This is a genomic window from Robertmurraya sp. (assembly GCF_036676585.1).
Lineage (GTDB): Bacteria > Bacillota > Bacilli > Bacillales > Cytobacillaceae > Robertmurraya_A.
This window is the reverse complement of record NZ_JAKFCQ010000149.1, coordinates 1-57,671: the sequence shown is the minus strand read 5'-3', so window position 1 is coordinate 57,671 and position 57,671 is coordinate 1. Positions and strand designations below refer to the sequence as shown.

52 protein-coding genes, 2 riboswitches and 1 other annotated feature (1 of these 55 running past the window's edge) are annotated in these 57,671 nt (G+C 38.5%); of the genes, 38 read left to right on the top strand and 14 right to left on the bottom strand.

Going from position 1 to position 57,671, the window contains the following annotated elements; translation table 11 throughout:
• Both ACGLXV_RS18745 and ACGLXV_RS18740 read left to right on the top strand, forming a co-directional pair.
• Positions 1-46, top strand: the 3' portion of a protein-coding gene (locus ACGLXV_RS18745) for a histidine phosphatase family protein (RefSeq protein WP_391559845.1). Its footprint begins 488 nt before the window's first position; 46 of the gene's 534 nt are visible here — the last part of the coding sequence; its start codon lies beyond the left edge, outside the window; it ends in the stop codon at positions 44-46.
• 359 nt (positions 47-405) lie between these two features.
• A complete protein-coding gene (locus ACGLXV_RS18740) occupies positions 406-1,578 on the top strand; it encodes an iron-containing alcohol dehydrogenase (protein WP_391559844.1) in 1,173 nt (390 codons plus the stop codon).
• 952 nt (positions 1,579-2,530) lie between these two features.
• On the opposite strand, the gene ACGLXV_RS18735 is transcribed toward ACGLXV_RS18740, so the two are convergent.
• A complete protein-coding gene (locus tag ACGLXV_RS18735; protein WP_391559843.1) occupies positions 2,531-2,809 on the bottom strand; it encodes a hypothetical protein in 279 nt (92 codons plus the stop codon).
• A gap of 230 nt (positions 2,810-3,039) precedes the next feature.
• On the opposite strand from ACGLXV_RS18735, the gene ACGLXV_RS18730 reads away from it, so the two are divergent.
• Both ACGLXV_RS18730 and ACGLXV_RS18725 read left to right on the top strand, forming a co-directional pair.
• Positions 3,040-3,825, top strand: a complete 786-nt coding sequence (locus ACGLXV_RS18730) for a PhzF family phenazine biosynthesis protein (protein ID WP_391559842.1) — start codon at positions 3,040-3,042, stop codon at positions 3,823-3,825.
• A 61-nt stretch (positions 3,826-3,886) separates the two neighbouring features.
• Positions 3,887-5,161 carry an MFS transporter gene (locus tag ACGLXV_RS18725; RefSeq protein ID WP_391559841.1) on the top strand — a complete coding sequence of 425 codons (1,275 nt, stop codon included), beginning with the start codon at positions 3,887-3,889 and terminating at the stop codon, positions 5,159-5,161.
• A gap of 65 nt (positions 5,162-5,226) precedes the next feature.
• Here ACGLXV_RS18725 and ACGLXV_RS18720 read toward each other — a convergent pair whose 3' ends face one another.
• Complete coding sequence (locus tag ACGLXV_RS18720; RefSeq protein WP_391559866.1) at positions 5,227-6,207, bottom strand: aldo/keto reductase; 981 nt, start codon at positions 6,205-6,207, stop codon at positions 5,227-5,229.
• Between the two features lie 189 nt (positions 6,208-6,396).
• Between ACGLXV_RS18720 and ACGLXV_RS18715 the strand changes: the two genes are divergently transcribed.
• Positions 6,397-7,299, top strand: a complete 903-nt coding sequence (locus ACGLXV_RS18715; RefSeq protein ID WP_391559865.1) for an AraC family transcriptional regulator — start codon at positions 6,397-6,399, stop codon at positions 7,297-7,299.
• Positions 7,300-7,478: 179 nt separating this feature from the next.
• Here ACGLXV_RS18715 and ACGLXV_RS18710 read toward each other — a convergent pair whose 3' ends face one another.
• Together ACGLXV_RS18710 and ACGLXV_RS18705 are read right to left on the bottom strand one after the other, a co-directional pair.
• Positions 7,479-7,757 carry an HPr family phosphocarrier protein gene (locus ACGLXV_RS18710; protein ID WP_391559840.1) on the bottom strand — a complete coding sequence of 93 codons (279 nt, stop codon included), beginning with the start codon at positions 7,755-7,757 and terminating at the stop codon, positions 7,479-7,481.
• A gap of 118 nt (positions 7,758-7,875) precedes the next feature.
• Positions 7,876-8,916, bottom strand: coding sequence for an NAD(P)-dependent alcohol dehydrogenase (locus ACGLXV_RS18705; protein WP_391559839.1), 1,041 nt, complete (start codon positions 8,914-8,916; stop codon positions 7,876-7,878).
• Between the two features lie 331 nt (positions 8,917-9,247).
• Between ACGLXV_RS18705 and ACGLXV_RS18700 the strand changes: the two genes are divergently transcribed.
• From ACGLXV_RS18700 to ACGLXV_RS18660, 8 genes are all read left to right on the top strand, one after another.
• The gene (locus tag ACGLXV_RS18700) at positions 9,248-9,655 is read left to right on the top strand and encodes a MerR family transcriptional regulator (protein WP_391559838.1); all 408 of its coding nucleotides are present in this window, start codon (positions 9,248-9,250) and stop codon (positions 9,653-9,655) included.
• Positions 9,656-9,827: 172 nt separating this feature from the next.
• Entirely contained in the window at positions 9,828-11,549 is a 1,722-nt protein-coding gene (locus ACGLXV_RS18690; RefSeq protein WP_391559837.1) for a sensor histidine kinase, read from the top strand.
• A complete protein-coding gene (locus ACGLXV_RS18685) occupies positions 11,546-12,937 on the top strand; it encodes a response regulator (RefSeq protein WP_391559836.1) in 1,392 nt (463 codons plus the stop codon). The genes ACGLXV_RS18690 and ACGLXV_RS18685 overlap by 4 nt, the downstream gene beginning before the upstream one ends.
• Before the next feature lie 164 nt (positions 12,938-13,101).
• Complete coding sequence (locus ACGLXV_RS18680) at positions 13,102-14,748, top strand: extracellular solute-binding protein (RefSeq protein ID WP_391559835.1); 1,647 nt, start codon at positions 13,102-13,104, stop codon at positions 14,746-14,748.
• A 175-nt stretch (positions 14,749-14,923) separates the two neighbouring features.
• Positions 14,924-15,778, top strand: a complete 855-nt coding sequence (locus ACGLXV_RS18675) for an ABC transporter permease (protein ID WP_391559864.1) — start codon at positions 14,924-14,926, stop codon at positions 15,776-15,778.
• 18 nt (positions 15,779-15,796) lie between these two features.
• The gene (locus tag ACGLXV_RS18670) at positions 15,797-16,681 is read left to right on the top strand and encodes a carbohydrate ABC transporter permease (RefSeq protein WP_391559834.1); all 885 of its coding nucleotides are present in this window, start codon (positions 15,797-15,799) and stop codon (positions 16,679-16,681) included.
• 81 nt (positions 16,682-16,762) lie between these two features.
• Positions 16,763-19,150 (top strand): glycoside hydrolase family 31 protein, encoded by a 2,388-nt coding sequence (locus ACGLXV_RS18665; protein ID WP_391559833.1) that lies wholly within the window; start codon positions 16,763-16,765, stop codon positions 19,148-19,150.
• Between the two features lie 79 nt (positions 19,151-19,229).
• Positions 19,230-20,987 (top strand): alpha-amylase family glycosyl hydrolase, encoded by a 1,758-nt coding sequence (locus ACGLXV_RS18660; protein WP_391559832.1) that lies wholly within the window; start codon positions 19,230-19,232, stop codon positions 20,985-20,987.
• Between the two features lie 83 nt (positions 20,988-21,070).
• On the opposite strand, the gene ACGLXV_RS18655 is transcribed toward ACGLXV_RS18660, so the two are convergent.
• From ACGLXV_RS18655 to ACGLXV_RS18640, 4 genes are all read right to left on the bottom strand, one after another.
• The gene (locus tag ACGLXV_RS18655) at positions 21,071-23,023 is read right to left on the bottom strand and encodes an FtsX-like permease family protein (protein ID WP_391559831.1); all 1,953 of its coding nucleotides are present in this window, start codon (positions 23,021-23,023) and stop codon (positions 21,071-21,073) included.
• Entirely contained in the window at positions 23,013-23,774 is a 762-nt protein-coding gene (locus ACGLXV_RS18650) for an ABC transporter ATP-binding protein (protein WP_391559830.1), read from the bottom strand. Before ACGLXV_RS18650 ends, ACGLXV_RS18655 begins: the two co-directional genes overlap by 11 nt.
• Before the next feature lie 99 nt (positions 23,775-23,873).
• On the bottom strand, positions 23,874-24,878 hold the full coding sequence (locus tag ACGLXV_RS18645) for a sensor histidine kinase (RefSeq protein ID WP_391559829.1): 1,005 nt from the start codon (positions 24,876-24,878) through the stop codon (positions 23,874-23,876).
• Positions 24,875-25,567 (bottom strand): response regulator transcription factor, encoded by a 693-nt coding sequence (locus ACGLXV_RS18640; RefSeq protein ID WP_391559828.1) that lies wholly within the window; start codon positions 25,565-25,567, stop codon positions 24,875-24,877. Before ACGLXV_RS18640 ends, ACGLXV_RS18645 begins: the two co-directional genes overlap by 4 nt.
• A gap of 258 nt (positions 25,568-25,825) precedes the next feature.
• Here ACGLXV_RS18640 and ACGLXV_RS18635 point away from each other — a divergent pair, with 258 nt between their 5' ends.
• The gene (locus ACGLXV_RS18635) at positions 25,826-27,028 is read left to right on the top strand and encodes a GGDEF domain-containing protein (protein ID WP_391559827.1); all 1,203 of its coding nucleotides are present in this window, start codon (positions 25,826-25,828) and stop codon (positions 27,026-27,028) included.
• A 134-nt stretch (positions 27,029-27,162) separates the two neighbouring features.
• Here ACGLXV_RS18635 and ACGLXV_RS18630 read toward each other — a convergent pair whose 3' ends face one another.
• Entirely contained in the window at positions 27,163-28,491 is a 1,329-nt protein-coding gene (locus ACGLXV_RS18630) for a flavin monoamine oxidase family protein (RefSeq protein ID WP_391559826.1), read from the bottom strand.
• A 200-nt stretch (positions 28,492-28,691) separates the two neighbouring features.
• Between ACGLXV_RS18630 and ACGLXV_RS18625 the strand changes: the two genes are divergently transcribed.
• From ACGLXV_RS18625 to aroQ, 5 genes are all read left to right on the top strand, one after another.
• The gene (locus ACGLXV_RS18625; RefSeq protein ID WP_391559825.1) at positions 28,692-30,131 is read left to right on the top strand and encodes a DEAD/DEAH box helicase; all 1,440 of its coding nucleotides are present in this window, start codon (positions 28,692-28,694) and stop codon (positions 30,129-30,131) included.
• Between the two features lie 125 nt (positions 30,132-30,256).
• A complete protein-coding gene (locus ACGLXV_RS18620; RefSeq protein WP_391559824.1) occupies positions 30,257-31,027 on the top strand; it encodes a YhfC family intramembrane metalloprotease in 771 nt (256 codons plus the stop codon).
• A gap of 47 nt (positions 31,028-31,074) precedes the next feature.
• Positions 31,075-31,163, top strand: a riboswitch (cyclic di-GMP riboswitch).
• Positions 31,164-31,206: 43 nt separating this feature from the next.
• The gene (locus ACGLXV_RS18615; protein WP_391559823.1) at positions 31,207-32,076 is read left to right on the top strand and encodes an amidase; all 870 of its coding nucleotides are present in this window, start codon (positions 31,207-31,209) and stop codon (positions 32,074-32,076) included.
• Between the two features lie 112 nt (positions 32,077-32,188).
• Positions 32,189-33,073 carry a LysR family transcriptional regulator gene (locus ACGLXV_RS18610; RefSeq protein WP_391559822.1) on the top strand — a complete coding sequence of 295 codons (885 nt, stop codon included), beginning with the start codon at positions 32,189-32,191 and terminating at the stop codon, positions 33,071-33,073.
• Between the two features lie 141 nt (positions 33,074-33,214).
• Complete coding sequence (gene aroQ / locus ACGLXV_RS18605) at positions 33,215-33,673, top strand: type II 3-dehydroquinate dehydratase (protein ID WP_391559863.1); 459 nt, start codon at positions 33,215-33,217, stop codon at positions 33,671-33,673.
• Between the two features lie 37 nt (positions 33,674-33,710).
• Here the strand turns inward: aroQ and ACGLXV_RS18600 are convergent, their stop codons facing one another.
• Positions 33,711-34,571 carry a TetR/AcrR family transcriptional regulator gene (locus tag ACGLXV_RS18600; RefSeq protein ID WP_391559821.1) on the bottom strand — a complete coding sequence of 287 codons (861 nt, stop codon included), beginning with the start codon at positions 34,569-34,571 and terminating at the stop codon, positions 33,711-33,713.
• A 183-nt stretch (positions 34,572-34,754) separates the two neighbouring features.
• Between ACGLXV_RS18600 and ACGLXV_RS18595 the strand changes: the two genes are divergently transcribed.
• From ACGLXV_RS18595 to ACGLXV_RS18505, 19 genes are all read left to right on the top strand, one after another.
• A complete protein-coding gene (locus tag ACGLXV_RS18595; protein WP_391559820.1) occupies positions 34,755-36,296 on the top strand; it encodes a DHA2 family efflux MFS transporter permease subunit in 1,542 nt (513 codons plus the stop codon).
• Positions 36,297-36,777: 481 nt separating this feature from the next.
• Positions 36,778-36,975: riboswitch (cobalamin riboswitch) on the top strand.
• Between the two features lie 328 nt (positions 36,976-37,303).
• Positions 37,304-39,589: a ribonucleoside-diphosphate reductase subunit alpha gene (locus ACGLXV_RS18590; RefSeq protein ID WP_391559819.1), complete on the top strand. Its 2,286-nt coding sequence runs from the start codon at positions 37,304-37,306 to the stop codon at positions 39,587-39,589.
• A gap of 20 nt (positions 39,590-39,609) precedes the next feature.
• Positions 39,610-40,656 (top strand): ribonucleotide-diphosphate reductase subunit beta, encoded by a 1,047-nt coding sequence (locus tag ACGLXV_RS18585; RefSeq protein WP_391559818.1) that lies wholly within the window; start codon positions 39,610-39,612, stop codon positions 40,654-40,656.
• Entirely contained in the window at positions 40,637-41,107 is a 471-nt protein-coding gene (locus ACGLXV_RS18580) for a flavodoxin domain-containing protein (protein WP_391559817.1), read from the top strand. The genes ACGLXV_RS18585 and ACGLXV_RS18580 overlap by 20 nt, the downstream gene beginning before the upstream one ends.
• Before the next feature lie 107 nt (positions 41,108-41,214).
• Positions 41,215-42,408: a sensor histidine kinase gene (locus ACGLXV_RS18575; RefSeq protein ID WP_391559816.1), complete on the top strand. Its 1,194-nt coding sequence runs from the start codon at positions 41,215-41,217 to the stop codon at positions 42,406-42,408.
• Positions 42,405-43,073 carry a response regulator gene (locus ACGLXV_RS18570; protein ID WP_391559815.1) on the top strand — a complete coding sequence of 223 codons (669 nt, stop codon included), beginning with the start codon at positions 42,405-42,407 and terminating at the stop codon, positions 43,071-43,073. The genes ACGLXV_RS18575 and ACGLXV_RS18570 overlap by 4 nt, the downstream gene beginning before the upstream one ends.
• 148 nt (positions 43,074-43,221) lie before the next feature.
• Positions 43,222-44,157 carry an ABC transporter ATP-binding protein gene (locus tag ACGLXV_RS18565; RefSeq protein WP_391559814.1) on the top strand — a complete coding sequence of 312 codons (936 nt, stop codon included), beginning with the start codon at positions 43,222-43,224 and terminating at the stop codon, positions 44,155-44,157.
• Positions 44,158-44,169: 12 nt separating this feature from the next.
• The gene (locus tag ACGLXV_RS18560) at positions 44,170-45,369 is read left to right on the top strand and encodes an ABC transporter permease (protein ID WP_391559813.1); all 1,200 of its coding nucleotides are present in this window, start codon (positions 44,170-44,172) and stop codon (positions 45,367-45,369) included.
• 13 nt (positions 45,370-45,382) lie between these two features.
• Positions 45,383-46,543, top strand: a complete 1,161-nt coding sequence (locus ACGLXV_RS18555) for an ABC transporter permease (RefSeq protein ID WP_391559812.1) — start codon at positions 45,383-45,385, stop codon at positions 46,541-46,543.
• Between the two features lie 259 nt (positions 46,544-46,802).
• Complete coding sequence (locus ACGLXV_RS18550; protein ID WP_119706623.1) at positions 46,803-47,105, top strand: urease subunit gamma; 303 nt, start codon at positions 46,803-46,805, stop codon at positions 47,103-47,105.
• Positions 47,106-47,120: 15 nt separating this feature from the next.
• Positions 47,121-47,441: an urease subunit beta gene (locus tag ACGLXV_RS18545; RefSeq protein WP_391559811.1), complete on the top strand. Its 321-nt coding sequence runs from the start codon at positions 47,121-47,123 to the stop codon at positions 47,439-47,441.
• Complete coding sequence (gene ureC / locus ACGLXV_RS18540; protein WP_391559810.1) at positions 47,442-49,151, top strand: urease subunit alpha; 1,710 nt, start codon at positions 47,442-47,444, stop codon at positions 49,149-49,151. It begins immediately after the preceding gene.
• Positions 49,152-49,160: 9 nt separating this feature from the next.
• On the top strand, positions 49,161-49,607 hold the full coding sequence (gene ureE, locus ACGLXV_RS18535) for an urease accessory protein UreE (protein WP_119706626.1): 447 nt from the start codon (positions 49,161-49,163) through the stop codon (positions 49,605-49,607).
• A complete protein-coding gene (locus ACGLXV_RS18530) occupies positions 49,600-50,286 on the top strand; it encodes an urease accessory protein UreF (RefSeq protein WP_391559809.1) in 687 nt (228 codons plus the stop codon). The genes ureE and ACGLXV_RS18530 overlap by 8 nt, the downstream gene beginning before the upstream one ends.
• A gap of 16 nt (positions 50,287-50,302) precedes the next feature.
• Positions 50,303-50,917, top strand: a complete 615-nt coding sequence (gene ureG, locus ACGLXV_RS18525) for an urease accessory protein UreG (RefSeq protein WP_119706628.1) — start codon at positions 50,303-50,305, stop codon at positions 50,915-50,917.
• Between the two features lie 23 nt (positions 50,918-50,940).
• The gene (locus ACGLXV_RS18520; protein ID WP_391559808.1) at positions 50,941-51,726 is read left to right on the top strand and encodes an urease accessory protein UreD; all 786 of its coding nucleotides are present in this window, start codon (positions 50,941-50,943) and stop codon (positions 51,724-51,726) included.
• Positions 51,727-51,743: 17 nt separating this feature from the next.
• Positions 51,744-52,400, top strand: a complete 657-nt coding sequence (locus ACGLXV_RS18515) for a LysE family transporter (protein WP_391559807.1) — start codon at positions 51,744-51,746, stop codon at positions 52,398-52,400.
• 263 nt (positions 52,401-52,663) lie between these two features.
• A complete protein-coding gene (gene sda, locus ACGLXV_RS18510; protein WP_240390662.1) occupies positions 52,664-52,840 on the top strand; it encodes a sporulation histidine kinase inhibitor Sda in 177 nt (58 codons plus the stop codon).
• A 121-nt stretch (positions 52,841-52,961) separates the two neighbouring features.
• Complete coding sequence (locus tag ACGLXV_RS18505) at positions 52,962-54,410, top strand: PAS domain S-box protein (protein ID WP_391559806.1); 1,449 nt, start codon at positions 52,962-52,964, stop codon at positions 54,408-54,410.
• A 39-nt stretch (positions 54,411-54,449) separates the two neighbouring features.
• Here the strand turns inward: ACGLXV_RS18505 and ACGLXV_RS18500 are convergent, their stop codons facing one another.
• The 4 genes from ACGLXV_RS18500 to ACGLXV_RS18485 form a co-directional block, all read right to left on the bottom strand.
• Positions 54,450-54,737: a YxcD family protein gene (locus ACGLXV_RS18500; RefSeq protein ID WP_391559805.1), complete on the bottom strand. Its 288-nt coding sequence runs from the start codon at positions 54,735-54,737 to the stop codon at positions 54,450-54,452.
• A complete protein-coding gene (locus ACGLXV_RS18495; protein WP_119706633.1) occupies positions 54,725-55,171 on the bottom strand; it encodes a hypothetical protein in 447 nt (148 codons plus the stop codon). Before ACGLXV_RS18495 ends, ACGLXV_RS18500 begins: the two co-directional genes overlap by 13 nt.
• A gap of 124 nt (positions 55,172-55,295) precedes the next feature.
• Positions 55,296-56,630, bottom strand: a complete 1,335-nt coding sequence (brnQ, locus tag ACGLXV_RS18490) for a branched-chain amino acid transport system II carrier protein (protein WP_391559804.1) — start codon at positions 56,628-56,630, stop codon at positions 55,296-55,298.
• A 50-nt stretch (positions 56,631-56,680) separates the two neighbouring features.
• Positions 56,681-56,922, bottom strand: a binding site (T-box leader).
• A gap of 86 nt (positions 56,923-57,008) precedes the next feature.
• Entirely contained in the window at positions 57,009-57,377 is a 369-nt protein-coding gene (locus ACGLXV_RS18485; RefSeq protein WP_391559803.1) for a VOC family protein, read from the bottom strand.
• Between the last annotated feature and the right edge of the window lie 294 nt (positions 57,378-57,671).

Below are 57,671 nucleotides of genomic sequence, written 5' to 3'. Positions count from 1 at the left end.
ATTCAGAAGACCAGAAAATGGAATGCTCTATACATTTGTTAAGTAATTGTTTTCTTTTAGGAATAAATAATACAAACGAGAAATTTAATTTAATAAGATTTACAGAGGAACACACATATAAGACATGTCCAATATGTGTGTTCCTTTTAATATCAACTGGTTTACTTGTTTAACAAATATATTATGTCCTTTATAGTAACAGAACTAAACAAACTATCAATGTGTCGAAAATGTTAAAAATCAAATATAAACAAATATTTATATCTGTATTTATGTTGATTACATTAAGGCATGGGAGTAAGATATAGATATAGGAAATTAAAGGGAAAGGTTTATGTAAACCCTTTCTTATTTTTAAAAAAACATTTGTGAAATAGTGTACAAACATTTAAGGAGGAGAAAAAGATGAGCAATGCACGTGTGTATTATGTACCAAGTACAAACCTAATGGGCAGAGGCTGTTTAAAAGAACTGCCAGCACTTGTAAAGGAACTGGGTCAAACTAAAGCATTAGTTGTAACGGATAAGTTCTTGAATCAATCAGGTCTAGCAGGGAAAGTTCTTGCGGAACTTGATACGATTGATCTAGAATACGTCATCTTTGATGATGTAAAACCCAATCCTACGGTCCAAAATGTGTATGAAGGAGTTGAAGTGTTTAAGGAAAATGCTTGTGACTTCATCGTATCTATTGGTGGAGGATCTCCTCAGGATGCTGCTAAAGCCATTGGACTTTATGTAACCAATGGAGGCGACTTACGAGACTATGAAGGTGTTGGTAAGACAAAGAATAAATCGGTTCCGATTGTTGCTGTCAACACGACCGCTGGTACATCAAGTGAATTTACTATTAACTACGTGATTACAGATACGGAACGAGAAGTGAAAATGGTGATGGTAGATAAGAACAGTCTAGTAACCATCTCAGTAAATGATCCAGAACTTATGGTTGATAAACCAGCAGATTTGACCGCTGCGACAGGTGTGGATGCACTCACCCACGCAATTGAAGCGATCGTTACTCCAGGTGCCTTCCCTGTTACAGATGCAACCGCATTAGCAGCTGTTGAAATCATCTTTAACTACTTGCCTCGTGCCGTAAAAGACGGTCATGATATTGAAGCTCGTGAACAAATGACATACGTCATGTTCTTAGCAGGTATTGCATTTAACAATGCAGGACTAGGTTTTGTCCATGCGATGGCGCACCAGCTTGGCGGTGTGTACGATCTTCCACACGGAGTATGTAACGCCATGCTTCTACCGATTGTTGAAAGAGAAAATGCGAAACGTGATCCAAAGAAATTCCGTTTAATTGCAAAAGCAGCAGGCATTCAAGTGGAAGGAAAAACAGATGAGCAATGCGCAGATGAAGTGATCGAAGCAATTAAAGCTCTATGTAAGGAAGTAGGAATTCCAAGCACCCTTGCTGAGTTAGGTGTGACGGATGTGGATTTAGATAAACTAGCAACAAATGCTTTAGCAGATGCTTGTGCACCGGGTAATCCATTCCAGCCAACAAAAGAAGAAGTGATTGAAATGTTTAAAGAAATTGCTTCTCCTGTAGTCATGAGTTAATTTTTCTAAAAGAATGCGGTGACGCAAAAGCCCCAATTCTAAATTCGGGTGCAAAGTATAAAATGACACATGAAATAGCGTGAGAATTCTCACGCTATTTTTCTTTTAAACAAAGGAATATAAAAGTTATTAAGTTTAATTGGCATTCGATTTCCTTCAAGCCCTGTCCAAATCCCCCTTGGATTCGGACACCTAAGAGCGAATTCCAGTCAATCCCTGTCCGAATCTCCCTTGGATTCGGACACCCAAGTGTGAATCTCAGTCAATCCCTGTCCGAATACCCCCAGGATTCGGACACCCAAGTGTGAATACCAGTCAAGTCCTGTCCGAATACCCCCCGGATTCGGACACCTAAGAGCGAATTCCAGTCAAGCCCTGTCCGAATACCCCTTGGATTCGGACACCCAAGTGTGAATCTCAGTCAATCCCTGTCCGAATACCCCCCGGATTCGGACACCTAAGAGCGAATTCCAGTCAAGCCCTGTCCGAATACCCCTTGGATTCGGACACCCAAGTGCGAATCCCAGTCAATCCCTGTCCGAATAACCCCCGGATTCGGACACCCAAGAGCAAACTCCTTCAAGTCCTGTACAAATATCCCTTGGATTCGGACACCCAAGTGTGAATCCCAGTCAAGTCCTGTCCAAATACCTCTTGGATTCGGACACCCAAGAGCGAATTCCAGTCAATCCCTGTCCGAATAACCCCCGGATTCGGACACCCAAGAGCGAATTCCAGTCAAGCCCTGTCCGAATAACCCCCGGATTCGGACACCCAAGAGCGAATCCCAGTCAATCCCTGTCCGAATACCCCCCGGATTCGGACACCCAAGTGTGAATCCCAGTCAAGTCCTGTCCGAATAACCCCCAGGATTCGGACACCCAAGAGCGAATTCCTTCAAGTCCTGTCCAAATACCCCCAGGATTTGGATTAATCAATTCTATGAAAATGGCTACTCGTTTATAGAGTCAATATTATTTCTCACATCACGATTTTCGGAAGCTGAATGGTTATCTTCTTCAGCTCCTTCCCCCATCTGGTTACCTATCGCACCGCCTGAAACTCCGCCTATCACAGCACCAACTAGTCCAAATGGAGAACCGATCATCGCACCCGCAACGGCTCCATTTAAAGTTCCTGCTGCTTCACTAAAGTCATTGACACCTTGATTGTTGACCTTTTCTTCCACATTTTCATCCTCGAAGTTATTGCGTTCGTTACCCGGATTCATCTAACTCACTTCCTTGTGTATTAATGGGGAATATGCTAATTATGTAGGCGCACCATCCTAAACATATACTACCCAGCCGAAGTCGTTTTACTCCCTTTGTTTAGTGGTAGATTTCTAATGTGTACCGATACCTAATCTTTAAGTGTTATACAAGAGTGTTGAGTGTTATACACAAACAGATGTAAACTACCAATAAATAATTAAACAGATTATACACTGGGGGAAATGAGATGAAATATTTTGTAGTTGATGCTTTTGCAGAAAAGGTTTTTGAAGGAAATCCAGCAGGTGTATGTATTATGAATGATTGGATTTCAGATGAACTCATGCAGAAAATAGCCATTGAAAATAATTTATCAGAAACAGCTTTTGCAGTAAAAGAAGAAGCAGGTCCATATCGACTTAGATGGTTTACACCTGGAGGAGAGATTAATCTTTGTGGGCACGCCACATTAGCAACGGCATTTATCATTCTAAATTATTATGAGAAGCAATCGGATAGTGTGAAGTTCAATACAATTAGTGGAGAGTTAACTGTAAATAAACAAGATGATTTATATGAATTAGATTTCCCTTCCGTTCCTTTAGAAGAAATTTCTGTTACTGATCAAATGATCAGCGCTTTGGGAATTGTGCCAAAAGAAACCTACTTAAATAGAGATCTTGTATTCATACTGGAGTCCGAGGAAGAAGTAAGAAACGTAAGCCCTGACTTTGCCAAATTAGAAACATTGCCAGAAGGATTGGGTGTTTGTGTTACGGCCAAAGGTAGCACATATGATTTTGTCTCTCGAGGGTTTTTCCCTAAGCTAAAAGTAAATGAAGATCCCGTAACAGGTTCCTTACATTGTGGCTTAATTCCGTTTTGGGCCAATAGACTAGGAAAAAAGGGAATGGTGGCTAGACAATTATCAAGTAGAGGTGGCACGCTTTATTGTAAACTTGAGGGTACTCGAGTAAAAATGGCTGGAAGAGCCGTTTTATATTCAGTAGCCGAATTAAATATAGGGGGTTAAGGTGGAAAAAGCTCAACGATTAACCAAAGAAAAGGAAATTTAATACATGAGGGGTGAAGGGTTGAAACGTATTCATTATAGTTGGGTTATTTTATTTATTGCGTTTTTTTCTATTATAACAGCAGGTATCATACGATCCTCGTCAGGAGTGTTCATCGTTCCTTTTGAAAATGAATTTGGATGGGATCGGTCAACCATTTCATTTGCTTTTGCGATTAGTCTTCTTCTATACGGTATATCAGGTCCATTTATGGCTGCACTAATAGAGGTGATTGGGCTTAAGAAAATGATGATTTTAGCAATGGCAACATTGTTGATAGGTATTTTGCTCACCTTTTTTATGGTGAAGCCTTGGCAGTTAGTTTTGACTTGGGGAATCATTATCGGTTTGGGCTCAGGTTTGTTCTTAACCGTACTAAGTCCATATATTGCAAATCAATGGTTTGAAAAAAAGAGAGGACTTGCGCTCGGGATTTTAACAGCAAGCACAGCAACTGGGCAATTAATTCTCCTCCCATTGTTAGCGGTGATTGTAGAAACGTATTCCTGGAAATGGGCGATGGGCCTAATTCTTATTCTTAGCCTCATTATGCTAGCTATTATTTTATTATTTATGAAAAACTCACCTCAGGAAGCGGGACTTCTTCCATATGGGCAAGAAGTGGCTTCAACTGTAAATAAGGTAGAGAAAAAGGGGAATCCTGTAACGATTGCCTTTCAAACTTTACTTGAGGCTGTAAAAGTAAAGGAATTTTGGTTACTAGCAGGGAGCTTTTTTATCTGTGGTCTTTCCACTAGTGGACTGATTGGTACACATTTTATTTCCTACTGTATAGGCTTTGGGTTTACTGCTGTAACGGCAGCTTCCATGCTCTCATTAATGGGGGTGTTTGATTTAATAGGAACCACTCTTTCTGGTTGGTTATCCGATCGGTTTGATAATCGATGGTTGTTGTTTTGGTATTACGGTTTAAGAGGAGCTTCCCTTTTGTTTCTTCCATTTGCGCTTTCTGATGGTTCCTATATTTTTCTGATTATATTCTCTGTGTTTTACGGCTTAGATTGGATTGCCACTGTACCACCAACGGTTAACATTTCAAGACAAATCTTTGGAATAGAGAAAAGTGTTGTGGTGTACGGATGGGTCTTCGCAGCCCATCAATTAGGCTCAGCAGTAGCTGCAGGTGGAGCAGGGATAGTATACAAGATCTTCAACTCCTATTCATGGGCATTTGCTTTAGCAGGAATGTTTTGTTTATTAGGAAGTCTATTCGTAATAGTGATTAAAAAGGAACGTATTGTGGTTAAGGAAAATGATTCTTATATAGCTAACTAAATGAAAAGGCCGAATATCCCATGTATAGAAATGGGATATCGGCTTCGTTCCAAATATATTTGAAATTAATTATGACCCACTATACGATGCGGTACATACGGCTCTTCAAGGAATGCAATCTCTTCAGGTGAAAGCTTTACTGATAAAGCACCTACAGCATCCTCAAGATGTGATATTTTTGTTGCCCCGATTATTGGAGCTGTTACTGTCTCTTTTTGTAATAACCAAGCAAGTGCAATATGTGTACGTGGAACACCGTGTTTTTCTGCAATAGATGCTACTCGCTCAACCACTAATCGGTCGCCATCGGCAGTCGCATCGTATTTAGACTTTTGGACTTGATCGGTTTCAGAACGAAGTGTGGTTTCGGACCAGTCGCGCGTTAATCTACCTGATGCAAGTGGGCTGTATGGAGTAACACCAATTTTCTCTTCCTTACAAAGAGGTAGCATTTCTCTTTCCTCTTCACGGTAGATGAGGTTGAGATGGTTCTGCATAGAGACAAATTTCGTCCAACCATGTTTTTCAGCCACATGTAAAGCTTTTTGGAATTGCCAAGCAAACATGGCAGAAGCACCAATGTATCTTGCTTTTCCTGACTTCACTACATCATGCATGGCTTCCATTGTTTCTTCAATAGGAGTAGTATAGTCCCAGCGATGGATGATATAAAGATCTACGTAATCTGTTTCCAATCGCTTAAGGCTCTTATCAATTTCACTCATTATAGCTTTTCGAGAAAGTCCCGAACCATTTGGACCTTTGTGCATTTGCCCGTGTACTTTGGTTGCTATTACTACTTCGTCACGATTTGCGTAATCTTTCAGAGCCCGTCCAAGATATTCCTCACTTGTGCCAAGAGAGTATACATTGGCAGTATCAAAAAAATTAATCCCTAATTCAAGCGCTTTCTTTATCACGGGGCGAGAGTCCTGCTCGTTAAGTACCCATTGGTGAACCCATTTATTTGCGTCTCCAAAACCCATACATCCAAGACAAAGTCGAGATACATCTAAGCCAGTATTACCAAGTTTCGCATACTCCATTTGATTGTTCCCTCTCTTTTGTTTATTTGCCACGTTTATCGTGACCTCTTTGGAAATAATTATGCCATAAATAATAAATAACCCTTAACCCATTCCTATCAAGTTTTTGCCTAATCCTATCAACCACTCTTACCCTACCAACGAATATCAGATATAATGACTGAAGATGGAGAAAAAGGAGAATAAATGATGTCTGAGAAAACCTACAAACAACAACTAGAACTTGCTAATCTCATAGAGAACTTTTCCAAACAGGATGGTGTCCATTCTACATTAATCCCCTCTTTATTTCTCATTCGTGAATCCATTATTACGGAACCTTTATCTAGAGTGAACGAGCCGTCTTTTTGCATGATTCTCCAAGGTGAGAAGGAAGTGTTATTGGGAGAGGAACGATTCTTGTATGGTCCTGGGCATTATATTGTGGCCTCTGTTGATTTGCCAGTAACAGGGCAAGTGATCAAAGCCTCAACAGAATCGCCCTATTTAGCTTTCAAACTTGAATTTACATCAACTGAAATTTTAGAAGTTATAAATGAAACAGATATTCCATTTAATCAGGGAAAGAACTCGAAGCGGGCGATGTTTGTTAGCGAAGTAGAACCATGTTTGTTGGATGCAGTACTAAGACTAGCTAATTTATTAGAAAATCCAAAGCACATTCCTATCCTTGCTCGATTATTTAGAAAAGAAATTATCTATTGGATCTTACAAGGTCCACATGGAGAAGCATTAGAACAAATAGCATTAGAGGGTAGCAATGCATCTAGAATACGAGAAGTGATCAACCATATTATCAAAAATTTTGAAGAACCCTTTCGAATCGAAAAGCTTGCCGAAATCGCAAATATGAGTGTGTCATCTCTACATCGACATTTTAAAGAAGTAACAGCTATGAGTCCTATTCAGTTCCAAAAACAATTGAGATTACAAGAAGCTAGACGCATGTTATTGGCAGATCCAACAGATGTAGCCGATGTTGCATTCAAGGTGGGCTATGAAAGCCAATCGCAATTTAGTCGGGAATATTCCCGAATGTTTGGCCATTCACCTCGAGTAGATATAAGAAGAATGAGAGAAAACTATGCTTAAAATGAATAGGAGTAATAGTGGGCTATGCTTGAGTAAAAGGCATAGCCTATTTTTATTCAAGAAATGGGAAAGGTATTTCATAAAGTACATAACTTCACAATAAAAAAAGCTGACATTCCTTATCTAGAAAGTCAGCCTGTTATGATCGGAACCTGTCATTGTTATGGAAAAGGTGCACGTCAATCATTAATCAATCCTTTTTTATTAAAATACTCCTTAATTGATTGTATGGCCCGTATTTCATCACTTCCAATAGCCTTTATATATAATTTAGTACCTGGCTTAATTCCTAGAGACAAAATTTCCATTATTGACTTGGTTGAGTGTTTTAGATTAACAGTATCACCCTGATACTCAAGGAAAATATCGGATTTAAATTTATAAGCTAAACTTACTAACAGGGTTGCAGGTCGTGCAAATCCAGTGTTCTTAGTAATAATAAACTTTTTTTTAATCATTTTTTCACCTCTTAAGGTCGTTCCCGCAAATGAAATAAAGTAGGACGAGAAGAGGATGCCCAAAAAAGCTAGACTTTTTTGAACACCCTCACAATTACTTTTGAAATTTATCATGTTCTTACATAGTGCTGATGTCAATCACGAATCGATACTTGACATCTGAGGCTAATACGCGTTTGTAGGCTTCATCAATTTTGTCCGCCGAAATTACTTCAATGGTAGGAACAATATTATGTTCTGCACAGAAGTCTAACATTTCCTGAGTCTCACGGATGCCTCCAATCATTGAACCTGCAAATGAACGGCGATGACCGATAAGAGAGAACACATTTACTGCCAATGGCTCTGCAGGCGCACCTACATTTACTAAAGTACCATCTAGCGTTAACAGTGACAGATAAGCACTAATGTCAATTTTTGCACTTACCGTGTTAATGATGAGGTCAAAAGTACCAGCAAGTTTATTAAATGTCTCAGGATCACTTGTGGCATAGTAGCTGTCGGCACCGAATTGCAAACCATCTTCCTTTTTACTCAAAGTTTGTGACAGAACGGTAACCTCTGCACCCATGGCGTGTGCAATCTTAACAGCCATATGACCAAGACCGCCCAGACCAACAACCGCTACTTTCTTTCCTGGTCCAGCTCCCCAATGATTTAGTGGCGAATATGTCGTAATACCTGCGCAAAGTAATGGTGCAGCAACGTCAAGCTCAATACCATCAGGAATTCTGACTACAAAATCCTCCGTTACTACTATGTGAGTAGAATAGCCACCCTGAGTTGGCTCACCGTATTTGTCAACACCAGCATAGGTAGGGACATTTCCATTGAGACAGTATTGTTCTTCTCCTTTACGGCAGTTCTCACATTCACCACAGGAGTCAACCATACATCCGACACCTACTCGGTCACCGACCTTGTACTTTGTCACCTCAGCTCCTACTTCCGTGACAATTCCCGCAATCTCGTGTCCAGGTACGAGTGGATAGTTCACTGGACCCCATTCACCATGTGCAGTATGGATGTCAGAATGGCATATTCCTGCATATTTAATTTCTATTAGAACATCATGCAAATCAAGATCGCGTCGTTTAATTTCAGCTGCTCGAAACGGTTTGTCTGGACCGTCGACAGCTCTTGCTTTAGCAATTACCATTAATAAAACCTCCTAAAATTTATACTTTTCAAGAGAATATGCTTGTATCAGGTAAATGAATCACTCAGGATACATTTCCCTTCATTCATTTCTAACCCTACTTCTTTCTCTTGCAAAACCATGTTAATCCCTAGAGTTAACTCTAGGTCAAGTGATTAAATGATATTTTTTTTAAAAGCTCTCTCTGGCCATACATGTATCGAACTATCTATCAATCTAGTTTATTTTTACTTTCCTCTAAAATTTTGACATTCTGCAAATACGGTGATAAACTCCCTCGTAACGCTAGAGTTAACTCGAGGTCTATATTATTCAGAAAGGGAGATAAATATTGAAGACATATTCTATCAGCGAAGTTGCAAAAGAATTGAATGTTACAGTATATACCTTGCGCTACTACGACAAAGAGGGGCTTATGCCTTTTGTAGAAAGGACAGCCAGCGGAATACGATTGTTTAAAGAATCCGATATCGAAGCTTTAAAAATAATTGAATGTCTAAAATCCACCGGAATGCCTATTAAGGAAATTAAAAACTTCATTGAATGGTGTTCTGATGGGGACTCCACGTTGCAACAAAGATATGACATGTTTTTGGAAAGAAAGGCTTGTGTAGAAGCACAGATGGAAGAACTGAAAAAAACAATGGAACTCATCGAGCATAAATGTTGGTATTACAAGACTGCTTTGAATGCCGGAACGGAAGAGATTCATAAAATAGAAACTTCCATGACTAATTAGCTTCTTTAGATTTAGGCAGCTTGTAAGGTCTGAACTCGGTATTGTACCGGGCTCAGGCCTTTTAGTTTTGCCTGGATTCGTTAGTGAAGAATGAGTGAATCTAGTTATTAAAGGGGTTTCATGGTAGAATGTTGTCGAGGAATGAAAACGCTTTAAAGAGGTGAAGGATTCTTTGATAAAGTTTAATCAAGTAACTTTTAAAAATAGGATTATCTTTATTTTTCTATGTAGCAGTTTAATTCCATTTATATGTTTGGGATTTCTTTCCTTCTATACAATAGATTCTATACTTCGTAATAAAGTAGAAAGTTCACTGCAAAGTAATTTGAAGCAAGATTTAATAACTTTAGAAAACACATTAAATAACTTAAATCATGTCTCTCAACAGCTTGCATATGGTGCAAGAGCAAATAATCTCTTTGAAGAATTGGAAAATGAACGTGAGCCCTATAATCGTATTCAGATTCGAAGTGAAATTAAAAGTGAAATAAATTTGATTTCTTTTTCAAATCCCAATGTAGGTTTAATTATGTACTACTATCCCGAGAAGCAAGAATATGATTTTGAAAGTTTTAGACTCCGTGGGGACTTTTTGCCAGACAATCTTCCAATAATGGCTAAGTACTCGGAAATTACATACTATGGACCTCACAAAAGTTATAACGGATTAATTAATCAATATGTATTTAGTACGATGCGTAAAGTGAATTTGCCTAATCAAAATGTTTATCTATATATAGAGACGGGACGCAATGCTTTGGAAACTATATTTGCTCCTGAGAATAAGAAAGATGACTCCCGTCGTTTACTTTTACTTGATAATGATGGGAAAATCACCTTTAGTGAAAATGAAAAGGCTTTCCCTGAGAATAGTATGTTTGTAGATTACAGCAAATCGGAAGCCAGCTCTGGATATTATAAAAACTATTTTTGGAATAAAGAAACAAGTAACCAAGGATGGAGTATTGTTTCCATTACCCCGGTTAAGGAGCTGAACAAGGAACGAGACAAATGGCTCTTTCAAGCTGCTTTAATATTAACTTTCTTCATAGTCGTTGCGTTATTATTTGCTATGTTAATGTGGAAGATGGTCTATAACCCCTTGAAGAAATTCAACAAGGAGGTTAAATCCTTAACTCAGTCTACTACCGAGCAAACAGAATTAACTAAGATACCTGAATTTGATGATTTACTTTATCAGGTGAGAAGTATGAAGACGAAGATTTGGGATTTGTACGCTGAGATTGAACAGAAAGAAAAGCGACGAGCGGACTTAGAAGTAGAAAAACTCCTATATCAAATAAATCCACATTTCTTAATGAATACACTGGATACGGTGCATTGGTTGGCTGTCTTTAGTGGTCATGAAAAAATAGATAAGGTGGTCCTCTCCTTAAATAAGTTACTTAGCTATAATCTTGGGAAAATGGGTGAGTCCACAACGGTTAAGAAAGAAATAGAGGCAGTAAAAGAATATTTACAGTTGCAACAGATTCGCTATGATTTTCAATTTGATGTGGATATAGAAGTAGATGAAACCACAATGGGATTATCAATTCCACGTTTCCTCCTTCAGCCCTTGGTAGAAAATGCTCTTTATCATGGTGTAAGTGACGACGGCTATATACATGTAAATGTTAAATTGTACGATTATTTAGAGATTACCATCCAAGATAATGGTTCTGGTATGTCAAGAGAAGAAATAAACAGCTTACTTCTTGATGAGTCAAAAAATAGTCAAAAGGTTGGAATGGGCATCGGCTTGAGCTATGTAAAACGTATTCTTGAAGCGAATTATGGTGAAGAAGCTAATTTAGAAATTAAAAGTGAAATTGGAAAAGGGACAATAGTTTCTTTACGAATCCCCGTCTCTGGAGGTGAAAGATCAGAATGATTCGAGTATTAATAGTAGACGATGAAAAAATTGTTCGTAAGGGCTTAATTTCCTTTATGCCCTGGGAAGATTTTGGGATGAAGGTTGTAGGAGAAGCCAATAATGGTGAGAATGCACTCCAGATTATTGAGAAAAACAAGGTCGATTTGTTATTAACGGATTTATCCATGCCAGTCATGTCTGGAATTGAATTAATGAGAGAAGTTAGAAAAAAATATCCTCACATTCAAATAGTGGTTCTAACTCTACATCAAGATTTTGAATATGTTCAGGAGGCACTTCGACTTGGAGCGATTGACTATATTGCCAAAACGCAATTAGATAAAGAACAGTTTGAAGATGTTTTAGGTAGAATTGCTTCCTTAATGGAACAGAAAGATTTATTAAAAGGAAATCCATTTCCTCAAGATGAATTAGTCGACGTTGAAGAAATCTTGGTATTATTCGCTTTAAACCCACAAAGTGATGAGGTGAAATTGGATACCTACTTATCAGTTGGAGCCTTAGAAGCGGATCTAGGTATCTGGTACTGGCCATCTATAGAAGAACAAGATAGAAAGTCACTTCAGGATTGGGTAACCAACGCTTTTTCATCAAATTCGGAATTTGTACTTATTCGTTTCCAGGGACTTAAACATATGGATCGAAAATCGATTTTGCAACTTCTAAGGGGCTATCAAAAGGGTGATTTATTTTATGATTATGATCCATTACAGCCTTACAAAATTGTACACAGTGAAGATATTCTTAATAAAGGAAAAAAAGAAACTGGATATGATATGAGTGAAATCAAAGAAAAGTGGATATCTGGGGAATGGATTCATAACGATCAATTGTTTGAACATATGAAAAATGAACTTAAATCATTTAGGCTGCCGCCGATCCGTTTAACACGGATGTTCTTTTCTATTACAGATGAATGGAACCGCCTATACCACCAAATCCTGTCTGAGCCCATTTTTATCGAAGATTTTTTAACCAACTGGGTTCAATTTGAGACTTGGTTAAGGCAAACAAGAAAAAAAATAAAAATGATAAAAATGAAGTCTCCCTATTCTTTAGAAATTCAAAATAGTATCCTACAAGCAATGAGCTTAGCACAGCAAATGTTAAATAAACATATTACAGCAGGAAATATGGCCAAGAGAGTCAATATGAGTAGTAGCTATTTCAGCCAGTGTTTTAAAGAGATTGTTGGTAAAACATATACAGATTATTTGAGAGACATTCGGATGGAACAAGCAAAAGATTACTTAAGAAACACAACAAAAACAATTCATTGGATTGCAGAACAGGTTGGGTATACTGATGAAAAATATTTTAGCCGACTATTTCGAGAGCATGTAGGTGTTTTACCAAGTGAGTATAGACAAAAGGGTAACATATAAAGTTGGTTAGAAAACGTACGAAAAAGGGGTAGACATTTTTCATACGTTTTTTTTTATTTTAATAAATAGTTAACCTATCTTGTAACCGCTTTCTATCTCGGTGAATCCTTCTACAGTGATATATTGAAATTAGAAATTAGATTCTTCATAAGAGGGGGAAAATTATGAAAAAGGTAGTAAAGGCTGGATTGGCAGGTTTATTGATTACCGCTAGTTTAAGTGCATGTACCGGTAAAACGGAAAGTAGTAACAACGCAGATAATGTACTGAAAGTTGATTCCAATGGGAAGTATACGGAACCAGTTGAAGTGTCTATTGGTAAAGGAATTGATGCTAACTATAAGTTCGAAGGAAATGATACAGCCGAAAACAATGCCTACACCCGTTGGTTAAAAGATCGTTATAACATTGATATTAAGCATGAGTGGGAAGCATCGGCAGGAGATTATGAACAAAAAGTAAGTTTGACCATTGCAAGCAACGATCTTCCAGATGCTATGTTAGTCAATGAGTCGCAGTTAAAGCAAATGATAAAAGCGGATCAATTGGCTGATTTATCGGAAGTTTATGAAGAATATGGTTCAGAAAGACTTAAGGATATTTATAAATCAAATCCTGGTTTATTAGATAATGTAACTGTTGATGGAAAATTGTATGCATTTCCAGAGACCACGCTTCCATCCGCACCGTTGACCTGGATTCGTAAGGACTGGCTTGATAAATTGGGACTTCAACCACCTAAAAATTTACAGGACGTAGAAAACATCGCACAAGCGTTTATTGATAACAATATGGGTGGACAGGACACAATTGGTATTGTAGGAACGGCACAAGGTGGTGCACTATATCCTACTTTTCTAACATCAGGGGATCACTCCTTTAATTTAGCACCGGTGTTCTTTGCTAACAATGCTTACCCAGGAATTTGGGTCAAAGATGAAGATGGGAAGGCCGTTTATGGTTCAACACTTCCAGAAACAAAGGCTACATTAGCCTTGTTGAATGAATGGTATAAGGAAGGAATTTTGGACAAGGAACTTGGTTTAAGGAAAAGTTCACAAGAGGTAATTGCAAGTGGTAAAACTGGTATTTACTTTGGAGCTTGGTGGACTCCTTATAATATAGAAGATTCAATAAAGAATGATCCGAATGCAAATTGGCGTCCATATGCTGCACCAGTAGATGCAGCAGGTGTACTTAATTCTAATGAAACGACAGGAAGTCAGTATATCGTAGTTAGTAAAGAATATGAACATCCAGAAGCAATTGTAGAACTTTTAAATATCCATGTAAATGAGAAAGACGCTAGTTATAAAGAAGCAGTAGGTAAGGAAATGACTTCACAGGAAATTCCGTTGTTTACTATTATGGGGCATGGAGATCAATTGAAATATGCTGTAGATACAACTCGGAAGTTTCTTGAAGGTGAAATTAGCCTGGAAGAAGTTGATAAAGTAAATTATGGCTTTACGTATGAACTCGTATCACATGCTAAGAACACGAAAAAAGAGCCTTACGACAATTACGATATACAATATTGGAATAAAGATGACGAATTCTTTACTCATGTTTACTCTCATCTGAATGGTGGTTCTACATTTGTTGATGCTGACATTAATTATGTTCGTAGCCTAGCAACTGCCAAAACACAAACGATGCAAACCCGTTGGACAAATCTTAAAAAACTAGAAGATGAAACTTTCTTAAAAATCATTTTTGGCAATGCACCGTTAAGTGATTTTGATAAATTTGTTGAACAATGGAATGAACAGGGTGGAGATCAAATTACTAAAGAAGTAAACGAGCAATAAAAAAATGATCTCAAGACGGGTGAAGCACTCGTCTTGAGATTCTTTCAAGGAGGAAAATGAAATGAAAAACAGAGTGGTACACAATCAGGCCCCGCTCACCAGATCTGTTTTAGAACGTAAACCTGCTATAACTCTATCAAAAGTTTTTCGTTCGAATTATACCCATTACTATTTAATGCTTCTTCCTGGCCTGCTTTGGATGTTCTTTTTTAATTTGTTTCCCATGTACGGAACATTAATGGCATTTAAGGATTTTAATCCAGGAGTAGGGATTCTTAAGTCTGCATGGATAGGTCTAGAAAACTTTAAATATATGTTTGAGCTCCCAGACAGTATTCAAGTTTTCAAGAATACAATAGTCATCGCACTTGCAAAAATGATTTTACAATTAATTGTCCCTTTAATATTTGCTCTTATGTTAAATGAAGTGAAAAATAGGTTTTTTTCTCGATCGGTTCAAACGATTGTTTATTTACCGCATTTTCTTTCTTGGGTTATTGTGGCAGGTATTCTACTAGACCTTTTCTCGCTTTCAGGCCCAGTCAATCAGTTGCTTACTGTCTTGGGAATGGAACCGATTTTATTTTTCTCCAATCCAGATATCTTTCCGGCAATTGTAATTGGTAGTGACGTTTGGAAGGAGTTTGGTTTCGGTGCAATTATCTATTTTGCAGCACTAACGTCTATTAGCCCTGAATTATACGAAGCAGCGGCAATAGACGGTGCTTCCCAGTTTAGACGTTTAATTAGCATTACGCTGCCTAGCATAATTCCAGTAGCCATATTACTAGGTACATTAAGCTTAGGTAATATCTTGAATGCGGGGTTTGATCAAATATTCAATCTATACAATCCGCTTGTCTATTCTACCGGGGATATCATTGATACTTGGGTTTATCGTGCGGGTCTAATAGATATGCAATATGGATTAGCTACAGCAGTAGGACTTCTTAAATCTATTGTCAGTTTAATATTAATTGCTATTTCTTATGGGTTAGCTTACCGGTTTGCAAATTATAGAATTTTCTAAAGTAAGGAGGGATGGAATATGGTAGAAGAACGATCTGTCATATCCAAGTTTTTCAATGGATTTAATGTGTTTTTACTTATTTTAATTACCCTTCTATGTATCTATCCAGTTTGGTATATGTTAGTTGTTTCTTTTAGTGATAAATCTGCAGTGGCTGCGGGGCAAGTGTTCCTTTGGCCCAAAGATTTTACAATAGCAGCTTATAGACTGATCCTGGATGATATTCAATTTTTCAAATCCTTTGGTATCTCAGTTACCCGTGTCATTTTAGGAACGATAACTACTTTTGTAGTTGTGGTTTTAATGGCTTACCCACTTTCAAAAACGTCAAGGGAATTTAAACCAAGAAATATTATTATGTGGATTTTGATATTTGCCATGCTTTTTAACGGCGGTTTAGTTCCATGGTATATGACTATGAAGGCACTGGGACTGACCAATAATATATGGGGTCTTGTTCTTGGAGGAGGATTACCTGTTTTCAATGTGATTTTGGTTATGAACTTTTTTAGAAATTTACCAAAGGAATTGGAAGAATCAGCAATTATGGACGGAGCAGGACCATGGAGAATACTGTTAAATATCTTTTTACCGTTGTCTAAACCTGTATTGGCTACTATTTTAGTCTTTACAATCGTGTATCATTGGAATGAATTTTTTCAGGCCATGGTGTTAATGACAAAAAATGACCAATATCCATTACAAACTTACATTCGTTCCCTTACGGTCGTAACGGATCTTTCAAGTATGGATGCGGAATCAGCGAAACTTCTTACATCGACATCCAATCAAACGTTAAATGCAGCGAAAATATTTATATCAATGCTTCCACTTTTAGTGATTTACCCATTCTTTCAAAAATATTTTGTCAAGGGTATTACGCTCGGTTCTGTTAAGGGGTGATAGAAAGTATATATGCCCTCTGCCGACAAGTGATCTTGAAATGCTACGAAATGGATCCAAAAACTATAAGGAGGAATTTGTATGCAAGATACTAGTTTTGCTATACACCCCGGAAAGAAGGTTAATATAAGAGGAACTTCCTATCAAAGTATAGGTTCTCTTGTTAATTATAACTTCCAAGAAAAGGTATTAAATATTAAATGTGAAAATGGATATGTTTCGATATGTTTTTATCGAGATGATATTGTTCGAGTTATTATGAATCCTAAAAAGACACCTTCTTTAAAAACGAGTTTTGCAGTAATTAAAAAGCAAGAAGATGTTGAGGTGAGTGTTAGCGAGCGAAATGGTGAGATACATGTTTCAAGTAATAAGCTCTCACTCGTAATTAACAAAACACCAATAAGGATTTCTATTTTTGATAATCAAGGACGTTTGCTTGTGCGTGAAAACGAAACAGGTATGGGTTTTAATGAGAAACAAGAGGTTATCTGTTTCAAAGAGATGCATAAAGAAGACCACTTTTATGGGTTTGGTGAAAAAACAAGCTTTTTAGATAAACGTGGTGAGAAAATGACCATGTGGAATTCCGACGTGTTTGCTCCACATAATCCCGAGATTGATGCGCTTTATCAATCCATACCTTATTTTATGACGATTCGTAATGGAGATGCCCATGGGATCTTCTTTGATAATACCTTTAAAACAGTATTCGATATGAAAACATCTAATGATACCTATTCGTTTTCTGCTGAAGGTGGTCAACTAGACTATTATGTCTTTGCAGGTCCAACTCCAAAGGCAGTATTAGAACAGTATTCAGAAATAACAGGGAGAATGCCACTTCCTCCAAAATGGGCATTAGGATACCATCAATCTCGCTATAGTTATGAATCTGAGGAAGAAGTAAGAGAACTAGCACGTAATTTTCTAGAGAAAGAGATTCCACTTGATGCCATTTATTTAGATATTCATTATATGGATGGGTATCGTGTGTTTACATTTGATGAAGAGAGGTTTCCCGATCCTGCAGCCCTAGTCCAAGACCTAAAGGATGCTGGAATTCATGTTGTCCCAATCGTTGACCCTGGTGTGAAAGAAGACCCTGAATATTTGGTTTACCAAGAAGGGGTTAGAGGAGATAGATTTTGCAAATACATTGAAGGAAATATATACTTTGGCGATGTTTGGCCAGGCAAAAGTGCATTTCCTGATTTTACGAACAGTGATGTACGTAAATGGTGGGGTGAAAAGCATGAATTTTATACCCGCGTAGGTATAGAGGGTGTTTGGAATGATATGAATGAACCAGCTGTCTTCAATGAGACAAAAACCATGGACTTAAAAGTTATTCATGATAATGATGGAGATCCAAAAACACATCGGGAAATGCATAACTTGTACGGACTTTTAATGGGTGAAGCAACCTACGAAGGGATGAAAGAACAGTTAAACGGGAACCGTCCATTTTTACTGACTCGTGCGGGATTTGCTGGTGTTCAACGATATGGCACTGTCTGGACGGGGGATAATAGAAGCTTTTGGGAGCACTTACAAATGTCCATTCCAATGTGTATGAATCTTGGTATTTCTGGAATTCCATTCTGTGGGCCAGATGTTGGAGGGTTTGCACATGACACAACAGGGCAATTACTCTTAAGGTGGACCCAAGTGGGTACATTTACTCCTTATTTTAGAAATCATAGTGTCCTAGATTCCATTCGCCAGGAGCCGTGGTCATTTGGAGAAGACTATGAAAAGGTTATTAAAAAATACATCCAAGAGCGCTATGTATGGCTTCCATATTTATATACTTTATTTAGAGAAGCAAGTGTTACTGGAGTACCTGTAATGAGTCCATTAGTACTTGAATATCCCGATGATAAACATACTTTTAACCTATCTGACCAATTTATGATTGGCTCGAATGTGATTGTAGCACCGATATTAAAACCAGATACCTATCATCGGGTTGTTTATTTACCTAAAGGAAACTGGGTGAATTATTGGACAGAAGAAATTCTTGAAGGTGGTAAGCACCATCTTATCCAAGCTGACCTTGAAACATTGCCTATCTTTGTTAAAAAGGGAGCAATCCTTACTCATGGAACTGTAAAACGTTCAACTAAAATGAAAGAAAGTGAAATGACCATTCATTTATATCCAACAAAAGATGAGGTTTCTACGTTTACTTATTATGAAGACGATGGAAAAACATTTGCCTATAACTATGGTCAATATTTCGAATGTAAGATTGAAACAAAAATGGATGATAAAAATTTTGATATCGTTATTAATGTTGAACATGATCAGTTTAAACCAGATTGGGAAAAAGCAAGGTTTGTCATTCATGGATTAAACTCCGGTATGACAATAAAAGTGAACGGAAAAATACCAAGTGAGGTTATTAAAGAACCGGAATCAACTCTTATTAAAGTTCCATTTGCACTTGAACATTCCAACAGATAATGAGTATTTAACAACTAGAGGTCCGTCCCAGTGTGTCTATATTAATCTAGAAATCTTATAAAAAGAGGGAGAGGTTCAGTTGAAGAGGTCCATAAATATTGCTTGTACTCTAATGATGATTATAGCTATGGTTATGTTTACGGGTGGTTTTTCTGTTTCCAATCATGTTGTAGCTGAGAGTTTGTCCAAGAAGCAAGTAGATTCTAGTACGATCCCTGATCATACAATTAGAATTCATTACAAAAGAGCGGACCAGAATTATGATGATTGGGGCCTTTGGTTATGGAATGATGTAGCTATTCCTTCAGCTGAAGCAGGTGTTTGGCCTACAGGTGCCACTCCATTTTCTAATGCACAGGTAGATGAAAATGGAGCTTATGTTGATGTAGAGTTAATTGAAGCTCCAACCAGTATAAGTTTCATTGTTGTAAATAGGTCTACTGGTGAAAAAGATGGTGATGCAAAGGTATTTGCCCAATTTGGTGAATATAAAGAAGTATTTATTACAGAAGGAGATGACTTTGTGTACACTTCCCCTGATGGTTCATCGAATGTAGAAAAGAGTAAAACTTTTCATCCTAATTGGTCAAAGGATTCTACCATTTATGAAGTGAACGTCAGACAGTATACACCTGAAGGAACATTTAAGGCGTTTGAATCTCATCTACCGAGATTAAAGGAATTAGGCGTAGAAATATTGTGGTTTATGCCCATTCATCCGATTTCGAGTGAGGGTAGGATTGGAACATTAGGTTCCTACTATGCAATACAAGATTATAAAGCAATTAATCCAGAGTTTGGTACATTAGACGATTTTAAAAGATTAGTAGAAAAAGCACATAGCATGGGATTCAAAGTGATGCTAGACTGGGTGGGGAATCACACTGGAAAAGATCATATTTGGATTGAAAATAAAGAGTGGTACACTCTAGACAATGAGGGGAATATCACTCACCCCCCTGGGACAAACTGGTTGGATGTTGCCGACTTAAATTATAACAATACTGAAATGCGAACGGCCATGATTGACGCTATGAAATATTGGGTTTCAGAAACAGATATTGATGGGTATCGTGCTGATTATGCTGTAGGAGTGCCTCTAGATTTTTGGGAGACTGCACGAAAAGAATTAAATAAAATAAAACCAGTATACATGTTAGCGGAGGATAATACTGTCTATAACCTGCTAGATCATGCATTTAATTCTAATTATGGTTGGGAACTAAATCATATAATGAGAGATATAGCCATTGGGAATAGGGACGCAACACATGTAAAATCATATATTTCAAAAATGGAACGCCTATATCCAAGTGGTTCTTATCCAATGCATTGGACTACGAATCATGATGATAATTCGTGGGAAGGTACTACATCAGAGCTATTTGGTGAATCTGAAAAAACGATGGCTGCTTTAACATTTACCTTACCAGGTATGCCATTAATTTATTCAGGTCAAGAAGCCGGATTAAATAAGAGGTTGGCGTTTTTTGATAAAGATGAAATCTCTTGGCAAGATTTATCGGATCAAAAGTTCTATCAGGATTTAATACGCCTTAAAAAGGAAAATAAGGCATTGTGGAATGGAGATGCTGGTGGGGAAATTAACTTATTAGATACTTCTGACGAAAACATATTAGCTTTTGAACGACAAAAAGGTAATTCAAAGGTAATGGTTATAGTTAATCTTTCTGGAGACCCTATCTCCGGCAGTGTAACTGTGGACTCAAAGTCTGTCGGAAACTATCATTTGTTCCCTTCAAAGGAAACCGTTAGTATAGAAAACAAACAACCATTTGATTTGGAACCTTGGGGATATCATATCCTTGTAAAATAGATTCTAAACTTTAAAGACCATCCCTATTCTATAATATAGGGATGGTCTTTTCTGTAGGTTTGTTATATTAAATAAGGCTGGGGTTAAAGTGCATTTCTTATCACCTTTTTATAATTAAGCACGGACAGGAATCCGAAAATGGAGTATAAGCCTGTATATAGAATCATGACCAGTGCCATTGGCGTCCAAAGTTCCGCCCCGAAAAAGAACCAGCCTGATTGAACAGCAAAATAGCTATGGGAAAGACCGATGACTAAAGGAATTCCAAAATTGAATACCTGTTTCCAACCGATCCCTTTTGTTAAGTCTCCTTGAGTAAAACCGAGCTTACGTAAGATGGTGTAATTGGATTTCTCATCTTCGCTTTCGTCCATTTGCTTAAAGTAAAGAATACAGCCAGATGTGATAAGAAAGGTAAGTCCAAGGAATCCAACGATAAACATCATGAGCCCCATAAGCTGTTTCTGTTCTGTGCTCATTTGAAGCTGTGAATCATTCATGTAATGTTCATCTTCATTGAATCCTAGCTGATTATAAAGATCATTTGCTTGTTGGATCGACTCTTCCTTCTTCATCTCAATTCCGATAAAGACAGAAGATTCCCTCTGTACCTCTGGATCTAAGTCTTCTTGAAGGGTAGAAAACAAGGTATCATCGACGATCGCAACCGGCTGACCACCGTTTGTAAAATACCATGAAACAATAAACTCATCTCTTAACCCAATATAATCAAGAGGAATCGATTCGGATTTACTGTGTAATTCAATTTTTCCGGAGTCATTAAGAGACATGAATTTGGATAGCATGTCACTATATCCTGTAAACAACGTTTCTTTTGGTGACACATCCATTCCAGGAACAGATTTTTCACTAACAACAGGCAACTCCATCTTACTGAGATCCGTATCCAATAAATCTCCTTCTATATTTATAATCGATTTCAGATTCGCAGTGACCATCACAACTTCAATGACGGTCTCCTCAAAGGGTAGATTCTCACTCTTTAAAGCATTCTTAAAGGTTTGTGCATCCTCTGTACTAGCGAAGGAAAAATCTTTAATTACATTATCTTCAGCTGTTTTTTCTGCTGAGTAATAAGAGATATAACTTAGCGATAACAAGCCGATGGCCAGTGCGGATACCGTTGTGACAATGGTTAGCAGTAACGAATTCGACTTCATTCGAAACATGATAGAAGATAATGAGAGAACTTCCCTTATATTTAAGTACCCATCCTTCTTTTTTCGGATCATATTAAAGATAAAGCTTACTGATCCTTTGTAAAAGAAATAGGTTCCAATAATTACTGATGCTAAAATGACAATCATGGCAATGAATAGCTCGGTCATATCTGTAAAGTCACCACTAAACAGCTTGGTGGAAACAAAATACCCAAATACTATGAGAATAATACCGGCAATCCCCATGAACATCTCCCAAACAGACAGCTTTTGTACCTTTTGCTCTGCAGAAGAGGTAACTCGAAATAAGGATAAAATCGTCTGTTTTCTTATAAAAAGAGCATTCATCCCAAGAATTAATAAGAAAATCAATGTAAACACAATGAGTGTTTGAACAAATGCTTGGCTTGAAAAATGCAAGGTCGTGACGGCATTTACTCCCGTGATTTTTAGCAATATCATCATGATTAATTTAGAAATTGAAAACCCAAGGAAAATACCAATGCCTAGTGACAAAAAATAGAGAAGAGCATTTTCCACTCCAAGAATGCGGAAAATCTTTCGTTTCGTCATGCCAATCAAATGAAACAGTCCGATCTCTTTACTGCGTCTTTTGATAAATATCATATTGGCATACACGAGAAAGACGGTAACAATCCCAACAAGAAGGACGGAAGCGGCTCGTATCGAAGCTCCTCCTTTAATACTCCCTTTTGCTGCGTCCATAGCAGGGTCATATTGCAGGGTAACAAACGCAAAATAGAGAGAGACACTAAAAACCAAGGCAAATACATACAGATAATAGTTTTTGATATTCTTTTTAAAGGAACGAAGGATGAGTTGATTAATGGTCATCTTGCACCCCTCCTAACACTCCTTGGGTTTTCATAATATCTTGGAAAAAGGCTTGCCTTGTTTCTGAACCTCGGTTTAGTTGGGTATAAATTTGTCCGTCTCTAAGGAAGATGACTCTTGAACAGTAGCTCGCTGCTACAGGGTCATGAGTGACCATCACAATGGTGGATTTTCGCTTTTGGTTCAAGTGGCTAAGCTTATTTAATAAATCGGACGCTGCCTTTGAATCAAGTGCCCCGGTTGGCTCGTCAGCAAAGATCAGGCTTGGCTCATGAATGAACGCGCGGGCAGCGGATGTTCGTTGTTTCTGCCCCCCGGAAATTTCATTTGGATACTTATTATGAAGCTCTGCAATCCCTAGCTCATTGGCTACTTCCGTAAACTTTTGTTCGGCTTCCTTCTTTGGTGTTTTTGTAATGGATAAAGGAAGCAAAATGTTTTCTTTGACTGTCAGTGTATCTAATAAATTGTAATCTTGAAAAATAAATCCTAAGTTCTTTTGACGAAAAAGGGCGAGTTCTTTATCACGCATCTGTGTAATCTCTTTTCCTTCCACATAAATAGAACCTTGGCTAACATGGTCAATCGAGGAAAGCACATTTAACAGAGTGGTTTTTCCTGATCCAGAGGCTCCCATGATACTGACGAATTCTCCTTGTTCAATGAACATATTGATGCCTTTTAGTACCTCTTGTTTATTAAATTTATTTCCGTAGCTTTTGTGTATTTGTTTTGCTTCTAGTATATTCAATCTGATTCTCTCCTTCCTTCAATGACTTGATTATAAATGGTTAGGGAGCTCCCATCCTTCGATTCAGCTAACATTTGAAACAGGCATGTGACATCTTTGTCACATGCCTGTTATTTTGACGAACTCATTTCGATTAGGGAGGATGAGAGAAAAGGTTGACCCGACTCCAAGTGTGGACTGAACACATAGTTGAATGAACAGGGACTCGGCTGCTTTTTTCGCTAAATATAATCCCATTCCAGTGGCAGAGTGATCTTGATGGGTGGAAGTAGAGGTAAATCCTTTTTCAAAAATACGTGGCATGTCCCGTGGATCAATCCCACGCCCATAATCTTGTATTTCTATGACGATATGATCCTCTTTCTTTAAGCTTCTTATGTGAATATCGGACTGGCTGCTGTATTTAACGGCATTGGTTAACAGTTGACGTAGGATAAAAGCGAGCCATTTCACATCAGTAAGAATCTCCCGTTCTTGAAGACTAACATCTATGCCAATGCCTTTTTGCATACACCAAGATTGTAAGGTTTTGATTTCTGGAATAAGCAGAGTGTGAAGATCTACTTTTTCTATAAATAGGTCATTCTCAATAAAATAAAGACGTTTCTGGTGGAGTTGTTGGTCGAGTAATAAGTGAACTCGTAGCCACTCATGAGTGAGACTTGCCTTTGTTTTTTCATCAGGAATACGGTCAATAATGAGATGCATGGCTGTTAAAGGAGTCTTTACCTCATGAATCCAGGCCAACAACTGGTCCTTCTCATCCTCTAATGATAGTTGATGGTGATTGGACTGTTTTTTTAACAATTCTGTTTGTTTATAGACACTTTTTTCAATGATCTCCTCAAAGGGACTTTCTGCTTGTGGGATCTGAGACAGATCTAGATTGTTCTCCCACTCATCAAACCCTTTAAAAAAACGAGTCTCCTTTTGATATCTGCTGAAAAGGAAGATTGAGAATAGGAGAAAGGATAAAAATACAATGTATAGAATGGGTTTGAGCGGGATTGCAGAATCGAGAAAAGCCACAAATACAATTAAGAGATGGATGAAGAAATAAAAGAGAATCCAACTACGGCGTTCCTTTACGAATTCTTTGATCATGAAAGAGATCCCTCTTCTATGGCTATATAGCCCTGTCCTATTTTGGTTTCTATATAGTGGCCTAGCTGTAACTCATCCAGTTTTTTTCGTAATCGATTGACATTGACCGTTAGTGTATTATCACTGACAAACCGTTCATCATCCCAAAGACTTTTAATGATGGTCTCGCGGCTCACAATGCTGTTCTTTTTTTCGATTAATATTTTTAAAATGTACATTTCATTTTTCGTCAGCTCTATCGATCCGTTGTTGTTCGTTACTGTATTTTTCTCGTAATCCACCGTAGCACCGCACCATGATTTCAACTCGACTGTGTGATTGCTATAATTGTAGACTCTGCGTAGAATCGCTTGGATTTTTGCAATTAACACGTCAAAATGGAAGGGCTTTTGAACAAAATCGTCTGCACCTAACTGCATGCTCATCACCATATCTGTCGGATGATCACGTGAAGAGAGGAAGATAATCGGCACATTGGAATGGGCTCTGATCAGGCGGCACCAGTGAAAACCATCGTATTTTGGAAGTTGAATATCAATGATGACTAAATCAGGCTTTACCTTCGTAAACTCCTCAAGAACGAGCGCAAAATCTTCGATACCGTGAACTTCATAAGACCATTGTGTCAGTCGGTCTTTTATTTCATGAAAAAGACTAAAATCATCTTCAATGAGTAGAATTTTAAACATACCTGTCACCAACTTTCTTCATCATTGTAACGAAACCTCAATCAAAAGAAAATTGTTTGTATGTAAAAAAATAACAAATAATAGAGTCGTTATAGCTAGTGTCCACCCCACGTGGACAAAACTGATGAATCTGTCCACGGAGGGTGACAGACACCACCCGTGGACAAAAAAGGCAAAAGTGTCCACGAAGGGTGTCAGACACCACAAAGTGTAGTAGTATATAACGGTATATTATTTGTTCAGGTGCGTGATACATAAATGGGCTTTTCTCTTGATATGAAAACAATTTTTGTTATTTTGGTTACGGGTCATGTTTTTACTGTGTTTTTAATTAGTGCTTATTGGCGGGACCATCGAACAGATAAGACGGTTACTACTTTTTTCTTGGCCAAATGTGTTCAGGCCCTTGCTTGGACATTATTAACCTTACGGGGTGGCATTTCGGATGTGTTCACCATCTCAGTTGCCAACACTTTATTGTTTTTAGGGACTTCGTTTGAAATGATGGCGATTCTAAGACTGTTGAACGTGTATACAAAACGGATAAAAATAGCGTATTTGATTATGACCTTCATAAACATATTTGCTTTTCATTTAGCTATTCTATTTTTTAACTTAGAGAGCAACCGAATTGCCGTTGCTTCATTTGGCACCGCTATGCTTATGATTCTACCTGTCTATCATTTAGTATATAAGCGAGAATCCTCACAATTAAGAAGGATATTAGGTTTGTTTTACTTGTTTTTAACTTTGGCCTTGTGTGGTAGAGGGATCGTTACCCTAATGTCCGCTTATACATGGAGCTTTTTTACGCCAGGATTTTTTCAAACTCTTTCTTTCATAGGTCTTTATCTTGTGATGCTTATTGGAAACACTGGATTTATCCTCATATTAAAAGAACAAGCAGATCAAGAGCTTATTCGATTAGCCAGTTATGATGACTTAACAGGAGCGTTGAATCGAAGAGTATTTTTCTCAGAAGCAAACAAGTGTTTAATGGCATGTTCTAAGAATAAGAAACCCATATCTCTTATTTTGTTTGATATTGATTATTTTAAAAAGATTAATGATAAATATGGACATGATGTTGGTGATCATGTGCTGCGTGAATTGAGCAAGAAGATTCGGGAGTATATCAGCAAAGGGCATTATTTTAGCCGTTTTGGTGGCGACGAATTTGCGATTCTTCTACCAGAAACAGATGAGGAACAATCCATGAAGTTAGCATCAGAAATTTGTAAAGGGATAGAGAAGGAGATTTTGACGGAATGGGAGCTTTCATACACGATTAGTATGGGTATACTAACCATTATCCCTAACATAGAGACAGAACTAGAAACGATGTATGTTGCCTGTGACAAAGCTCTCTATGAAGCAAAAAGAAATGGAAGAAATGGCGTTAGTCGAGGCTTTTTATCTACAGAAGGGTTTGAAGATGATAGGCTAAGTCAAATCAATTAATCAAAATATAGAAAAAGGGGATGTTTGTCCACCCCACGCGGACAAAAAGGGTAAAAGTGTCCACGAAGGGTGACAGACACCACCCGTGGACAAAAAAGGTAAAAGTGTCCACGAAGGGTGACAGACACCCATTTTTATTTTAGGGTTTCTTTTGCGGCGCGTTCCCCTGATTCAATGGCACCCTCCATGTAAAGGCGCCATTCATTAGCTGTTTCAGTCCCCGCCCAATGAATAGGTCCAACCGGATCTGTTAAAGCAGCCCCATATTCAGAGATCACTCCGGTCGCAAAATGGGCTGCATATCCTCCTCTTGCCCAAGAATCCTCTGCCCAATCCTTCTCATAAACACTGATAGGCTCAAGTGCCTTGCTTCCGAATAAATGGACAATACAAGCTATAATCTCTTTCCTACGTGCTTCTTTTGTCAATCGACCCAAACTTCTTGCATATTTTCCCCCGATCAATGCGGTTAGAACTCCATGAGGCTGGCCTGGTGTGGTGCTATCCATCGTAGCTCGAATCGGTCCGCAATCGTAGTAAGAGCTGCCAGATAATCCATCTTCTCTCCAAAAGGGGGTGTTATATATGATGACTGATTTTATGATCGATCCTTGACCAACCCGCTGACAAAGCTGTTCGCGAAGTGCAGGCAGTGGGGGATTGTATTGTATTTTTGCGCTAAAAGCAGGAGGGATGGCAACGATGACTTTTTTGCTAGTCCAACACTCGGAATCAGTGTGGACGGTTGCACCACTGTCTCTCCACTCAATTTTTCTTACAGGCTTGTTTAAGTAAATATGATCCTGCATAATTTTAGCCATTCGTAGTGGTAAGGTTTGAGCCCCATTCGTTATCCACATATCTTCAGCAGTCAAAATCTGATCCATTCCGCCGGCAGATTGGATGAACCAAAGGATGTCTAAGAAGGAAAATTCGCTAAGCTCAAGGGAGGAAAGCTCTTCACAGAAAATACGGAAGAATGCTTTTCCGTATTTTGAGAACATTTGTCTTTCAATCCAGCTGTCCATAGTTAGCGCATCATACTCTCTCATTAAAGATGAATGTAATAATCCTTCTTTCTGAATAAGCTTCGTTAATTGATGGATCTTCTTTCGAGTTAGAAATAAATCTAGCATTCCTTGTGGTGAAACAGGTGGGGAAGTTTTTGAACTAAGCATGCGCTTGTTATGTAAATCATATATGGTTTTTCCCTGTTTGTATGAAGGGATGGTCTTTATATTGAAAAATTTCAATAAGGACTGTATACGAGGCTGGAATGGAGAAATCCACTGGGCACCAAGGTCAATCGTAGAATCTTGATAGGTATTCGTTAAAATTCTTCCCCCTATACGGTTTTGAGCTTCTAGGATAGCAAAGCTTTTTCCATGCTTCCTTAACTCCCATCCAGCAGCAAGACCAGATAGGCCAGCTCCAACAATTACTACGTCTACATGATTTAGCACGATGAGTGCCTCCCGTAAAAGATTTAGCTGCTGAAAATAAAAGATTTAGGCATCGTGAAAGTATTTTCCCTCTGTTCCTAAAGAAACATGTACATTTTAATGAATATGTGGTCAAATGAAATGTACTTTACATATTGGCTTAATAAAAAGAATACGTTCGGTAAAATTAGTATTGTAAAGAATTTTTGAAAAGAGGCTGTATGATGGATTTTACAGATTTCACCTTAAGTGAAGAAATATTGAGTACTTTAGCGAGCTTACAATATCAACAACCAACTGAAGTTCAAAGGAAGGTCATTCCGCTTGTGATAGAGGAGCGCGATGTGGTCGTAAAGTCACGTACAGGAAGTGGAAAAACAGCATCCTTTGCCATTCCGATTTGTGAAATGATCGATTGGGCAGAAAATAAACCACAAGCTCTCGTGCTTACCCCTACTCGAGAGTTAGCTGTACAGATAAAAGAAGATTTTATAAATATCGGCCGGTTAAAACGAATCAATGCAGTAGAAGTATACGGAAAGCAATCCTTTATGTATCAAAAAACGAAACTTAAGCAAAAAACTCATGTGGTTGTAGGGACACCAGGTCGACTGCTTGATCATATTCAAAAAGGGACCCTTGTGTTAGATCGTGTCCGATACCTAGTGATTGACGAAGCGGATGAAATGCTAAACATGGGCTTTATCGAACAAGTGGAGGCAATTATTGAAGAAATGCCAAAAAATCGAGTAACCATGCTCTTTTCAGCCACTCTTCCTGATACCATAAAAAAGCTAGCTCAAAACTATTTACACTCTCCTGTGGAGGTTGAGATTGAATCTTCAAGTACTTCAGAAGGATTAATTGAGCATTCATTATTTTGGGTGGAGGAAGATGAAAAACTTCAATTATTGCAAAATGTAACGATTATTGAAAACCCGGATAGCTGTATCATTTTTTGCCGGACAAAAGACCGTGTCGATATGGTCGTCGATCATCTAACGAAGCTTGGATATGATTGCGATAAAATACATGGTGGAATGATACAGGAAGATCGTCTAGATGTGATGAGTGAATTTAAACGGGGAGAGTTCCGCTATCTAATCGCAACCGATGTGGCAGCACGAGGAATTGATATCGAAAATATTTCACTCGTGGTGAACTTTGATATCCCATATGAAAAAGAGAGCTATGTGCATCGTACTGGAAGAACCGGGCGGGCGGGCTTGAAAGGAAAGGCTACTACTTTTGTGACAGATAGAGAAAAACGATTGTTAGAAGAGATAGAACAATTAATTGGTTTTTCTATTCCACAGAAGGTGAAACCTGCTTCGGGACAGTTGGAGAGATCACGACCTGCCTTTGAAAAGAAGATTAGTTCGGAACCGGAGATTAAGCAACTAAAAAGTGAAGAACTCAATAAGGATATCACCAAACTCTATTTTAATGGCGGCAAGAAAAAGAAGCTGCGCGCTGTTGATTTTGTAGGAACCATTTCAAAAATTGATGGTGTAACTGCAGAGGATATCGGAATTATCACGATTCTTGACACGGTCTCTTATGTAGAAATCCTAAATGGAAAAGGGTCACTTGTGTTGTCTGAAATGAAACATACAACGGTAAAAGGGAAACAATTAAAGGTTCATGTGGCAAGAAGATAAGAAGCACTTCCTAGAGGTGCTTTTTTTAATTGGGAAAAATGAACAAAATTCATTGACAGATTATTACTCTTACTTTAATATTATCATTATCAATAATGATAATAAAAAAACAAGGGGGATTTACGATGATAAGCAATGCAACGATCTCGAGCATGATTGCAGTTATTATATTTTCTATTCTTCTATTTGTTACTGCCATTCTTTTTACAAAAAAACAAGTAGGAATTTCTCTCAAGCCGTTAATAATAGGTAGCATCGGGTTTGTTATTATTACTCAAGTATTAGAGAAACTTCTTCATGTTGTCGTCATAACCAGTTTTCCAAACTATGTGGAACATCCATGGTTATTTGGATTATATGGCGGTTTTGCTGCAGGGATTTTTGAGGAAGTAGGACGCTATATTCTTTTTATTTGGCTATTAAAAAAATATCAGGATTACAAGGGTGGTCTATCCTTTGGGGTTGGCTGGGGTGGCATTGAAGCAGTAGTAATTGCTCTTTCAACGGTAGTGCCATTTCTTATCTTTGCAACCATGATCAATACAGGTACATTTGATTCATCTATCGGAGCTAGTCTTCCAAGTGATCAGGCAGCAACCATTAAAGAAACATTATTAAATCAGGGAGTTTCTCACTACTTATGGGCAATACCAGAACGCTTCTTTGCCCTCTTTATGCAAATCGCTTTCAGCTTACTTGTATTAGTTGCTGTTATCAAAAAGAAATTCCAATACGTATTGCTCGCTATAGTCGCTCATGCGGCGATTGATTTTCCTTTAGCTTTCTATCAAACTGGATACATTAAAAGCTTATGGATCATTGAGTTGTACATTGCCTTAATCGGAGTTCTATCTTTCTTTATAATAAAAAGATTAAGAAAATTATTGATTGGGTAAAAATACCTGAGGCAAAAGTCTGTTTTAATAAAGTATAATTAAAGAAAAACTGTAAAAGGCAAACTTTTCCGAAAGGGAAGGACGCAAAGCCGTGAGCCTAATCGCTTGTCATGCGAATGGTCGTCAGGTTGCCAGGTCTCATTTTGTGAGCCTCGGCTGGCAGAATGGGGGAACATGAAGTGAAAAAGCTCGTTGTATCAATGATTATTGTTTTGCTTTTTTCAATTGGAGGCTTTGGATCAAAAATGAGTGCATCAACAGTAGATCGCTCCACATGGCTTTGGAATCCGTGGGAAATTGTGAGTAATGAAACAGGAACCTTAAGCTTTCTTGAACAAAAGCAAATCAACAAAGTCTATGTACAATTCGATCGTGATATCCCTATGAATGTATACCGTAGCTTTATTACGAAGGCATCGGTAAAAGGGATAAAAGTATATGCTCTAGATGGAGCGCCGGGTTGGGTGGCACCAAAAGGCTACAGAAACCAAGATGCTCTTATGAATTGGTTAAAAACCTATCAAGCAGGGTCAACCGCTTCTCAAAAATTTACGGGGATTCATTTAGATGTAGAGCCCTACTTATATAGCGGTTGGAATACGAATAGAGCAGCTACTGTAAAAAGTTATCAAGAACTGATAACAAAAGCGAATACTTCAGCTGCAGGATTAAAACTACCACTTGAAGCGGACCTGCCATTCTGGTTTGATGAAGTTTCTTATAATAATACGTATGGTAAAGGAAATCTAGCGGAGTGGGTCATTACAAAAACGAATAGTGTAACGATTATGGCCTACCGTGATACAGCTCCTGCCATCATTGAAATCGTAAAAAATGAAGTTGCCTTTGCTGGGAAACATAATAAGACATTAGTAATCGGTGTAGAAACAGGTGCAACAGACGAAGGAGATATGATTTCTTTTTTTGAAGAAGGAGAAGCCTACATGAACGAGCAACTTGCTACTGTTGCCTCTCATTATGGAACAACTCTTGGATACAATGGAGTTGCTATCCACCATGTGGGAAGCTGGAAAACAATGAAACCATAAAGAACGCAAAAGCACTCAAAAGAGTGCTTTTTTGTTCATATTCAGTCCTTTTTCTTGTCTAAAAAACATCATATACTTTGTTTAAAGATTGGAAACAGGGAGGGCGCTGTTTATGAACCTGAAACATTTACAATATTTTCGTGTGCTAGCCAAAACGCAGCATTATACAAAAGCAGCAGCTCAGCTATATATCACACAACCAAGTCTTAGTCAGGCAATAGGCGAGCTTGAAAAAGAATTAAGTATAAAGTTATTTGAAAAGGTTGGTAGAAATATCAAGCTGTCAAAGTACGGCCAATATTTTTTAACCTATGTGGAAAACGGATTAGAGGAGCTTGAAAAGGGTGAAAGGAATCTTCAAAAGCTCACCAATGCCAATACGGGTATCATTGACTTAGCATTCATTTTTTCCTTAGGCGCTGATTTTGTCCCATCAATTATTCAGTCCTTTATGGAAGCAAATGAGGGCGGACAAGTGACGTTTTCGTGTATACAAGGAACAACACAGAATATCATCCAAGGCTTAAAGGAAGAAAATTATGACCTAGCTTTTTGTACGTATGCGGAACATGAACCAGAGATTGATTTTATTCCATTAATGAAGAGAGATATTGTAGTAATCACCCATAAAGATCATCCATTAGCATCAAAAGATTCCGTGGAATTAAAGGATATTGCTGAGGAAAAATTCGTTTGTTTTAACAAGAAAAGTCTATTTCGTCCCGTAATCGATCAATTGTTCTCAGATGCGGGGATCACTCCATATATTTCTTGTGAAGTCGCAGAGGATACGGCATTAGTAGGCTTAGTGGCAGCAAAACAAGGAGTGGGTATCCTACCACGATCCTCTACCTTAGACCTGTTTGATATTAAAGTACTACCTTTTCAGGAGCCGCTCCCAGAACAAATTATCTACATGGCGAGTGTAAAGAATCGTTACCTATCACCTGTAGTGGAGAAGTTTAAAAGTTTTATTGAAAGAAATTCACTTAACTAAAGAGTCTTTTCTTGTCATTTTTCATAGGGGGCGCCTATAGATCTCACCAAAAAACCGATTGGTATTTATGGATTGTCTGTTTTAAAATAGTCGTATAAACAAGTTTGTGAAATAATGAGCAAAAGGAAGAAGGAATCTATGATGAAAAAAGTACTTATGTTAAACGGTGTGAATCTTAATATGTTTGGAAAACGTAATCCGAAGGTGTATGGAACTATAACCCTAGATGAAATTAATGAAAACATGAAAAAGTTAGCAGAAGAGTTAGATCTAGAACTTGAAACATTCCAAACGAACTGTGAAGGAGAAATGGTAGATCGCATTCATCAAGCCTATCGTGATAAGGTCGATGCAGTGATTATTAATGCTGGTGCATGGACTCACTATAGCTACGGAATTCGCGATGCTTTAGATATTTTAGAAGTACCGTTTATTGAGATTCATATGTCTAATATCCATGCAAGAGATGAATTTAGACATCGTTCTGTATTCGCAGATATTGCTAAAGGTCAGATTAGCGGTTTTGGATGTGACAGCTATTTATTAGGGCTAAGAGCAGCAAAAACTCTTATTGATGAAAAGCAATTGCAAGAAGCTTAAAACAAAAAGCTAGCAGGCCCATGACCTGCTAGCTTTGTTATTTCAGATACGAACGTAAATGTTGTAATTTGGCTTTTCCAAAGTGCCCCTCTAAGGTTGATAAAGCACTTTCCACTACAAATTGCCTCTTATTATTAGGTTGCAAAAGCTCCTCTAGAATGAAATCGAGCAGCTCTGAATACCTCTCGAATTCAGAAACGTTCATCAGTTCCTTTTTAAGAGACATAATTTCAAGTGTTACCTTTTCTTTATAGGATTGCTCTTTCTTATGACAGGAGGGTGACCATTCTTCTAATAACTCAGGAGCTAGAAGTTGTTCCTGAGTTTCTCCTACATCCTTTATAAATGTTAATAATCGATTCACGGAATACCGTACGACTCGTTCCGGATTACTATATAATTTATTTGCCTTTCGTTCATATTTTAGATTATGGTGCAAAATAGCAGTAAACATAATAGCCCCGTCAAGAAGATAGAGTTTTTTACTCTCTCCAAAAATATCATTTAGCCGTTCATATACCCATCTTAATAGTCTTAATTGAATATTACTAATAAACTTCTTTAACTCTACATCATTTAAAAATAATACCTCTTCATACAGAGGAATTAGGTTTGTGGCACGATGTGTCTTAACTTGAAGTGTCATTTGTTTAATAAATATCTCGATATCTGACGGATCTTTTCCGATTAATAGTTCGTTTCTTTCATGCTCAAACTTTTTTTGTATATCTCGGAAAATGGCCATGAGTAGTTCATTTTTTGAAGAAAAGTAATTATAAAATGTTCCTTTAGAAATACTACTATAATCTAAAATGTCTTGAATGGAGGTTGCTTGAAATCCTTTTTCTACAAAAAGCTGATGTGCGGTATTTATCACGTGCTGCTTCCGATCATTCATCGTATCACCTGAATTAGTATTTGGACTCACTGTATAAATGTATAGTAACTTATTTTTCTGAAGGTTACAAACCCATTATTTAGCTGTGTTTTTCCATTGCATTTTTTGTACTGAGGGTATAATATATGTAAAGTGTATAACAGCAGTATATTTTATTGGACTTATAGTATAGGAGGAACATACATGGCTGAAAAACAAGACAAACGGCCGCCATACGGAATTATTGGAGTTCTGTTAATTGGGGCGTTCATTACGTTTTTAAATAACACCTTATTAAATATTGCTTTGCCATCCATCATGAAGGATTTAGAGATAGAAGCTGCCACGGTTCAATGGTTAACTACTGGCTTTATGCTTGTTAACGGGATATTAATTCCGGCTACTGCCTTCTTGATACAGAAATATTCTGTTCGAAATTTATTTTTAGTCGCAATGAGTTTATTTACGATCGGTACTTTAGTTGCTGGTGTGGCTCATGAATTTCCGATTCTTTTAGCTGGACGTATGCTTCAAGCATCAGGATCTGCCATTATGATGCCATTGCTTATGAACGTCATGCTCGTTAGCTTCCCAATTGAAAAAAGAGGAACAGCGATGGGGGTTTTTGGTTTAATCATCATGTTTGCCCCAGCCATTGGACCAACTTTATCTGGATGGATTATCGAACACTATGACTGGAGAATGCTTTTCCACTTTATTACCCCTATTTCAGTATTAGTGTTATTAATCGGATTCTTCCTTTTAAAAGATAAGAAAGAAAAGAGCAATCTTCGTTTAGACTTTTTCTCATTAGTTTTATCAAGTATTGGATTTGGTGGGATACTTTACGGCTTCAGTTCGGCAGGAAGCAAGGGTTGGGACAGTCCTCATGTGTACCTGGCTATTGCAGTCGGTTTCATATCGCTAGTAGTATTTATTTTAAAACAAATAAAGCAAGACAATCCGTTGTTAAACTTTAAAGTGTTTAAATACCCAATGTTTGCCTTGTCATCTTCTATTTCCATGGTAACAAACATGGCATTGTTCTCAGGGATGATCCTTATTCCGATTTATGTTCAAACGATTCGTGGAATTTCTCCACTAGACGCGGGGCTAATGCTCCTACCAGGTGCCATCGCAATGGCTATTATGTCACCTATTACGGGGAGATTGTTTGATAAATTTGGTGGTCGAATATTGGCGCTAATTGGTTTAGGAATCACTGTTATCACCACGTATGAGTTTAGTCAGTTAACGGTAGACTTAAGTTATACTCACTTAGTAATACTTTACACGGTTCGAATGATCGGTATGTCATTTGTTATGATGCCTGTTTCAACAAACGGACTAAATCAGCTTCCGACGCGTTTCTATCCACATGGTACGGCAATGAACAATACGTTAAACCAAGTAGCTGGGGCAATCGGAACCGCATTACTAGTTACGGTTATGTCCAATCGTACAGAAACACACGCCAAAGAACTTGCTGACGAAGCCATGAAGACGGCTGCAGGTCAAGGAGCAGGAGCAGCTCAGCCAACTGCTGAAATGATCGCTCAAATGAAAGAGCAGATTATGATGAAGGCGATGCTCGAAGGAATTAATGATGCTTTCCTAGTGGCTACAGGAATTTCTATTGTTGCATTTATCCTCGCATTCTTTATCAAACGGGCAACACAAGCGGAGGATCTAATAGAAGAAAAAGAAGTGTCAAAGGTTGTACCTACAAAGCTAGCTGAAAATTAATAAATGTACGGAAGACCCTCGAAATTGAGGGTCTTCTTTAAAAAATGTAAAAATGAGAATCGCAAGTAAAGCTCTAGAATCGCAAATAAAAATCGGGAATCGCAAATATAGTCTCAGAATCGCAAATAAAAATTGAGAATCGCAAATAAAATCTCAGAATCGCAAATAAATTTTAAAAATCGCAAATAAAAACCAAAACTAGAGAAAAAATCAACTAATCTCCCAAAAAAATCATTTGAAAGATTGAGTTTACCTCTAAATTCCACCCGTTTTATTAAAATCTAGTTCAAAAGACGAGAAAATAAATAAAAATCTACCATTCCCTACAAATACAATATCTCCTTCCCTCACCGCTTAAAGTCAATAACAATATTTTACCCAAATCAACATTTTATACTTGCGTATCTACTAAACTACCGTTACTATTAAGTTTGTAATCTAGATATGGATATACAAAAGTGAAAAAATAACTATATATTGTGTTGTTGCCTTAAGATAAGATGCCGTACGGCTTAATAGGGAATCTGGTGAAAGACCAGAACTGCCCCCGCAACTGTAAATGCTGACAAAATGAACAAGCCACTGTGAAGATTGCTTACGAGATGTAGGTGCCTAAATGGGAAGGGTTCAAAGTAGAGTGAAGCATAAGTCAGGAGACCTATCTTACTTAAGATGTTTCAACTTCTTCGGGGATTTGGGAAGATGAGACGATGGCGACAGAAGACAAAAAAGTATTTTTGCCTGTTTGTCTTTTGCTGAAATCGTTTCATCCGCTCAAGGAACCACTGAGCGGATTTTTTATTAGAAAAGAAAGTATAAGTTTTTGAACTTTGAACAGTGTCTAGCTCCAGCGCCCAGCGACTAGTGTACTTCGCTCTCTTCCCTACGATAAGTCAACATCGGATCGCTTGCGCTCTCCGTGTTTCCTTTATCTCAGTCAAAGGGCTCCAGTCCTGTCGTGCGCAAAACGGGCGCTTGCGCTTTTCAAAATTTCAGGAGGGACGATCATGACAGTAGTAGATGTACTTGAAGATTATAAATCGGTGTTAAAGGCGATTGAAGAGTGTTCTTCAACTTATCAATTAGACGCCACTGAGATGACGAAAATGGTAAATGAATTAGAGGCAGCAAAAAAAGAAGTGAGCCAACAAGCTTTATTTTATTCTTTAAATAAAATCGCGATGGACCAGCCAGATTGGACATTTGTTGCCGCGCGCATATACTTAACCGAATTATACAAACAAGCTTCGCAAAATCGAAAATACGATTCATCACATACATATGGGAACTTTTACGATTTGCTAGAAACGTTAACAGAGAAAGGGATCTACTCTCCTAAACTGCTGCAAATGTATACAGAGGGAGAAATTAAAGAATTAGCAGTGGCAATCAGTCCAGAACGAGATAAGCTTTTCAACTATATTGGACTGTTTTTATTTGCTGATCGTTACCTTGCAAGAGATCATGATAGAAATGTATATGAGTTACCGCAAGAAAGATTCATGGTTATTGCGATGACCATCATGATGAATGAATCTAAAGGCAAAAGACTAGAGTTAGTAAAAGAAGCTTACTGGGCTCTTAGCCATTTATATATGACGGTAGCAACACCAACCTTATCAAATGCAGGGAAGAACTTTGGTCAGCTGTCCTCTTGTTTTATCGACACAGTGGATGATTCGCTAGACGGCATTTATCTAAATAACTGGGACATCGCTCGCTTAAGTAAAGAAGGCGGCGGCATCGGAATTTATTACGGAAAGGTTCGTGCGCTAGGTTCCGATATTAAAAGGTTCAAAGGGATGTCCTCTGGAGTCGTGCCATGGATCCGCTTGATTAATGACACTGCCGTTAGCGTGGACCAGTTAGGTCAAAGACAAGGGGCAGTTGCCATTTATTTAGATGTATTCCACAAAGACGTGATGAATGGCTTCCTTGAACTAAAGACCAATAATGGGGACGAGAGAAGAAAGGCTCATGATATTTTTACAGGAGTCACAATCCCCGATTTATTTATGGAAAAGCTTCTGGAGAAAGATGAAAGCGGAAGAAGCATTGGAGAATGGCATACATTTTGTCCGCATCAGGTGAAGCAGTTGATGGGCTGGAAGGATGAAAACGGAACACCTCTTGGTCTAGAGGATTTTTACGATGAAAAAGATCGAAAGTATTTTACAGAAAAATACGAAGAAGCTGTGAATCAGCCACTCTTACCAAGAAAAACCTACCGTGCGATGGATATTATGGCCCGAATTATGGTGGCACAGCTCGAAACAGGTACACCTTATATGTTCTATCGAGATGAGGTGAATCGTCAAAATCCTAACAAGCGTGCAGAAGGAAGAACGTCTATCTACTGCAGTAATTTATGTACAGAAATCGCCCAAAACATGTCGAGTACAACGATTGTAAAAGAATACAAGGACGAAGATGGCAATCTAGTAATCGTGAGAAAGCCCGGAGAATTTGTTGTATGTAATCTGTCATCTATCAATCTGGCAAAGGCTTATGGTGCCAATGAGCTCGAACGATTAATAAAGATTCAGGTTCGTATGCTAGACAATGTCATCGATCTTAATACGATTCCAGTCGGACAAGCCGAACTAACAAACCAAAAATACCGTGCTGTCGGTTTAGGAACATTTGGGTGGCATCATCTTTTGGCATTACAATCCATTCATTGGGAATCAGAGGAAGCGGTCCAATTTGCAGATGAACTATATGAAAATATTGCGTATTATACGATTCGAGCTTCTATGGAGCTTGCCGTAGAAAAAGGAGCCTTCAGTCAATTTGAGACGTCAGAATGGGCTTCAGGAAAATACTTCGAGCGAAGAAATTACACTTCTGAGCGTTGGAGTGAACTAAAGGAACAAGTAAAGACAAACGGTATTCGTAATGGCTGGCTGATGGCGATTGCTCCGAATTCTTCCACTGCGAAAATTGGCGGCTCTACAGATGGAATTGATCCGTTGTACGCAGTTGAATATGCGGAGGAAAAGAAGAACTTTAAGTTCAAGGTAACCGCACCTGACTTGAACCATCGCACATACACGTACTACCGAAGAGCAAGGCATGAGTTAGACCAAGTGTGGAGTATTCGCCAAAACGCTGCTCGTCAACGCCATATCGACCAATCGATCAGCTTTAACTTGTATGTGAGACATGATATTAAAGCGAAGGATTTGCTTAATTTACACGTAGAAGCTTGGAAGCAAGGGTTAAAAACAACGTATTACGTAAGAAGTACCTCGCAGTCGGAGATTGAAGAATGTGAAGCTTGCCATAGCTAAGCTTGAAAGGAGAAGTGACAATGTCAGTCAACGCACCATTAAATAAAATCAAACTGTTGAACCCTACGTTTCCCAATCGTTCAACAGGTATTATTAACGGACAATCTTCTGGTCTATTAAACTGGAATGATATCGCCTACCCACAAATGTATGATCTGTATCAAACATTGCTGTCTAATTTTTGGAAGGCGCAAGAAATCAATATGCAAGATGATATAAAGCAGTGGGATTCATTATCTTCACACGAAAAGGATATCTTTTTACGGGTCAATACGCAGCTTGCTTCCCTTGATAGCCTTCAAACACCAACCATGAGTCAAGTGCTAGATTATGTGACCGATTCTAGCTTCAAGGCCATCTTTGCTGTAATCGCTCAACAGGAGGCCGTTCATAATGAGTCGTATTCATATATATTAAGTTCATTGGTTCCGGTCAGTGAACAAAATGCCCGCTTCAATCAGGCAAAGGATGATCCGATCGTACAAAAGAGAAACCAGCTGATCTTGGATGCGTATGAAAAGTTCCGTTCACATCCATCCGCTCAAAATCTCTATGAATTAGGGATTAACTCCATTATTTTAGAAGGAATTTACTTCTATGCGGGCTTTGCCTTTTTCTATAATCTTGCTCGTCAGCAAAAAATGCTTAAAACTAGTACAATGATTAGTTATATCCAAAGAGATGAGATGCAGCATGCGTATTTTATTTCTCAGTTTGTACGTATTATGTTAACGGAAAATCCAGAGTTAAATAACGAGGAAAACATTCAATATGCATACGATCGCATCAAAGAAGCGGTAGATCTTGAGAAGGAGTGGGCTGGAGAAATATTAGCAGAGATCAACGGAATTGACCTGGAAGAGTTCGGGCAATATGTGGAGTATTTGGCGAATAAAAGACTTCGCCAATTAGGTCTGGATCACCTTTATGGTGATCGTGATAACTCCATGCCATGGATCCAAGTGTTTAGTGACGAAATGATCAATGAAACCAAGTCAGACTTTTTTGAGCAGAAATCCCGTACCTATACAAAGGTGACGCAATCAAATGGCTTTGACGAATTATAATACAAAGGTGGCTATCATTTACTCATCGATTACAGGGAATACGGAAGAACTAATGAACTTGCTTTTTAGCTATTTTAAGTCGTATTCAGTAAATGTGACGAAGGTTAAAATAGAGAATTTTAACTTGCAAACAATCAGTGAGTATGATGCCATCATTATTGGAACATACACATGGGGAAATGGAGAAATTCCGGCTGAAATGAGATCCTTGTACCACGAATTTGAACGACAAAAGGTAGCACATCTTGTTACGGGAGTCGTTGGTACAGGTGACCGGTTCTATCCTCATTTTTGTGGGGCGGTAGATGAATTTAAAGACATGCTTTATGTGCATACGATCTTAACAGCTACCATGAAGATTGAATTAACCCCACAGCAGCAGGAACATCCAAAATGTGAGAAATTTGTACGTCTCCTGATGGAACGAATGATGGGACAACGAACAGCATAAAAGAGAGCGCTGGGTAAATAAACCTAGTGCCTTTTTTCTATATTTGAGAAGGCTTTTTCCGTTGCTTCTAGAATTAAATGGTAAGATTATCAAAAAGAGGTGATCACTTGTTAGTTTATACCCGGATCATTATGTTCTTTTTATTAGGAATGGTTTTCTTTAATGATGTTCCTAAAGGTAACCTTTTCTTAAAAGGGTACGTCATTCTTGCTGTTATTCTTTTCGTTTGTAATCACTTTCTCATAATATCGGGGAAACATGGGAGGATCTCGTTTTATCTTATATTACTTGATGGGCTATTGAGCTTTTCGTTTGGGATATTCTTTCCTCATATGTCATTGTATTTAATATTATTCGGTGTAGTAGCCGTAACGTTAACGATACATGAATCCAGTAAAATTCGATTGTGGATTGGTATCGCTATGTTTTTTGTCTCGTGGGGAATCGTCATGGTCTACAGTGCGAGAGTCATGGGGGAGTGGGCTGTCTTTGAGAATTTGATAAGTGGCTCGTTTGTAGGGTTTGGAGCAGTGGTAGGGAGTTTAATTCGAAAATTATATGATGCTCAAGAAACAATGGATGCACAGTATAAGCAATTAAATGAGTCACACGTCGCCTTAACTGATGCGCATGAACAATTACGCCATTATTCGGAACAAGTGGAGAACTTAACAACCATACGCGAACGAAATCGAATTGCAAGAGATATTCATGATACGGTGGGACACAAAATGACCGCCTTGATCGTCCAATTGGAATTGGCCCGGGAGCTGCTTAAGTTGGATTCTGTAAAGGCCGAAAATACATTGAAGACCTGTGACAATCTAGCAAGAGGGGCGCTCCAGGAGCTGAGATTTTCAGTACGGACGCTTCATGAAGACGAAGGGGAGGAGTATGCGTTCATTCCGACAATCCGAACGATGCTCAATGATTTCCGTGAGTCCACTCAATTGGAGGCGAAGCTAAGTGTTTCCGGCGATCCTACTGTCGTACCCATTTCTCTTCAACCCACTCTTTTCCGTATCATCCAGGAATCCGTCACCAATGCTAAGCGCCACGGAGGTGCCACAATTTGTCATATCAAACTGAACTGCTCGGCGGAAGAAATATTATTAGTGATAATAGATAATGGGATAGGAACAGGAATGATCACCAAAGGATTTGGATTAATAAACATGAAGGAACGCATTGAAGAGCATGGTGGGTCTGTGACCTTTGAAAGTAATGAAGGGGAAGGATTCTGTGTAAAGGTGCATTTCCCATTATTAGAAAGAACATGGATTGCGGGGAAAAGAGTATGATAAAAGTAATCATTGTAGATGATCAACCACTTATTAGAGACGGACTATCAACCTTGCTTGGACTGAGGGAGGGGCTTGAAGTAGTAGGAACTGCTAGCGATGGTGCGGACGCCTTTGAGAGAGTGAAGGAGCTTCACCCTGACATTGTCCTTATGGATATTCGAATGCCAGGAACAAACGGGGTAAAAGGAGCAGGACTGATTACAAAATATACAACGGGCACAAAGGTCCTCATGTTAACGACGTTTAAGGATCATGAACTTATATTTGATGCCCTTGAAGAGGGAGCGAGTGGGTATTTATTAAAAGATATGCCCACAGATACCATTGTCCAGGCGATAAAGACGGTATACTCTGGGGGGATTGTGTTGCCACCTGATATTACCTCGCAAATGCTTAAGGAATTAAAGAAAACAAAGAAGCTGGACCATGGAGCTTGCTCGGAGGCACCCATGGAAGTGGAAGAACTAACCGAACGAGAGTTAGAGGTGTTGCGTGAGCTAGGTCTTGGACTAAGCAATAAGGAAATAGCTGAAAAGCTTTTTATCACAGAAGGTACAGCAAAGAATCATGTTTCTAATATTATCAGTAAATTAGGGGTAAGAGATCGAACACAAGCAGCCATATTTGCAGTACGATATGGAATTACTACCTTTGATAAATAAGTGTACATGACTTTTGGCATATGGTCATAGATCAAAGACCTTTTTATAGGTCTTTTTTTCATGCCCTAATTTCTATCTTGAGCTACATGGAAGGATTCTCCTTTATCGCTAAGATAAGGGTAGCGAGTATTGGGAAGGAGTGTATCACATGCTTCAAGTAGAAGAAGTGCTGAAAAGCTATGATAAAAATGAGGTTGTCCGAGGGATTTCCTTTCATGTCCAAAAAGGGGAGAGCTTTGGTTTACTTGGTCCGAATGGAGCGGGAAAGTCAACAACAATAGGAATGATTTCAGGCATTATTACCCCTGATAAGGGAGCAATAAAAGTGGATGGTTTATCGGTAACGAAGAACGCATTGGACATTAAAAGGAAAATCGGGGTAGTACCGCAGGAAATTGCCTTGTATCCAACGTTGTCAGCGAAGGAAAATCTATTGTTCTGGGGGAAAATGTATGGATTAACTCGGAATGAGGCAAAAAAACGGGCTAATGAGGTATTAGAATATGTGGGATTAAGTGAGCGTGCAAAAGAGAAAATTGAAACTTTTTCCGGTGGCATGAAGCGACGAGTGAATATTGGTGCTTCGCTTATGCACAAACCGGAGCTTTTAATTATGGATGAACCAACGGTCGGAATTGACCCTCAATCGAGAAATCATATTTTAGAAACGGTAAAAGAACTTAATAAAAATGGCATGACTATTATTTACACAAGCCATTACATGGAAGAGGTTGAATTCCTATGCAACCGTATTGGAATTATTGATAAAGGGAAAATGATCGCTCTTGGAACAAAGAAGGATTTGTTTCAACGTTTAGCAGAGGGAACGCTTATAAAAGTAAGTGTTAATAAGCTGGATGAGTCATTCTTAAACAAAGTGAAAGAGATAGACGAAGTAGGGAAGGTGGTTCCACACCCTGAGGACCTTTCTATTGAAATATTCGTTACAAACCATCAAAAGGTGGTAGGTGAAATGATTACACTTGCTGTACAGGGAAATGTGAATGTCCAATCATTGGAGGTAAATGAACCTAATTTAGAAAGCTTATTCCTTTCATTAACAGGAAGATCTTTAAGGGACTAGGAGGAGATAGAAGTGAAAAAGAGTCTTCTGATTGCCTGGAAGGATTTCACCATTCGTTTAAAAGATAGAAAAGGATTTGTCACGATGTTGTTAACTCCACTTATATTAACGGCTATTCTTGGGTTTGCATTAAACTCAGTAATGGGTGGAGAAGGAGGTTTCGCCGAAACAAAAGTGGGGGTTTATTTAAGTGATGACGATGAAATGGCAAAAGCGTTTGTGTGGGATGTACTACCGACTTTTGTCTTCGTAAAAATAAAAGAAAGTAAGAGTGAAGAAGAACTAAGAGAGCTGCTTACTGAAGGGAAAGTTGATGTTGGGATCGTCTTTCCGAAAGAGTGGAGCAGTGGGATGAATCAAGGCATCTTAAAGAGTGTTACATTACTAGAAAAACCGGACCAAAAGACCAAAACCGCTGTTATCGACTCTTTGCTGAAATCGTATAGTGAGCAGATTCAAATACACGCAGTAACGACGTTGACAGTAATGAAGGATATTAGTTCTTCCGTGACAGCATCTACCGGTGAAATAAATATGCAGCAAGTAGCATCAGAAGTTCAGTTAGAGCTTCAATCAATAAGTAGTGGGGAGCTAAGGGCTGCATCCATTGGTGAGAAAAATGTTGGCTCGATGCAATATTATGCGGCAGCGATGGCTGTGATGTTTTTACTGTTTAATATGACGCTGGGGGCGAAATCTTTTTTACAAGAACGAACAACTGAAACACTTAAACGTTTATCGATGACACCGACTGGGAAGGTATCGATCCTATTGGGGAAATTTCTAGGAACTTTGTTGTTTGCTTTTATCCAGTTTCTTGTATTTTTTGGAGCAACCTCCACCTTTTTTAAAGTGGACTGGGGTTCTAACCTCTACCAGGTGGTAACGATTGGTTTCTGTTATTCCTTTGCTGTTTCAGGATTATCAATGATGATAGCTGCGTTTGTTAAAGAGGAGAAAACAACTGACGTCATTAGTAGTATCGGTATACAAATTCTAGCTGTTTTAGGAGGTTCCATGCTACCCATTTATTTATTTCCAGAGGGACTGAAAACAATCGCTAGTGTGACTCCGAATAAATGGGCATTAACAAGCTTCTTAGACATTATGTCAGGGACTACTTGGAGTGAGTTGGTTCCAGCCATTTTAATTTTGCTATCGTTAGGAATAGTATCGCTCGCTCTTGGAACATGGAAGCTTAAAACAAATTAAAGGAGGGAGATTCGTGAGGAAAATTGTAACAATTTGTGGTCTTGAGTTAAAGAGATTATTAAAAAAGAAACAAAGCTACGTTGTTATGTTTTTGATGCCACTTTTATTTACGTTTATTTTTGGCGGCCTTTCATCAGGGGAGAGTATGGAAAAAACAAAAGTACTACTGGTGGATAAGGACGATTCATTTCTTTCAAAGGAATTTACACATCAACTCAAAGAATTGAATAGTCTTTTTACAATAGAGGCGGTCAGCGAGACTAAGATGATCGATTACCTTGAGTCAAAGAAAGTGGCAGCAGCACTTGTCATTCCTCGTGGATTTAAACAGGAAATTAATTCGAAGAAGGAACCAGAAATGACATTCCTGACAATACCTGAGTTTACTTCAAGTGGTCCAATAAAAGAGGTAGTGGAAAACCGGTTAATGAAACTTCGCTTAATGGTGTCAGCTTCCTCTGAATGGAGCCGATATAGTGGGGATGAATGGTCGGTAATGTATGAAAAAATAGATTCTAACATAAAGGAGACTTCATTTCATATTAAGAAAACGAATATAGAAGAGAAGCGTTCAACAGCAGAAATCAATGGAGCATCAAGGGTAGCACCAGGTTTTTCGATTATGTTTGTCATGATTATGATTATGAGTGTAACTGGAACTATATTAGAGGCAAGGAGCAGTGGGGTGTGGTCTCGTTTGCTGATTGCTCCAGCTTCGCGGTTTGAAATAGCGGCAGGATATTTGTTGTTTTTCTTTATCATAGGATTTATTCAGTTCGCCCTATTGATTGTTTCTACTCATTATTTATTCGGAGTCCATTGGGGCGATCCTGTGGCATTACTATTACTTATGGTGGCATTATTGTTAGCGGTCGTCGGAATTGGATTACTCATTGCTACCTTAGTAAAAACGGTAGAGCAACAGGCTGCAATAGGAAATGTCGTCGTAGTTGCCACTTGTATGATCAGCGGAGTGTATTGGCCATTGGAAATCGAACCGGAATTTATGCAAAAAATAGCGCAATTCTTACCGCAAACGTGGGCAATGAGTGGCTTTACGGATTTATTAGTAAATGGGGCAGGAGTTTTAGATATCATTGATCAAATCGGTTTGTTGCTTGTTTTTGCAATATTGTTCTTATTTATCGGGATAAGTCGAGTGAAATTTGAATGATAATATATGAGGAGAGGTCATTTGTTAACACGAATGGCCTTTTTTACATGTATCGCTCTTCTTCTTCAAAATATTGAAAAAGTAGTTCACCACTTTTTTGCGTAGGGGAGGAAGATTATTTTTGTGATTTTTCTGACTTATTTTAATTGTAACACAAGGTAATACATGGTATTTTAAGTATATGTTAGGTTTTGTTACGTTAGTTGTTAGAAAATAAACCATTTTATGTCATAAATATAATTAGAAGGGAGATTCTGGAGTGAAACTGACATCACGTGAGATGGAAAAGTTAATGATTGTTGTTGCCGCAGATCTTGCTCGTCGCAGACAAAATCGTGGATTGAAGCTTAATTATCCGGAAGCGATAGCGATCATCACTTACGAAGTATTAGAGGGAGCAAGAGACGGAAAGACAGTAGCTCAATTAATGAGTTACGGATCTACCATTCTATCAAAAGAGGACGTGATGGAAGGTGTTGCAGAGATGATACCGGATATTCAAGTGGAAGCTACCTTCCCGGATGGAACCAAGCTTGTGACTGTCCACGACCCAATACGATAAAGAGGAGGGAACAAGTTGATACCTGGTGAATACGTACTGAAAACAGAACCGATCGTCTGTAATGAAAACAAAGAGTCTATTACGATTCAGGTGTTAAACAGAGGAGATCGTCCCATTCAGATTGGCTCTCATTTTCATTTTTATGAAGTGAATAAAGCATTGCAATTTGATCGCGAGAAAGCGTTTGGGAAGCATTTAGATATTCCAGCAGGGACGGCTGTGAGATTTGAGCCAGGGGATGAAAAAGAGGTAGAACTTGTCTCATTCTCAGGAGAGCAGAAGGTGTACGGTTTGAATAATTTAACGAATGGCTCTATTGCAAAGGGGGAGAAATAGGTGACCTTTCGTATCTCTCGAAAACAATACAGTGACATGTATGGACCAACCGTTGGTGATGCAATAAGGCTAGCTGATACTGAGCTTTTTATTGAGATTGAGAAAGATTTTACTACGTACGGTGATGAAGTGAAGTTCGGCGGCGGAAAGGTCATCCGTGATGGGATGGGGCAGCATCCGTTAGCTACAAGCGAAAAGACCATGGACCTTGTGTTCACCAATGCCATTATCTTAGATTACACTGGCATCTATAAAGCAGATATCGGTGTGAAAAATGGCTATATTGCTGCTATTGGTAAGGCGGGAAATTCATTATTAATGGATAACGTAGAGGTACTAGTTGGAGCGGGGACGGAAGTGATTGCAGCTGAAGGAATGATTGTTACAGCAGGTGGAATTGATGCACATATCCACTTTATTTGTCCACAACAAGTGGAAACGGCCATCTCTTCTGGTGTTACCACGATGATTGGTGGCGGGACAGGACCTGCCACTGGTACCAATGCGACAACTTGTACACCCGGGCCTTGGAATATTCATCGAATGCTAGAAGCGGCAGAAGAGCTTCCGATAAACATTGGCTTTTTAGGAAAAGGCAATGCCTCCCATGTGGATCCGTTAAAAGAACAGATAGAGGCTGGTGCCATCGGCTTGAAATTACACGAAGATTGGGGAACGACCGCCTCGACGATAGATACAAGCTTAACGGTTGCTGACGAATTTGATGTTCAGGTTGCGATTCACACAGATACATTAAATGAAGGTGGATTCGTGGAGGATACTCTTGCGGCTATTGGAGATCGCGTCATTCATACGTATCATACAGAAGGTGCAGGAGGGGGACATGCTCCAGATATTATTAAAGCGGCTAGCATGCCCAATATCTTGCCTTCTTCCACCAATCCAACACGACCATTTACGGTCAATACGCTTGAAGAACACCTGGATATGCTTATGGTTTGTCATCATTTGGATCCTAGTGTACCGGAAGATATTGCCTTTGCTGACTCAAGGATTCGAAAGGAAACGATCGCAGCAGAAGATATCTTACATGATCTCGGTGTGTTTAGCATGATTTCTTCTGATTCACAAGCAATGGGACGAGTCGGTGAGGTGATCACGAGAACGTGGCAAACGGCAGACAAAATGAAAAAGCAAAGAGGGAAGCTTGAGCAGGATCAGGGGTTAGGAGATAACTACCGTGTGAAAAGGTATATAGCCAAATATACGATTAATCCAGCAATAACTCATGGGATTTCAGAGTATGTAGGTTCTGTTGAAGTTGGGAAGTTAGCCGATTTAGTCGTATGGGATCCTGCGTTTTTTGGTGTAAAACCGGAGATCGTCGTAAAGGGTGGTTTCATTTCTTATAGTTTAATGGGAGACCCGAATGCAAGTATTCCCACTCCTCAACCAGTGGTGTATCGTCCGATGTTTGGATCGTTAGGGAAGGCGAAATACTCCACTTGTATGACGTTTGTCTCGAAAGCGGCACTTGAGAAGAACATTCCTGAGAAGCTTGGTTTACAAAAAATCATAAAGCCTGTATCGGGTATTAGGAGCTTATCAAAGAAAGATATGATTTTAAATGGAGAAACACCAGAAATAGAAGTGGATCCGCAAACGTATGAAGTAAAGGTAGATGGAAAACTGGTGACTTGTGAGCCAGCTGAAGTACTCCCGATGGCGCAACGTTATTTCTTATTTTGAGGTGATTGCATGATTATTGAAAAAGTTATTGGCAACCTTGCCACGTTAAAAGAACGATCTCCACATGTCGAGCGAGTGTATTTACAAAGCGATGATCTTGTTAAACGAATTCAAAGAGTGGTCACTGACCATGGTCACGAAATTGGCATTCGATTACGGGAGAATAAAGAGTTAGTGGACGGGGATGTCCTTTATATGGATGAAAAAAATATGATTGTTATCTCTGTAAAAGAAGATGACCTTCTGACCATTATGCCAAGCTCGATTCAACAGATGGGGGAGATTGCTCATCAGTTAGGCAATCGTCATATGCCAGCACAGTTTGAAGGAAATGAAATGCTTGTTCAGTACGACTATTTAGTCGAAGAACTATTGCAACAACTAGCTATTCCATACAAAAGAGAACAGCGAAAGGTGAAACAGGCATTCCGTCATATTGGACATTCTCATGATTAACCCGGTCTTATCTCTCCTTCAGTTATGCGACTCGAATTTTCCATCAGGAGCATTTTCGCACTCCTTTGGTATCGAAACGTATATTCAGGAAGGAGAAATCCATGATAAAAATAGCTTTTACCAGGCATTAGTGTTGTATATTCAGAAGCAGCTTGTTTTTACCGATGGATTAGCCTGTTATTTATCCTATGAAGCTATCGAAAATGAAGATTGGGACCGTTTGATAGAGTTAGATCATTTGTTATATACCTCTAGTCTCGCTGCCGAAACGAGAATAGGAACTCGTAGAATCGGAGAGCGGATGGCGAAGCTTTGCTTGGAATTGTATCCATCCCCTGCTTTACAAGATTATGTTAAGTGGATGAAGGAGAAGAGAGTGTACGGTCATCCGGCGCTTGTGTTTGCAATCGTGACGTATGGGTTAAATGTTGGGAAGCGATCAGCTGTTGGGAGTTATTTATATTCAACCATTTCGACCCTAGTACAAAACGGTGTGAGGGGCATTCCGCTGGGGCAAACGGACGGACAGAAAATAGTATTGGAGATTCAACAGGTGATAGGAGAGGCTGTGAATACAATAGCTAACCTAAAGATGGATGATTTAGGGGCGGTTTCCCCTGGACTTGAAATCGCTCAGATGCGCCATGAACGGCTACATGTACGATTATTTATGTCTTAAAAAGGAGGAAAAAGTGATGGAACCAATACGAATTGGAGTGGGTGGCCCTGTTGGAGCAGGGAAAACCATGCTTGTTGAAAAATTAACTCGAGCCATGGAAGCGGAACTAAGTATGGCTGTTGTGACAAACGATATTTATACAAAGGAAGATGCTCAGTTTTTAATCAAAAACGGTGTATTACCAGAGGATCGTATTATTGGGGTGGAAACAGGTGGATGTCCACATACGGCGATTCGTGAAGATGCATCGATGAACTTTGCGGCGATTGAAGAGTTACAGGAAAAACATCCCGACCTTGAACTAATTTTTGTAGAAAGTGGTGGAGATAATTTAGCAGCTACTTTTAGCCCGGAATTAGTTGATTTTTCGATCTATATCATTGATGTGGCGCAAGGCGAGAAAATCCCTCGAAAAGGCGGGCAAGGAATGATTAAGTCTGATCTTTTTATCATAAACAAAACAGACTTGGCTCCGTACGTTGGGGCAAGCCTTGAAATTATGGAACGTGATACGATCTCTGCTCGTGGAGAAAAGCCATATATTTTTACGAACTTGAAGGACGAAATAGGCTTAGATCAAGTGGTTGAGTGGATTAAAAAGGAAGCTTTGTTGATTGGATTAGAATCATGAGTCCAACCGGGTTGTTACACCTTGTGGCAAGAAGGAAGGGTAACAAAACGATTATTGCGAATTGTTATTATGAGGGAGCTTTTAAGGTAACAAGACCAGTCTATCTTGAAGAGGAGTCTCCAACTATTTACCTTATTCATGTGGGTGGAGGATATGTTGATGGAGATTTCTATTCTACCAATCTACTGGTAGAAGAAGGAGCGGAGATTTCTGTAACAACCCAGTCGTATACGAAAGTGTACAAAACTCCGAATTCCCCTGTTATTCAAGAGATGAACATTACCCTTAAAGCGGAGAGTTTGCTAGAGTATATGCCAGACCCACTGATCGCTTATGAAGGTGCTCGATATATCCAACATACAGAGGTACATATGGAAGAGGGAGCGTGCCTTTTCTATTGTGATATTACGACACCCGGGTGGTCGGAAGGTGGATCACCATTTCAATACGATAGCATACGCTCAAAGTTAAAGGTATATAAGGAAGAAAAGCTCATCCTATTTGATCATTTATTGTTAGAACCAAGGTCTGGAATCAGTCATTTAATGCAAATGGAACAATATACACATATGGGTACGTTTATCATCCTTCATAAACAAGCGGGAAAACATTTTGGAGACCAATTATATGAGCATGTGAAAGATCAGGTGAATGGTGGAAAAATAGGGATCTCAACCCTGCCTGAAAATGGTGTGATCATTAGGATGTTTGCTCATGACACAAGATCAATCGAAAAGGTCATTACCTATGCTCATCAATATGCTAGGAAGCAGCTTCTCGAGAAATCAGATTTGGTCTTAAGAAAATAGAAAGAAGGGTGAATGTATTGGTTGGGTTACTGACAACAATTAGTTTAGGCTTTTTATTAGGAATCAAGCATGCGCTAGAACCTGACCATGTGATTGCTGTTTCAACTGTTGCTTCCCAAAGCAAAAAGCTTTGGAGATCATCGCTAATAGGGGTTTTTTGGGGGATTGGTCACACGTCAACTCTTCTTTTAACAGGAGTTTTAATGATCTTATTAAAAGGGAATATTCCAGAAGAGTGGGCGATGTCGTTGGAATTTTTAGTTGGGATCATGCTTGTGTACTTTGGTGTGACCACTTTTCGATCGATAAAGAATTACAATAAGCATATGGCTCATGAACCGAATCATATGGGGAAACGAATGTCGCTTAAGGCGGTATTCATGGGTTTTATCCATGGGTTGGCAGGCAGTGCGGCTATGGTATTGTTAACATTGAGTACGGTCAGTACCTTGTGGGAAGGAATGGTGTACATCCTTATTTTTGGATTAGGAACGATTGTCGGGATGCTAGTGTTTACAACTATTATTGGCCTTCCTTTTATTTATAGCGCTCGAAAATTTCGTATAAATAAGCTTTTTACACAAGTTACAGGTGTGGTAAGTGCTATATTCGGTGTTTACTATATGTATAATTTGGGTATAAATGAAGGTCTCTTTCATTTATGGCTTCAATAAACAGCTATAGGATTTTTTAGAGGGACTGCATATGCGAGCAGTTCCTTTTTTTGTATTTTTTAATAGACAAATTTGAATACATTAAACTAGAATTATATGTATATATAAATAAAAAAAATCCTAAAATACCATTTTTTGTTAGAATAAAGAGTAAGCAGGGGGCAGAAACAATCTAATAGTATTTACGCTGCATGAAGACATAATCGTAACTATTAAATCCTTTCGGAATGCAGCAAGTTTGGAAAAAAGGGGTATAGTAAGTTTTGAAAATATCAGATAAAGAGTTGATGGATGCTTATGCTGCAGCGTTGAAGTTGGCTTTAGATAATGAATTTATACAGTTGTTAGAGGAAGAAATAGAAAAAAGAAATTTAAGACATTTAGAAGAAAATTATCAAAATAGGGCAGTGATTGACCTTTCGCCAAATACGATTAGATAGACATAAACTTTACGAGCAGGTTTGGCAGGTTAAAATAATGAGAAGTAAGGGCGATCCTATATATTTGCAGGAGCAAACCTTTTAGGGAATCCGCTAATTTTCTTTCATAGGGGATAGGGAATTGACAGAAACTTTCTTGGAATTACATGCAATGGATAAAGAACTATTGTTTGAGGCATTTACCCATGCGCCATTAGGGATGGTGGTGTTGGGGATAAATGGTAAGATTGTGAAAACAAACTCGTCCTTTTGTCATTTTACAGGATATTCAAATGAAGAAATCGTTCATTTTGGGCTAAAGTGTGTATTTTATGAAGAAGACTATTTAACGATAGATTCAAATTATCGAAAGTTAGTTGCTGGAGAAGTAGATGCTTTTCATTTAGAAAAGCGGTTTGTACATAAGAATGGTGAAGTGATTTGGGGCTCAATTAGTGCCCATAAGGTTAGTACGTCGCAAGCGGATTATATTATAGGCCAAGTGGTTGATATCACAGCTAGAAAACAGATGGAACCAGAAATGGATAGGCTTAAATCCCAGCTAGAATCATTAATTGATCATCATTTAGATCCTATTTTGATCTTTAATGAAGAAGGAATTCTTACAAAAGCTAACACGAAGTTTGAAGTAGATTTTGGTTGGAATCTTCAGGAATTACTTGGCGTAAAAATGCGAGATGTGAGATTTTTGGCAGATGAAGAAGAAGAGAAATTAAAGGAAAAGGTCCTTCGTGGAGATTGTGTGGAAGGATACGAAACAACCGTTAAAAAGAAAAATGGTATTGTAAAGGATGTAATGATTACAAGTTTTCCGATTAAGGATCATCAGGGAATCAAGAACGGGATCGCTGTTAGTTTTCGTGATATAACAGACCGAAAACAAGCGGAAGAACTAATGATTCAGTCGGAAAAGCTTTCTATTGCCGGACAATTGTCAGCAGCAATTGCGCATGAAATTCGAAATCCAATTACGGCTATTAAAGGCTTTTTAAAGCTATTGCAAAACTCCAATGAAAAACAGCTATATTACGAAATTGTTGAATCCGAAATAGCGAGAATTGAACTTATATTAAGTGAATTATTGTCACTTGCAAAGCCGCAAAAAAACAATTTTAAAGAAACTGATTTACGCTTAATTTTAAAGCAATGTATTTCATTATTAGATGCAGAAGCGAATATGAAAAGTGTTCAGGTGGACTTAAAGCACGAAAGTCATCTACCAATTATTCATTGTGATGAGAACCAAATTAAGCAAGTGTTCATTAATTTTATGAAAAATTCTTTTGATGCCATGCCTGACGGGGGATTTTTACATATTGAAATGGAAAATTGTATGCTGACTTCTGGTATAACCATTCGTTTCAAAGATACCGGTTGTGGAATACCGAAAGAGATCCTATCCAAGATCGGACAGCCCTTTTATACAACAAAAGAAACGGGAACTGGCTTAGGGTTTATGGTAAGTAAGAATATTATTGAAGGCCATAGTGGCACCGTACATATATCGAGTGAAGTAAATGTAGGAACAACGATTGAAATCGTTTTGCCCTGCTTTAGTAACATACAATAACCTCATCCAAAAGTGGATGAGGTTATTATTTTTATTGGTTTATCCAATATAAGCAATGATTCCTTCGTTGTCGTCTAAATGTAGCTTGATAGGCGCATAGGGATCTCTTCCTAAATACTCATCGATCCAGAGGCGTAACGCTTCAATTAAATTTGCAGTGATAAGCACTTGTTTTCGATCATCTACAAACACTTCAGCAGAAAAGCCATAGTCATCGTCATACATAAGCTCCACTTCCACTGCTTCTGGATTTATTTGCTTTTTCTTAGCTATATAAACACAAACGGCATTAATAATATCTTGTTCAGAGATAATTAGCTTCTCCATGTGTTTGTATTCTCTTGCTTCTTTTTCTTTTTAAGAGCGGTAAAAACCATGCGAATGATATTAATTAGGATGATAATAGCAAACACATTTATCATGAATCCAAGAATGGAACCTAAGATCCCCATGTTTGCAAATAGACTACCAAATAATAGACCAGCAAGCCCACCGATCATTAGCCCCTTCATCAGACCGCCAGAGAAGAACCCCTTATTTGCTGTTGTTGTAGACTTCGTTGTAGTTGTCGAATCCGTTTTTTTATTTTGAAAGAATGAATTGTTGTTATTGGTCGTTGTATCCGTATTATTGTTAAAGCTTCTTTTTCCGGATTTATACGATTTTGCTTCCACTGTTGTGGTGTGATCTTGGAACACAATGTTTCCAACTGGTGAAAAAATGAGTGCTGCCATTAGCAAAGCTGATAGTAACTTTTTCATTCCTTTTGTTTTCCCCCTGTAATGTATATTTCTACTACTCTATTGTATACGAGTGAGAGGAGAAAGGGTTTCATTTTTATAAAAAAAATAGAATGGAAAGAGGTTCCATTCTATTATGGAGAAATTAGGATGCTTTTGTTTCTACTAGTTGGGATTGAACAGACTTCTTTTCGAAGGTTCCAAGGAGCAATCCAATAGCTGTTCCAACTAAAGCAGGAATAATCCATTCGAGACCAACAGAGGCAAATGGGAGTGCTTTTGCCACACTTTGTAATAATCCTAGGTTTACTCCGGCTGTGGTGAGGCCACTATTAACAGCAAAAACACCAGTAAATAACATCGCACTTCCATATACTTTACGAATATTTTTGTAATAACGACTAAAGAATGTCAGCACTGTTAAAACGATTGTTAGCGGGTAAGCAGTCACAAGAAACGGAACAGAAACTTTTAAAATTTGTGCAAGTCCCATATTGGAAAGTGTAAATCCAATGAGTGTAACAATAAGCGCCACTGTTCGATAGCTTACCTTTGGTAGAAGCTTGGAGAAGTACTGGCCACATGCAACGGTAAGACCGACGACTGTTGTAAAGCAAGCTAGGGTGAAAATGACTCCTAGAAGTGCCTTGCCACTTGAACCAAGTAACAGTGTGGATACGGCTGTTAACAAATCCGTGCCGCTTGCATACGAACCAGTAGCAGCCATTTTTCCACCAATAAGTCCTAGGCTTACGTAAACTAGTGAGAGAAGAACGCCAGCTACAAGTGCTGCCTTCAATGTATACTTGGTTAATTGTTTCTTATCTGTAATCCCTCTTTGCTTAATCGCAGATAAAATAACGATTCCAAACGCAAGAGCGGCAAGCGCATCCATCGTGTTATATCCTTCGATGAAGCCTGTGGAAAAGGCATTTGCTTGATACTGCTCAGCAGGAGTTTGTAAACTGCCATCCATATTAATTAAACCGATTGTACATAAAGTAACCATAGCAACAAGTAAGACCGGAGTGATCCAACGCCCCATATATTGTTCCATCTTCGAAGGGTTTAAACTCACTACAAATACTAGTGCAAAAAAGACGGCAGAAAATACTAATAGAACGAAAGATGAGTTGAAGGAGTTACCTAAGAATGGTTTGACTCCCATTTCATAAGCAACTGTTGCATTCCTCGGAATAGCTAAGAATGGTCCGATGGAAAGGTACACAATCACCATGAAAATCGTGCTGAACCATGGATGAACACGGTTGCCGATTTCTTCGGCTCCATCTTTGACTAGTGATACGGCAAGGAGTACTGCAAAGGGCAATCCTACACCTGTTAAAATAAATCCGCCAATAGCTAGCCAGTAAGAGGTTCCTGCTTGTGCTCCTAATACAGGAGGGAAGATTAAATTTCCAGCTCCGAAAAACATTGAGAATAACATTAATCCGATAACCAAAGTGTCAAATTTTTTCATTTTCTTTTCCCCTTTTCTATTTTAGAAAAATAAAAAGACCCGCCCCTAATGAAAGGGACGAGTCTGATAGCTCGCGTTACCACCCTAATTCCGCTGCAAAAAAGCAGTCGGCTCTTAGTCAACGTACCAACATACGTGATCCTTGTAACGGCGGAACCCGTCAAAGCTTACTCTTGTTCAGCTTTGCATCTCGGAGATGATTTTCAGATTCAGCTTGAACATCGACTTTCACCATACGTCGACTCTCTTTAGTACAAGGGTTAAATCCTACTCTTCTCGTCATCAATTTGTAATATGTTAAATAATTTAACAAATGAAAAATGTTATGTCAATATATTTTGAACATTTATATTTTTATTAATTGGATGAATATAATTATTATTCTCCGATGATTTCAATTCGATTGCCGAACGGGTCTTCGATATAGATGCGATCAACATCGGGAATAAGGGTATCCTCTTTGTACGGTACATGCTTATTTTGCAGGTGATCTTTTAATGAGCTAAGGTTTTTAACTGTAAATGCAGGGTGAGCTTTTTTAGCTGGAGAAAAGGGCTCTTCGATACCAATGTGAAGCTGTTGCTGACCGCCGAGTTGAAACCAAACGCCTCCGCGTTTTTTTAGCGCCGAGGGTTTTTCGATTTCTGCTAGACCAAGGATCGTGCTAAAAAAATGCCTTGCTTGATCCTCGCTGCCAGCCGGTGCAGCAAGTTGAATATGATCAATTTTTAAAAATGAAAAATTCATACAATCGCTCCTTTCCGTGTTTGATAGTTTAAGTGTAGGAAGAAAGAGGTAATAAGTAAAATATGGAAATATTATGATTGGGGATAAGGGGAGCTTATAGGTTTAGTGGGGCAGGTTTCGTGGGTGTAAATAAAGTCGGAGGAACGCAAATAAAATCGGAGAATCGCAAATAAATTTTTAGGATCGCAAATAAAATCTGAGAATCGCAAATAAATCTCCAGAATCGCAAATAAAATCGGAGAATCGCAAATAAATTTCCAGGATCGCAAATAAAATCGGAGAATCGCAAATAAA

Bases quoted from the DNA above. Each gene is read 5' to 3' on its own strand.
- ACGLXV_RS18565 (WP_391559814.1), top strand. From the start codon at position 43,222: ATGCTTCAAGTAGAAGAAGTGCTGAAAAGCTATGATAAAAATGAGGTT.
- ACGLXV_RS18590 (WP_391559819.1), top strand. From the start codon at position 37,304: ATGACAGTAGTAGATGTACTTGAAGATTATAAATCGGTGTTAAAGGCG.
- ACGLXV_RS18585 (WP_391559818.1), top strand. From the start codon at position 39,610: ATGTCAGTCAACGCACCATTAAATAAAATCAAACTGTTGAACCCTACG.
- ACGLXV_RS18655 (WP_391559831.1), bottom strand. From the start codon at position 23,023: ATGACCATTAATCAACTCATCCTTCGTTCCTTTAAAAAGAATATCAAA.
- ureE (WP_119706626.1), top strand. From the start codon at position 49,161: ATGATTATTGAAAAAGTTATTGGCAACCTTGCCACGTTAAAAGAACGA.
- ACGLXV_RS18495 (WP_119706633.1), bottom strand. From the start codon at position 55,171: ATGAAAAAGTTACTATCAGCTTTGCTAATGGCAGCACTCATTTTTTCA.
- ACGLXV_RS18530 (WP_391559809.1), top strand. From the start codon at position 49,600: ATGATTAACCCGGTCTTATCTCTCCTTCAGTTATGCGACTCGAATTTT.
- ACGLXV_RS18715 (WP_391559865.1), top strand. From the start codon at position 6,397: ATGTCTGAGAAAACCTACAAACAACAACTAGAACTTGCTAATCTCATA.
- ACGLXV_RS18635 (WP_391559827.1), top strand. From the start codon at position 25,826: ATGGGCTTTTCTCTTGATATGAAAACAATTTTTGTTATTTTGGTTACG.
- ACGLXV_RS18485 (WP_391559803.1), bottom strand. From the start codon at position 57,377: ATGAATTTTTCATTTTTAAAAATTGATCATATTCAACTTGCTGCACCG.
- ACGLXV_RS18580 (WP_391559817.1), top strand. From the start codon at position 40,637: ATGGCTTTGACGAATTATAATACAAAGGTGGCTATCATTTACTCATCG.
- ACGLXV_RS18680 (WP_391559835.1), top strand. From the start codon at position 13,102: ATGAAAAAGGTAGTAAAGGCTGGATTGGCAGGTTTATTGATTACCGCT.
- ACGLXV_RS18625 (WP_391559825.1), top strand. From the start codon at position 28,692: ATGATGGATTTTACAGATTTCACCTTAAGTGAAGAAATATTGAGTACT.
- ACGLXV_RS18735 (WP_391559843.1), bottom strand. From the start codon at position 2,809: ATGAATCCGGGTAACGAACGCAATAACTTCGAGGATGAAAATGTGGAA.
- ACGLXV_RS18595 (WP_391559820.1), top strand. From the start codon at position 34,755: ATGGCTGAAAAACAAGACAAACGGCCGCCATACGGAATTATTGGAGTT.
- ACGLXV_RS18610 (WP_391559822.1), top strand. From the start codon at position 32,189: ATGAACCTGAAACATTTACAATATTTTCGTGTGCTAGCCAAAACGCAG.
- aroQ (WP_391559863.1), top strand. From the start codon at position 33,215: ATGAAAAAAGTACTTATGTTAAACGGTGTGAATCTTAATATGTTTGGA.
- ACGLXV_RS18720 (WP_391559866.1), bottom strand. From the start codon at position 6,207: ATGGAGTATGCGAAACTTGGTAATACTGGCTTAGATGTATCTCGACTT.
- ACGLXV_RS18600 (WP_391559821.1), bottom strand. From the start codon at position 34,571: ATGAATGATCGGAAGCAGCACGTGATAAATACCGCACATCAGCTTTTT.
- ACGLXV_RS18705 (WP_391559839.1), bottom strand. From the start codon at position 8,916: ATGGTAATTGCTAAAGCAAGAGCTGTCGACGGTCCAGACAAACCGTTT.
- ACGLXV_RS18685 (WP_391559836.1), top strand. From the start codon at position 11,546: ATGATTCGAGTATTAATAGTAGACGATGAAAAAATTGTTCGTAAGGGC.
- ACGLXV_RS18570 (WP_391559815.1), top strand. From the start codon at position 42,405: ATGATAAAAGTAATCATTGTAGATGATCAACCACTTATTAGAGACGGA.
- ACGLXV_RS18500 (WP_391559805.1), bottom strand. From the start codon at position 54,737: ATGGAGAAGCTAATTATCTCTGAACAAGATATTATTAATGCCGTTTGT.
- brnQ (WP_391559804.1), bottom strand. From the start codon at position 56,630: ATGAAAAAATTTGACACTTTGGTTATCGGATTAATGTTATTCTCAATG.
- ACGLXV_RS18645 (WP_391559829.1), bottom strand. From the start codon at position 24,878: ATGATCAAAGAATTCGTAAAGGAACGCCGTAGTTGGATTCTCTTTTAT.
- ACGLXV_RS18710 (WP_391559840.1), bottom strand. From the start codon at position 7,757: ATGATTAAAAAAAAGTTTATTATTACTAAGAACACTGGATTTGCACGA.
- ureG (WP_119706628.1), top strand. From the start codon at position 50,303: ATGGAACCAATACGAATTGGAGTGGGTGGCCCTGTTGGAGCAGGGAAA.
- ACGLXV_RS18640 (WP_391559828.1), bottom strand. From the start codon at position 25,567: ATGTTTAAAATTCTACTCATTGAAGATGATTTTAGTCTTTTTCATGAA.
- ACGLXV_RS18740 (WP_391559844.1), top strand. From the start codon at position 406: ATGAGCAATGCACGTGTGTATTATGTACCAAGTACAAACCTAATGGGC.
- ACGLXV_RS18675 (WP_391559864.1), top strand. From the start codon at position 14,924: ATGCTTCTTCCTGGCCTGCTTTGGATGTTCTTTTTTAATTTGTTTCCC.
- ACGLXV_RS18620 (WP_391559824.1), top strand. From the start codon at position 30,257: ATGATAAGCAATGCAACGATCTCGAGCATGATTGCAGTTATTATATTT.
- ACGLXV_RS18670 (WP_391559834.1), top strand. From the start codon at position 15,797: ATGGTAGAAGAACGATCTGTCATATCCAAGTTTTTCAATGGATTTAAT.
- ACGLXV_RS18665 (WP_391559833.1), top strand. From the start codon at position 16,763: ATGCAAGATACTAGTTTTGCTATACACCCCGGAAAGAAGGTTAATATA.
- ACGLXV_RS18730 (WP_391559842.1), top strand. From the start codon at position 3,040: ATGAAATATTTTGTAGTTGATGCTTTTGCAGAAAAGGTTTTTGAAGGA.